The sequence below is a fragment of the Serratia sp. OS31 genome, from assembly GCF_014164835.1.
Taxonomy (GTDB): Bacteria; Pseudomonadota; Gammaproteobacteria; order Enterobacterales; family Enterobacteriaceae; genus Serratia; species Serratia liquefaciens_A.
This window is the reverse complement of sequence record NZ_JACJFQ010000016.1, coordinates 1-57,671: the sequence shown is the minus strand read 5'-3', so window position 1 is coordinate 57,671 and position 57,671 is coordinate 1. Positions and strand designations below refer to the sequence as shown.

Annotated in this window: 46 protein-coding genes (1 of these 46 running past the window's edge); 25 read left to right on the top strand and 21 right to left on the bottom strand. The window is 55.6% G+C overall.

Annotated elements, in window-relative coordinates; translation table 11 throughout:
* Nucleotides 1–43 carry the start of a 2-hydroxyacid dehydrogenase gene (locus H5P17_RS14785; RefSeq protein ID WP_182823669.1) on the bottom strand. 908 nt of this gene lie to the left of the window's left edge, so 43 of the gene's 951 nt are visible here — the first part of the coding sequence; its start codon is at nucleotides 41–43; its stop codon lies off the left edge, out of view.
* Between the two features lie 348 nt (nucleotides 44–391).
* On the opposite strand from H5P17_RS14785, the gene H5P17_RS14780 reads away from it, so the two are divergent.
* The 4 genes from H5P17_RS14780 to H5P17_RS14765 all read left to right on the top strand — a co-directional run bounded on the left by H5P17_RS14780 (nucleotide 392) and on the right by H5P17_RS14765 (nucleotide 4,715).
* Entirely contained in the window at nucleotides 392–829 is a 438-nt protein-coding gene (locus H5P17_RS14780; protein WP_182823667.1) for a rhodanese-like domain-containing protein, read from the top strand.
* A gap of 53 nt (nucleotides 830–882) precedes the next feature.
* Nucleotides 883–1,836, top strand: coding sequence for a serine O-acetyltransferase EpsC (gene epsC / locus H5P17_RS14775; RefSeq protein WP_182823665.1), 954 nt, complete (start codon nucleotides 883–885; stop codon nucleotides 1,834–1,836).
* Between the two features lie 142 nt (nucleotides 1,837–1,978).
* The gene (locus tag H5P17_RS14770; protein ID WP_044551286.1) at nucleotides 1,979–2,911 is read left to right on the top strand and encodes a family 2A encapsulin nanocompartment shell protein; all 933 of its coding nucleotides are present in this window, start codon (nucleotides 1,979–1,981) and stop codon (nucleotides 2,909–2,911) included.
* Nucleotides 2,886–4,715, top strand: coding sequence for a family 2A encapsulin nanocompartment cargo protein cysteine desulfurase (locus tag H5P17_RS14765; RefSeq protein WP_182823663.1), 1,830 nt, complete (start codon nucleotides 2,886–2,888; stop codon nucleotides 4,713–4,715). Before H5P17_RS14770 ends, H5P17_RS14765 begins: the two co-directional genes overlap by 26 nt.
* Before the next feature lie 264 nt (nucleotides 4,716–4,979).
* On the opposite strand, the gene H5P17_RS14760 is transcribed toward H5P17_RS14765, so the two are convergent.
* Genes H5P17_RS14760 through H5P17_RS14730 form a run of 7 tightly spaced genes read right to left on the bottom strand, consistent with a single transcriptional unit; the run spans nucleotide 4,980 to nucleotide 12,358 of the window.
* Nucleotides 4,980–5,930 carry a sulfonate ABC transporter substrate-binding protein gene (locus H5P17_RS14760; protein ID WP_182823744.1) on the bottom strand — a complete coding sequence of 317 codons (951 nt, stop codon included), beginning with the start codon at nucleotides 5,928–5,930 and terminating at the stop codon, nucleotides 4,980–4,982.
* 25 nt (nucleotides 5,931–5,955) lie between these two features.
* On the bottom strand, nucleotides 5,956–6,609 hold the full coding sequence (locus tag H5P17_RS14755; protein WP_182823662.1) for a methionine ABC transporter permease: 654 nt from the start codon (nucleotides 6,607–6,609) through the stop codon (nucleotides 5,956–5,958).
* Nucleotides 6,593–7,684: a methionine ABC transporter ATP-binding protein gene (locus tag H5P17_RS14750; protein ID WP_182823660.1), complete on the bottom strand. Its 1,092-nt coding sequence runs from the start codon at nucleotides 7,682–7,684 to the stop codon at nucleotides 6,593–6,595. The genes H5P17_RS14755 and H5P17_RS14750 overlap by 17 nt, the downstream gene beginning before the upstream one ends.
* Nucleotides 7,685–7,687: 3 nt before the next feature.
* Nucleotides 7,688–8,500, bottom strand: coding sequence for a MetQ/NlpA family ABC transporter substrate-binding protein (locus H5P17_RS14745; protein ID WP_044551276.1), 813 nt, complete (start codon nucleotides 8,498–8,500; stop codon nucleotides 7,688–7,690).
* A 32-nt stretch (nucleotides 8,501–8,532) separates the two neighbouring features.
* Entirely contained in the window at nucleotides 8,533–9,903 is a 1,371-nt protein-coding gene (locus tag H5P17_RS14740; RefSeq protein WP_182823658.1) for an LLM class flavin-dependent oxidoreductase, read from the bottom strand.
* On the bottom strand, nucleotides 9,903–11,108 hold the full coding sequence (locus H5P17_RS14735) for an SfnB family sulfur acquisition oxidoreductase (RefSeq protein ID WP_182823656.1): 1,206 nt from the start codon (nucleotides 11,106–11,108) through the stop codon (nucleotides 9,903–9,905). Before H5P17_RS14735 ends, H5P17_RS14740 begins: the two co-directional genes overlap by 1 nt.
* 11 nt (nucleotides 11,109–11,119) lie before the next feature.
* Entirely contained in the window at nucleotides 11,120–12,358 is a 1,239-nt protein-coding gene (locus H5P17_RS14730; RefSeq protein ID WP_182823654.1) for an SfnB family sulfur acquisition oxidoreductase, read from the bottom strand.
* Nucleotides 12,359–12,986: 628 nt separating this feature from the next.
* Here H5P17_RS14730 and H5P17_RS14725 point away from each other — a divergent pair.
* The 4 genes from H5P17_RS14725 to H5P17_RS14710 all read left to right on the top strand — a co-directional run bounded on the left by H5P17_RS14725 (nucleotide 12,987) and on the right by H5P17_RS14710 (nucleotide 18,279).
* Nucleotides 12,987–13,460, top strand: coding sequence for a (2Fe-2S)-binding protein (locus H5P17_RS14725; protein ID WP_182823652.1), 474 nt, complete (start codon nucleotides 12,987–12,989; stop codon nucleotides 13,458–13,460).
* The gene (locus H5P17_RS14720) at nucleotides 13,457–15,739 is read left to right on the top strand and encodes a molybdopterin cofactor-binding domain-containing protein (protein WP_182823650.1); all 2,283 of its coding nucleotides are present in this window, start codon (nucleotides 13,457–13,459) and stop codon (nucleotides 15,737–15,739) included. Before H5P17_RS14725 ends, H5P17_RS14720 begins: the two co-directional genes overlap by 4 nt.
* The gene (locus H5P17_RS14715) at nucleotides 15,736–17,034 is read left to right on the top strand and encodes a cytochrome c (protein ID WP_182823648.1); all 1,299 of its coding nucleotides are present in this window, start codon (nucleotides 15,736–15,738) and stop codon (nucleotides 17,032–17,034) included. Before H5P17_RS14720 ends, H5P17_RS14715 begins: the two co-directional genes overlap by 4 nt.
* A gap of 369 nt (nucleotides 17,035–17,403) precedes the next feature.
* Complete coding sequence (locus H5P17_RS14710; RefSeq protein ID WP_182823646.1) at nucleotides 17,404–18,279, top strand: LysR family transcriptional regulator; 876 nt, start codon at nucleotides 17,404–17,406, stop codon at nucleotides 18,277–18,279.
* Between the two features lie 30 nt (nucleotides 18,280–18,309).
* Here H5P17_RS14710 and H5P17_RS14705 read toward each other — a convergent pair whose 3' ends face one another.
* Complete coding sequence (locus tag H5P17_RS14705) at nucleotides 18,310–19,122, bottom strand: energy transducer TonB (protein WP_255477925.1); 813 nt, start codon at nucleotides 19,120–19,122, stop codon at nucleotides 18,310–18,312.
* A 346-nt stretch (nucleotides 19,123–19,468) separates the two neighbouring features.
* Between H5P17_RS14705 and H5P17_RS14700 the strand changes: the two genes are divergently transcribed.
* From H5P17_RS14700 to H5P17_RS14680, 5 genes are all read left to right on the top strand, one after another.
* Nucleotides 19,469–20,011, top strand: a complete 543-nt coding sequence (locus H5P17_RS14700; RefSeq protein ID WP_044551258.1) for an RNA polymerase sigma factor — start codon at nucleotides 19,469–19,471, stop codon at nucleotides 20,009–20,011.
* Complete coding sequence (locus H5P17_RS14695) at nucleotides 20,001–20,957, top strand: FecR domain-containing protein (protein WP_182823645.1); 957 nt, start codon at nucleotides 20,001–20,003, stop codon at nucleotides 20,955–20,957. The genes H5P17_RS14700 and H5P17_RS14695 overlap by 11 nt, the downstream gene beginning before the upstream one ends.
* Before the next feature lie 113 nt (nucleotides 20,958–21,070).
* Complete coding sequence (locus tag H5P17_RS14690; RefSeq protein ID WP_182823643.1) at nucleotides 21,071–23,833, top strand: TonB-dependent receptor; 2,763 nt, start codon at nucleotides 21,071–21,073, stop codon at nucleotides 23,831–23,833.
* A gap of 83 nt (nucleotides 23,834–23,916) precedes the next feature.
* The gene (locus H5P17_RS14685) at nucleotides 23,917–25,614 is read left to right on the top strand and encodes an ABC transporter ATP-binding protein/permease (protein WP_182823641.1); all 1,698 of its coding nucleotides are present in this window, start codon (nucleotides 23,917–23,919) and stop codon (nucleotides 25,612–25,614) included.
* A complete protein-coding gene (locus H5P17_RS14680) occupies nucleotides 25,608–28,403 on the top strand; it encodes a pitrilysin family protein (RefSeq protein WP_255477924.1) in 2,796 nt (931 codons plus the stop codon). Before H5P17_RS14685 ends, H5P17_RS14680 begins: the two co-directional genes overlap by 7 nt.
* 52 nt (nucleotides 28,404–28,455) lie before the next feature.
* Here H5P17_RS14680 and H5P17_RS14675 read toward each other — a convergent pair whose 3' ends face one another.
* Complete coding sequence (locus H5P17_RS14675) at nucleotides 28,456–29,367, bottom strand: DMT family transporter (RefSeq protein WP_182823639.1); 912 nt, start codon at nucleotides 29,365–29,367, stop codon at nucleotides 28,456–28,458.
* Between the two features lie 129 nt (nucleotides 29,368–29,496).
* On the opposite strand from H5P17_RS14675, the gene H5P17_RS14670 reads away from it, so the two are divergent.
* Complete coding sequence (locus H5P17_RS14670; RefSeq protein WP_044551247.1) at nucleotides 29,497–30,066, top strand: helix-turn-helix domain-containing protein; 570 nt, start codon at nucleotides 29,497–29,499, stop codon at nucleotides 30,064–30,066.
* A gap of 132 nt (nucleotides 30,067–30,198) precedes the next feature.
* Nucleotides 30,199–32,142 carry a DUF3857 domain-containing protein gene (locus tag H5P17_RS14665; RefSeq protein ID WP_182823637.1) on the top strand — a complete coding sequence of 648 codons (1,944 nt, stop codon included), beginning with the start codon at nucleotides 30,199–30,201 and terminating at the stop codon, nucleotides 32,140–32,142.
* 51 nt (nucleotides 32,143–32,193) lie between these two features.
* On the opposite strand, the gene ggt is transcribed toward H5P17_RS14665, so the two are convergent.
* Nucleotides 32,194–33,867 carry a gamma-glutamyltransferase gene (ggt, locus tag H5P17_RS14660; RefSeq protein ID WP_182823635.1) on the bottom strand — a complete coding sequence of 558 codons (1,674 nt, stop codon included), beginning with the start codon at nucleotides 33,865–33,867 and terminating at the stop codon, nucleotides 32,194–32,196.
* A gap of 151 nt (nucleotides 33,868–34,018) precedes the next feature.
* A complete protein-coding gene (locus H5P17_RS14655) occupies nucleotides 34,019–34,882 on the bottom strand; it encodes a LysR family transcriptional regulator (RefSeq protein WP_182823633.1) in 864 nt (287 codons plus the stop codon).
* 148 nt (nucleotides 34,883–35,030) lie between these two features.
* On the opposite strand from H5P17_RS14655, the gene H5P17_RS14650 reads away from it, so the two are divergent.
* A complete protein-coding gene (locus H5P17_RS14650) occupies nucleotides 35,031–36,161 on the top strand; it encodes an agmatine/peptidylarginine deiminase (RefSeq protein WP_182823632.1) in 1,131 nt (376 codons plus the stop codon).
* Nucleotides 36,162–36,229: 68 nt separating this feature from the next.
* Here H5P17_RS14650 and H5P17_RS14645 read toward each other — a convergent pair whose 3' ends face one another.
* Entirely contained in the window at nucleotides 36,230–36,439 is a 210-nt protein-coding gene (locus tag H5P17_RS14645; protein ID WP_044551238.1) for a 4-oxalocrotonate tautomerase family protein, read from the bottom strand.
* A 13-nt stretch (nucleotides 36,440–36,452) separates the two neighbouring features.
* The gene (locus H5P17_RS14640) at nucleotides 36,453–37,193 is read right to left on the bottom strand and encodes an SDR family NAD(P)-dependent oxidoreductase (protein ID WP_044551236.1); all 741 of its coding nucleotides are present in this window, start codon (nucleotides 37,191–37,193) and stop codon (nucleotides 36,453–36,455) included.
* Nucleotides 37,194–37,316: 123 nt separating this feature from the next.
* On the opposite strand from H5P17_RS14640, the gene H5P17_RS14635 reads away from it, so the two are divergent.
* On the top strand, nucleotides 37,317–38,219 hold the full coding sequence (locus tag H5P17_RS14635) for a LysR family transcriptional regulator (protein WP_182823630.1): 903 nt from the start codon (nucleotides 37,317–37,319) through the stop codon (nucleotides 38,217–38,219).
* A gap of 132 nt (nucleotides 38,220–38,351) precedes the next feature.
* On the opposite strand, the gene H5P17_RS14630 is transcribed toward H5P17_RS14635, so the two are convergent.
* The gene (locus H5P17_RS14630; protein WP_255477923.1) at nucleotides 38,352–39,014 is read right to left on the bottom strand and encodes a TetR/AcrR family transcriptional regulator; all 663 of its coding nucleotides are present in this window, start codon (nucleotides 39,012–39,014) and stop codon (nucleotides 38,352–38,354) included.
* Between the two features lie 82 nt (nucleotides 39,015–39,096).
* On the opposite strand from H5P17_RS14630, the gene H5P17_RS14625 reads away from it, so the two are divergent.
* From H5P17_RS14625 to H5P17_RS14605, 5 genes are all read left to right on the top strand, one after another.
* Entirely contained in the window at nucleotides 39,097–40,611 is a 1,515-nt protein-coding gene (locus H5P17_RS14625) for an MDR family MFS transporter (RefSeq protein ID WP_182823626.1), read from the top strand.
* 149 nt (nucleotides 40,612–40,760) lie between these two features.
* A complete protein-coding gene (locus tag H5P17_RS14620) occupies nucleotides 40,761–41,903 on the top strand; it encodes an efflux RND transporter periplasmic adaptor subunit (RefSeq protein WP_182823624.1) in 1,143 nt (380 codons plus the stop codon).
* A 2-nt stretch (nucleotides 41,904–41,905) separates the two neighbouring features.
* Entirely contained in the window at nucleotides 41,906–45,061 is a 3,156-nt protein-coding gene (locus H5P17_RS14615) for an efflux RND transporter permease subunit (RefSeq protein WP_182823621.1), read from the top strand.
* A 1-nt stretch (nucleotide 45,062) separates the two neighbouring features.
* Nucleotides 45,063–46,520, top strand: coding sequence for an efflux transporter outer membrane subunit (locus H5P17_RS14610; protein WP_182823619.1), 1,458 nt, complete (start codon nucleotides 45,063–45,065; stop codon nucleotides 46,518–46,520).
* A gap of 183 nt (nucleotides 46,521–46,703) precedes the next feature.
* Entirely contained in the window at nucleotides 46,704–47,081 is a 378-nt protein-coding gene (locus H5P17_RS14605; protein ID WP_020826946.1) for a DUF1493 family protein, read from the top strand.
* Nucleotides 47,082–47,159: 78 nt separating this feature from the next.
* Here H5P17_RS14605 and H5P17_RS14600 read toward each other — a convergent pair whose 3' ends face one another.
* Nucleotides 47,160–47,729, bottom strand: coding sequence for a DJ-1/PfpI family protein (locus tag H5P17_RS14600; RefSeq protein WP_182823617.1), 570 nt, complete (start codon nucleotides 47,727–47,729; stop codon nucleotides 47,160–47,162).
* Between the two features lie 196 nt (nucleotides 47,730–47,925).
* Here H5P17_RS14600 and H5P17_RS14595 point away from each other — a divergent pair, with 196 nt between their 5' ends.
* Entirely contained in the window at nucleotides 47,926–49,464 is a 1,539-nt protein-coding gene (locus H5P17_RS14595; protein WP_182823615.1) for a long-chain fatty acid--CoA ligase, read from the top strand.
* 56 nt (nucleotides 49,465–49,520) lie between these two features.
* On the opposite strand, the gene H5P17_RS14590 is transcribed toward H5P17_RS14595, so the two are convergent.
* Complete coding sequence (locus H5P17_RS14590) at nucleotides 49,521–50,795, bottom strand: Glu/Leu/Phe/Val dehydrogenase (RefSeq protein ID WP_020826943.1); 1,275 nt, start codon at nucleotides 50,793–50,795, stop codon at nucleotides 49,521–49,523.
* A 670-nt stretch (nucleotides 50,796–51,465) separates the two neighbouring features.
* On the opposite strand from H5P17_RS14590, the gene H5P17_RS14585 reads away from it, so the two are divergent.
* Nucleotides 51,466–52,365, top strand: coding sequence for a LysR family transcriptional regulator (locus H5P17_RS14585; RefSeq protein WP_182823613.1), 900 nt, complete (start codon nucleotides 51,466–51,468; stop codon nucleotides 52,363–52,365).
* Between the two features lie 187 nt (nucleotides 52,366–52,552).
* Here H5P17_RS14585 and H5P17_RS14580 read toward each other — a convergent pair whose 3' ends face one another.
* Nucleotides 52,553–53,548 carry a zinc-dependent alcohol dehydrogenase family protein gene (locus H5P17_RS14580; RefSeq protein ID WP_182823611.1) on the bottom strand — a complete coding sequence of 332 codons (996 nt, stop codon included), beginning with the start codon at nucleotides 53,546–53,548 and terminating at the stop codon, nucleotides 52,553–52,555.
* Nucleotides 53,549–53,830: 282 nt separating this feature from the next.
* On the opposite strand from H5P17_RS14580, the gene H5P17_RS14575 reads away from it, so the two are divergent.
* Nucleotides 53,831–54,463: a transcriptional regulator gene (locus H5P17_RS14575; RefSeq protein WP_044551215.1), complete on the top strand. Its 633-nt coding sequence runs from the start codon at nucleotides 53,831–53,833 to the stop codon at nucleotides 54,461–54,463.
* Between the two features lie 52 nt (nucleotides 54,464–54,515).
* On the opposite strand, the gene H5P17_RS14570 is transcribed toward H5P17_RS14575, so the two are convergent.
* The 3 genes from H5P17_RS14570 to H5P17_RS14560 all read right to left on the bottom strand — a co-directional run bounded on the left by H5P17_RS14570 (nucleotide 54,516) and on the right by H5P17_RS14560 (nucleotide 57,471).
* Entirely contained in the window at nucleotides 54,516–56,012 is a 1,497-nt protein-coding gene (locus H5P17_RS14570; protein WP_182823609.1) for a serralysin family metalloprotease, read from the bottom strand.
* A gap of 221 nt (nucleotides 56,013–56,233) precedes the next feature.
* Complete coding sequence (locus H5P17_RS14565) at nucleotides 56,234–56,473, bottom strand: hypothetical protein (protein ID WP_182823607.1); 240 nt, start codon at nucleotides 56,471–56,473, stop codon at nucleotides 56,234–56,236.
* Nucleotides 56,474–56,517: 44 nt separating this feature from the next.
* On the bottom strand, nucleotides 56,518–57,471 hold the full coding sequence (locus H5P17_RS14560) for a LysR substrate-binding domain-containing protein (protein ID WP_044551213.1): 954 nt from the start codon (nucleotides 57,469–57,471) through the stop codon (nucleotides 56,518–56,520).
* Nucleotides 57,472–57,671: the final 200 nt, after the last annotated feature.

Sequence of the window (57,671 nt, the reverse complement as noted above, 5' to 3'; positions counted from 1 at the left end):
CTGGGGCAATTAACAGCACTTTATCGGGAGCAGAGTTGGTCATGGTTTCACCTGTCAAAATTAGCGTTGCTGGGTTAATGCTATAAAAGCGGTTTTCGGCAGGCGGTTTTGCGACAGATATCACGCTGAAGAGTGTTAACAAACTGTGTTACCCGTAATGTGATCAACGGGTGAAAATGGGTAACAGCGCGCTGTAACATGACCAGATTAAAGGCAAAGGGATAAGTGAAAAAACAGTTTTTATTAGCGTTAATTTAGCTAAGGCGAACTAGACGCTTTTACTATAAGCCCTAATGAAAAGTTATTTATTGTCACTGAGAAAGGGTAATAGATTGAGGTTAATGAAGGAAAACAACCTTACTGAAAAATAGAGAATATACCGGAGGTGAATATGTCCATATCGCCACATTACACATCGACGCAGACGTTTATAAACAATCCCAACGCGAATGCGAATAACCCCGGCACGCAAAATGCTGACGTATTTGAGCGTGACTTGACACCGGAGGCCAGTTGGCAACTGTTCAACAGCGGGTCAGCCGTCTTGGTGGATATCCGCAGTCCGGAAGAGCGAAAGACATTTGGCTATGTTGAACAATCCTCTTTGGTTCCCTGGCTGACCGGTTCGAACAAAATCCGCAATCCGCGTTTTTTCCTTGAATTAAGCAAGGTTGTCGACAAGCAGCGCCCGCTGCTCCTGCTGTGCCAAACCGGTAAACGTTCTGCGGACGCGGTGTTAGCCGCCCAGAAAGCCGGTTATACACAGGTTTACGGTGTGCAGGGTGGCTTTGAAGCTGTGCGGCATCTGCCCTGGTTTAAAACGTATTAACGGCGCTTGTCCTTGGTGGGTCATGGGGTGTTATCAGATAAACAGAGGGAATTATGACTCGCTTTTTACCGTTAAAAGAAAATACCAACTGGCAACTGGCCGATATCGTCAACGAGTTGCGTTCAGCGAGATTGCACTGGCGTGAACATAGCGGCCAGGCCTCAGTTTCCGGGCAAAAGGAGCTGCCATCGAAGAGCGCAGTCAACGAAATTGCCGAATCGCTGCGGGCGATATTATTTCCCATGCGCCTGGGCCCGGACGATCTGCGCCATGAAAGTGAAGATTACTTCGTCGGCCATGCATTGGATGCCGTGCTGAATGCTCTATTGATTCAGGTGCGGCTGGCGCTTGGTTTTAGCCGTTCCGAGGGCGAAGACGGCGAACCGGGGGATGCACTGAATACACAGGCGGTGACATTGGTGCGTCAATTCGCCGCCGTGCTGCCCGCCATTCGCCGCCGGTTGGACAGCGATATTCTGGCCGCCTATCACGGAGACCCCTCGGCACGCAGTGTGGATGAGGTTTTACTGTGTTTCCCTGGTGTTAACGCCATTATCCATCACCGTTTGGCTCACTATTTCTATCGGGCAGGCGTTCCCCTGTTGGCACGCATCATCGCCGAAAAGGCTCACGGAGAAACCGGTATCGATATTCATCCCGGAGCGCAAATTGATGACGGCTTTTTTATCGATCACGGCACCGGCGTCGTGATTGGAGAAACTGCGATTATCGGTAAACGGGTGCGTATCTATCAGGCTGTCACGTTGGGAGCCAAGCGCTTTGTCACCGAAGAGTCCGGCATTCTGCAGAAAGGGCAGCCGCGTCATCCGATTATTGAAGATGATGTGGTGATCTACGCCGGCGCCACGTTGTTGGGCAGGATCACCATTGGGAAAGGGTCTTCCATTGGCGGTAATGTCTGGCTGACGCGCAGCGTCAAACCCGGCAGTAATATTCGCCAGGCAAATATTCAGAGCGACAGTCATGAATTCGGCTCTGGAATTTAATTTGGCGTATTTTATTAATCCTGATTATTTCGCAGTGAGGTCTGCGAAACGAAATCAATAATCCCAACATCTATTTAACGCGCTATTTAACCGGCAATTAATCATTATTTATCACCAGCCTATTTTTTCAGGAGAAACAACCATGTCTCAACAAAATGATGCCCGGCTTGCATTAGGGGATAATGCCGCGCGGCAATTGGCTAACGCCACGAAGACCGTCCCGCAATTATCTATTCTCACGCCACGCTGGCTGGTGCATTTGCTGCAGTGGACACCGGTCGAAGCGGGGATATTTCGCCTTAACAAGGTCAAAAATCCATTAAATGTGCAGGTGGCCTGCTCGCAGCGTGACGAGGGGTTATTGCCGCAAACCTATGTGGATTACGAAGAGGCGCCACGTGAATATTTCCTCAATGCCGTAACCACCATTCTGGATGTGCACACCCGGGTGTCGGATTTGTACAGCAGCCCGCACGATCAGATCCGCGAGCAGCTGCGTTTGACGATTGAAACCATTAAAGAACGCCAGGAAAACGAGCTGATCAATAACCCTGAATACGGTTTATTGGCCAGCGTTGATGACGCCCAACGTATCTCTACGCTGACCGGGGCGCCGACGCCGGACGATCTGGATGAATTGATCACCAAAGTATGGAAAGAGCCCGGCTTCTTCCTGGCTCATCCATTAGCCATCGCGGCCTTTGGGCGTGAGTGCACGCGCCGTGGCGTACCGCCGCCAACCGTCAGCCTGTTTGGCTCGCAGTTCCTGACCTGGCGCGGCTTGCCGCTGATCCCTTCGGATAAGCTGCCGATCGACGAAGAGGGTAAAACCAAAATTATTCTGCTGCGTACCGGGGAAAAGCGTCAGGGCGTCATTGGTCTGTATCAGCCGGGCGTCGCCGGTGAGCAGAGCCCGGGGTTGTCGGTGCGGTTTATGGGCATTAACCGCAATGCGATCGCTTCCTACCTGATCTCGCTTTACTGCTCATTGGCGGTTCTGACTGAAGATGCCGTTGCCGTTTTAGACGATGTTGATGTGAGCAAATATCATGACTATCCAGACAGCTACAAATAACGCACTGCCTCACCAAGCCGCGCCGCCGGCCGGTTTGCCTGACGTTAACGCGTTGGCCACGCTGGCTAATCAGATCTTCAGCACGCTGCCTGGAAAGGAACTGGGCGCAGGGCTGCAACAAGCCGCAGGCAGCGAAAGCGCAACAAGGGTATTACCGCAGACCGCTGCGCCAGTTCTGGAGGCTGCGCTTGCTACTGACGCTCTGGAGGCACAGGCGCCGTCCGGCCGTCAGCTGGGGCAACAGCGTCAGGCTTTTTTGGCACCGCCAACGCTGCCTCAGCCGCGGGTTCCTGAAGCAACGCCCGGGTTCTATTTTCTCAGCGATAACCCGACTCAACAGCGGCAGGACTCTGCGGATAGCGGGCTGGCGGGGCTGGCAAGTCAGGCGCTGACCGGCCAGCAACACCTGAGCGATCAACCCTTTGCCGGGGCGATAAAGGGCGAACTGGAAGCGGTTATTGGCGCATTGTTTCCCCCAGACTCAGCGCCGGTCAGCGGCGTCGCGCAAGATGCGGCCAGCGGGCAATATTATTTCCTCGAGCAGGGACACCAATGGCGTGAAGGGGCACCGCAGCTCGGGGCTGGCAGCCGCTTTGATGTGCATGCCGTACGCCGGGACTTTCCCATCCTGGCAGAACGGGTCAAGGGTAAACCCCTGGTGTGGCTGGACAATGCGGCGACCACCCATAAGCCGCAGGTGGTTATCGATCGGCTGGCGTATTTCTACGCCCATGAAAACTCAAACATTCACCGCGCGGCGCATGAGCTTGCCGCCAGAGCAACGGATGCCTATGAGGGGGCCAGAAACAGCGTGGCCCGTTTTCTGGGGGCCAAATCACCGGCGGAAATCGTCTTCACCCGTGGCGCAACCGAGGCCATTAACCTGATTGCCAATACCTTTGGTCGTAAATACATCGGCGAGGGAGATGAAATCGTGGTTTCTCAGTTGGAGCACCACGCCAACATTGTGCCCTGGCAGCAGCTTGCGGCCAGCGTGGGAGCCAAGATTCGGGTGATCCCGGTTGATGACAGCGGGCAAATCCTGCTGGACGAGTACCGCAAGCTATTGTCACCGCGCACCCGTTTGGTTTCGATCACTCAGGTCTCCAATGCCTTGGGCACGGTTACGCCAGTGGAGCAGGTGATTGCACTGGCTCATCAGGCAGGTGCCCGGGTTTTGATCGATGGTGCGCAGGCGGTCTCTCACCTGAAGGTCAACGTGCAGGCGCTGGACGCGGATTTTTACGTGTTCTCCGGCCATAAGGTGTTTGCTCCTACCGGCATTGGTGCGGTGTACGGCAAGGCTGAGCTGCTGGAAACCTTGCCACCGTGGCAAGGGGGCGGCAACATGATTGCCGACGTCACTTTTGAAAAAACGCTGTACCAACCGGCACCGGCCAGATTCGAAGCCGGCACCGGTAACATTGCCGATGCGGTAGGATTGGGGGCGGCGGTGGACTATGTCGAACGCCTGGGGCTGGATAACATCAACCGCTACGAGCATGAGCTGCTGGAGTATGCCACCGAGCAGTTGATCCGCATTCCCGGCCTGCGACTGATTGGCACTGCGGCCAATAAGGCCAGCGTGCTGTCATTCGTTTTGAGTGGTTATCGCACCGAAGAGGTGGGGAATGCGCTTAACCGTGAGGGCATCGCGGTGCGATCCGGTCATCATTGCGCTCAACCGATCTTGCGACGCTTCGGCGTAGAAACTACGGTGCGGCCGTCATTGGCATTTTACAACACCCACGAGGAAGTGGATTTGTTGGCCGCCACCTTGCATAAGCTGGCAAAAGGGCGTTAGCCCCGGCGCGATGAGGCACAACCGGCACGGAGCAATCGGTGCCGGTTTTTTTATGCCGTCAGCAGGCCAGTACCCAAAAAAATAAAAAGCCGCACAGAGGTGCGGCCAAGCGTTCACGACGAACAAAACAAGGACAAAAAATTCCGGTAGACAGGCCCTGAAACAAACCTCAGAGACAGGCAAGAATCATAATCTAAATCTCCCCGGCGGTTAAATGCCGAATATGACTTTGCTAGTCGAATTAATAGATAAATAATCAGTCACTTACTTATCTTCTGACCAGCGTGCGCTGCCGACATCCACCTTGACCGGGAGGAGACCGATGGCGGTAAACTTATCCGCCAGTTGCTGCTGTTGCGCGAACACCTCCGGGGTCATGCGCTGGCTGCCAAACGGCATGCGGGCGAGTGCTTTGGCCCAGATAGCCTGATCCAATCCGGTACTCTGCGACAAGATTTTCGCCGCTTCATCCTGATGCTCGTTGGCCCAGGTGCTAAGTTCTCCCAACTGGCCGAGCACCAGCTTGGCGCTGTCAGGGTAGGTTTCGGCAAAGTGACGGCTGGCAAGGTAGAAGGTGTAATGCGGCACCAGGCCTTCGGCGTCTTTAAGCAGGCGAGCGTTGGCATGGCTTTGCACTTCGGCGTAATAAGGATCCCAAATCACCCAGGCGTCGACGCTGCCACGCTGGAAGGCGGCGCGAGCGTCGCTGGGCGGCAGATACACCGGGGTAACGTCCTTATAGCTTAATCCGGCCTGTTCCAGCGCGCTGACCAGCAGGTAGTTGACGTCGGAACCTTTGTTCAGCGCCACCCGTTTGCCTTTGAGGTCGGCGACGGTTTTGATCGGCGAATCCTGAGGCACCACAATGGCTTCGGTTTTCGGGCTGGCCGGCGAATGCCCCAGATAGATCAGATCCGCCTTGGCCGCCTGAGCGAAGGCCGGCGGTGCATCGCCAGTCGCCGCCAGGTCAATGCTGCCCACGTTCAGTCCCTCCAGCATCTGCGGCCCGGCGGGGAATTCAATCCAACGCAGCTTGATGCCTTGAGGTGCCAGGGCCTTCTCCAGCGAGCCACGGTATTTTAACAGGGCAAAGATATTGGCTTTCTGATAGCCAATGGTGATTTGCTGTGGTGTTTCCTGTGCCGCCGCGCTCGACAGAGCACAAGTGCCCAACAGCAGCGACGCGGCGATCAAAGAGGCTTTCAATTTATTCATCATCAATATCCATTTAACAAAAGGGTTATTGCCGGTGGTTTAATCGGCGCGAAAGCCGATCGCCAAAAAATTGCAACAGGGTGACCAGAGCCACCAGCACCCCGATGACGGTGAGCATGACCTGGGTGTCGAAACGCTGGTAACCATAACGGTAAGCCAAATCACCCAGACCGCCGGCTCCGATAGCCCCGGCCATCGCCGAAGCGTTGATCATGGTGACCAGAGTAATGGTGAAACCGCTGACGATGCCGGGCATCGCTTCCGGCAGCAGTACGTGGCGGATGATGTGCCCACGACGACATCCCATGGCCTGTGCCGCCTCAATCAGGCCGTGATCCACCTCCCTTAGACTGACTTCGGCGATGCGCGCAAAGAACGGCATGGCGGCGACCGTCAGCGGTACTACCGCTGCCCAGACGCCGTAAGAGGTGCCGACCAGCATGCGGGTGAACGGGATCAAGGCGACCATCAGGATCAAGAAGGGGATCGAGCGAAACAGATTCACCAGCCAGCCGAGTACCCGTTGAACCCCGACTTGTTCATAGAGCCCACCGCGTTCGCTGACCACCAGCACAACCGCCAGCGGCAGCCCCAGCGCCAGTGCCAGCAGGGAAGAAACGCCCACCATCAGCAGCGTATCGAGAAATCCGGCCCACAGCCGGTCAAGCAGCAGTGACATAGCCCAGTACCTCCACGCTGTCGGCCAGCGTTTGTGGAATAGCGGATGCGAACGGTGACGGTGTCACGCTTAACAGCAAGTACCCTATGGCCCTTCCCTGAATATGCTCAATGGCGCTTTCGACCAGTGTCACATTGCCCTGAAAAGCCGCCAGCACCCGATTCAGTTCCAGCGAAGCCCCCAGACCGCGATAACGCAATCGGATTAACAACGGCGAATCAGGCGCCGATGGCGTAGCGGTAATTCGTCCGGCCAGTATCTCGGGCAGGCTGTCGTGCGCCGGGGTCAACAAGATACGTGTAGTTTCCTGCTGCGGATTGCCGTACACCTGCCAGACGGGGCCGTACTCGATAATTTCGCCGCGCTCCAGCACGGCGACCCGGTGGCAAATATCGTGGATCACCTCCATTTCGTGGGTGATCAGCACGATGGTGATGTTGAACTCTCGGTTGATGCGTTGCAGCAAGGCCAAAATGGCGCGGGTGGTTTCCGGATCGAGTGCCGAGGTGGCCTCGTCGCACAGCAACAGTTCAGGGTTGTGCACCAGTGCCCTGGCGATACCGACCCGCTGTTTCTGCCCGCCGGAAAGCTGTGCCGGATAGGCGTCCGGGTAGTCACCTAGCCCGACCAGCTCCAGCAGCGCGTCCACTCGGCTGCGCCGTTCTGCGGGGGGCACGCCCGCCACACGCAGGGGCAGCTCGATATTCTGCCGAACGGTTTTGGCCGACAACAGGTTGAAATGCTGAAAAATCATGCCGGTACGCCGTCGGAAGGCCACCAATTGATCTTCATTCAGACGATCAATATCGACGCCATCGACCTCGACGCTGCCGCCGCTGGGGCGTTCCAATCGGTTAATGGTGCGGATCAACGAGGATTTCCCCGCGCCGCTACGGCCGATGATGCCGAAGATTTCCCCTCGGCGAATGCTGAGGTTAATTTCCTTTAGCGCATCGGTCAGTTGGCCGGGATAACGCTTGCTGAGCCGGGTAAAGCGCAGATGAGTATCATCCAGGTGGCGAACCGGCTCATCGGCAACCAGGGCCTCCGGCGGAGTCAGGACCAGGCTGGACATAACTTATTGACTCCAGCCTGGCTGATACAGTTTGCCGTAGAAACTGTCCAGCTTCGCGCGTACCACCGGGGAATGCTGATACACGTCGACAAACTTGCGCAGTCGCGGATCGTCCTGATGACCGTCGCGGATCACGAATTGGATCACATACTCTGGGTTCTCCAGGCCGTCAAACAGCAGGGCGCTGTTGGGATCGACGGTGCCGGAAAGCCGCAGGTAGTGGGGATAGCCCTGCGCCAGATCCACTTCTTCCAGGGTGCGCGCCAGTTGCACCGCTTCTACCTCGATAATCTTGATGTGTTTGGGGTTACTGACAATATCGGCCTGGGTCGCCTGGATACCGGTACCGGGTTTGAGCTTAATCAGCCCGGCCTTTTGTAACAGCAACAGACCGCGCCCGCCGTTAATCACGTCATTGGCAATCGCCACGCTGGCGCCGTCCGGCAGTTCGGCAATGCTTTTATGTTTCTTGGAATACAGCCCTACGTTATTGATGATCGCAGGGGCATAGGCCACCAGATGGAAATTGCCTTCTTTGTTGGCGTTATGCAGGAAAGGCAGGTGCTGGAACAGGTTGACGTCGATATCGCCGTTTTCCAGGCTGACGTTAGGAGCGGTCCAGTCGCTGAATTCGATAATGTCCACCTTCAGCCCTTGTTTGCGAGCCTCTTCCGCCGCCACTTCCAACGGCGGCGCGAAGGCAGCGGTGGTGCCGACCTTCAGGGCGCCACTGTAGTCATTGGCCGCCGCCACCGAGCCTGAGAAGGCCAGCAGCGCCGGGAACAGTATTTTTAGTGTCAGATTGGCTATGGTCATGATGTTGTCCCTTTAAAAGAAAAGTAAGTGGTTCAAACCGTTAATGGAGCATCCAGACGCCAGCGGGCTGCCGGGTGACTTGGGGGTAATCGGTCTTGTTGTTGGAACAGTTTTTGCCGCAGGCTGCCGGCACGGTAGGCGGTCTTGTATCGCCCGCGCGCTTGCAATTCCGGCACCACCAAATCAATAAAATCGCGGTAGCTGCCTGGGTTAACGATTCGCGTCAGGTTAAAACCGTCGATATCGGCCAGGTCAATCCACTGCAGCAAGGCATCGGCCACCTGCTGGGGATCGCCCACCACCAGTGGGTAGCGGCCGCCCATAGCGTGCTGTTCCAGCAGTTGGCGCCGGGTCCAGCCGCGGTAGGTTTGGGTCACGGATTGAATGGCCTGGGTCGGCCCGGTCTGGATCGGATCGTCGAGCCCGAAACGCGAGAGGTCGATGCCGGTAGAACTGGAGAAATGCGCCAGGCCGGCTTCCGGACTGGCATAGCGCAGATATTCGCGATATTTGTCCTGAGCTTCCGCGGCCGTGGGGGCGACGATAACGCCGACCCCCATAAAGACTTTCAAATCCTGACGCTGGCGTCCGGCGGCTACGGCGGCGTAGCGCAACTTGTCCACCTGGGCTTTCATCACCGCCGGCGTAGCGTGATTCACGAAGGTGCATTCCGCATGGCGAGCGGCGAATTGGATGCCACGTGACGAACTGCCCGCCTGGAACAGCAGTGGGGTACGCTGTGGTGAAGGCGACGACAGGTGATAACCTTCCACCTGATAGAATTCTCCCCGATGGATCACCTTATGGATCTTCTGCGCATCGGCGTAGATTCGCCGTTGTCGGTCAGCCAATACGGCCCCGTCTTCCCAACTGCCTTCCCACAGCTGATAGGCCACGTCGAGAAACTCATCGGCCTGGTCGTAGCGGCGATCGTGATGTACCTGTTCGTTCAGCCCCATGGCGCGGGCGGCGCTGTCGAGATAACCGGTCACGATATTCCAACCGATACGTCCCTGGGTCAGATGATCCAGCGTCGACAGCCGTCGGGCAAAGGGATAGGGGGCTTCATAGCTGAGGTTGGCGGTGATGCCGAACCCCAGATGGTGAGTGACCGCCGCCATGGCCGACACCAGCAGCAGCGGGTCGTTGACCGGCAGCTGTATCGACTCGCGGGCGGTCAGGGCAATATTCTGCTGGTAAACATCATAAACGCCGAGAATATCGGCGATAAACAGTCCGTCGAACAGGCCTCGCTCCAGCAGCTGCGCCAATTCGGTCCAGTAGCCCAGTTGGTTGAATTCGGTGGAACGATCCTGTGGATGAGTCCACATGCCGTGATGAATATGGCCGACGCAGTTCATGTTGAAGGCGTTCAGCAGAACTTCTTTGGCAATAGCGCTCATTACAAGGTCCCCCGACGCGGTGGCAACACCCCGTTTAAAACGTAATTGCCGATTGCCGGGTATTTCCAGCGCACCGGATCGTGCAGGGTATGAGTGCGGGCATTGCGCCAGTGGCGGTCAAGGTTGTATTCCTGCACAGTGGCGCGGCTACCGGCCAACTCAAACAGCAGATTGCCGGCGGCCAGCGAGACTTCGGTGGTCCAGGCGCGCGCTCTGGCAACTTCAATCGAGGCTTCCGCCACCGACTGTGCATCGCTGTGGCGCTGTGCGGCGTCGACCGCTTCGCCCGCCACTTCCAGCAAGGCGTCGCCGGCCTGAATTCGAGCGGAGATTTTGCCTATGCGATCCAGCGTTAGCGGGTCATCGCTGGCCTGTTCGACCCCAGAATCAATCCACGGACGGGAACGAGTACGGACAAACTGCAACATGTCTTGCCAGGCCGCTTTGGCAATGCCCTGATCGATGGCGGCGTGCATAATCTGCGCCAGCGGGCCCACCGGCGTGGGCCGTTCAAACGCAGTCTGGAAAGGCACGATATCCTCTTCATCGACCGGGCAATGGTTTAACGCCACGCTGCCGCTGCCGGTGGTGCGTTGGCCAAAGCCCGACCAGTCGTCAGTAATGGTCAAACCCGGCGTATTGCGCGGTAAAAACACCAATTGCTCTTTACCGTCCTCACCCAGCGCGGCGGTTGGGATGCGGCCGGCATAGAGTGCGCCGGTGGCGTAAAATTTTTGGCCGTTCAGGTGCCATTGCCCCTGATGCCGGGATAGCGCGGTACTCCGCTGGTGAGCGGCTTTGCTGGTGAATTCCGCCAGCGCATTGCCAAAATGCACCCCGGCCAGCGCTTCCTGATACAAACGTTGCTGCTGACGCTTTGAACCGTTGACCCGCAGCACTTCCAGTGCGTAATAGTGATTTTGCGGCACCTGACCGATCGAGGCATCGGCCTGGCTGAGAATGACGATGACCTGCGCCAGAACGCGATTTGACAGCGCCGGGCCGCCAAATTCACGCGGGACGGTGATCCCGCCAAGCCCGGAGGCGAACAATTCGGCCAGTTCGGTAACCGGCAGCCGTCGTTGGCTGTCACGTTCGGCGGCACCGGGACTGAATTCTGTCGCCAGCCGATGGGCGGTCTCCAGCGCCTGTCCGGCATCGGTAATACTCTGCGCGGTACGTTGAGGGACTGTCTGGCTTGTCATGTTCGGTTCCTTTAAATCCACGAATGGCGCGCGGGAAAACGGCCGTTGAGGTAGTAATCGCCGATGGCGTGGTATTTCCAGCGTACCGGGTCGTGCAGGGTGTGAGTGCGGGCGTTGCGCCAGTGACGGTCGAGGCCATGTTCTGCCAATGTGGCGCGGCTGCCGCTCCACTCGAGCAGTTTTTCGCTGGCCAACAGCGCGACCTCGGTGGTCAGTACCTTGGCCTCGGCCACCGCAATCGACGCGGCCGCGGCGCTTTCGGCCGTGATCGGGTGGCGATCGACTTCATCCAGCGTGAGTGCCGCCTTTCTCAACAGGGCATTTGCCGCGCACAGCTCGACGCTAACTCGACCGACGTCGGCCAGAATGTAGGGATCGTCGGCGTTACGTTCGACGCCTGCATCGACCCAAGGGCGAGAGCGCTCGCGAATAAACTGCGTGGCCTCATCCAGAGCGCCTTGGGCAATACCGGCATCGATAGCCGCCTGGATCAGTTGAGAAACCGCGCCTTGAATGGTGGGTTTTTCTGCCAGCGGCAGCAGCGGGATGACGTTGATCGGGTCAACCGCCACGTTACGCAACCGCAGGGTGCCGCTGGCCGTGGTGCGTTGGCCCATACCTGACCAATCGTCGACAATCTCCAGGCCGACCGTGGGCCCTGGCAGCAGGGCCAGTACCGGCTGCTGCCGATCGTCGAGGGCTTTGACGGCGACGATTTGTGCGAACAGCGCGCCGGTAGAGTAAAACTTGTCCCCATTGAGACGCAGGCCATCAGGCGTTTGCTGCAGGCGGGTATGCATGTCCAGCGTGTGTTTGCTGTTTTTTTCCGGGCCACCGTTACCGATGCGTCGGCCGGCCAGCACTTCGCTGAAAATACGCCGTTGCTGAGCTTCGCTGGCCGCATCGCGCAGCAGTTGGATCAGACCAAAGTGGTTTTGCGGGATCTGGCCCAGTGCCGGATCGACGGCGGAAATCAGGCGAAAGACCTCTGCCACCGTGGCGAAGGATAGCCCTGGCCCGCCGTATTGACGCGGAATCGAAATGCCGCCCAGGCCGGACTGGCTAAACAGCGCCAGCTCTTCCAGAGGATACTGCCGATGGCGGTCACGCAGCATGGCACGGGGAGCTGCGGCGTTGGCCACCTGACGCGCCGCATCCAGCGCCTGACGATCGTCAGTGAGGTAACGAGCCGGCCCATCGGCTGGGGGGGCGGTGGGTGCATCCGGTGCAGGCGAAACAGAAACAACCATAACGATGTCCTCAATACGGTAGGCAGCAGTAAAGAGCGCGCCGCTCTGTGCGTAGCGCAATAAAATATAATTAAAATTCAAGTCGGTTCTGCGGCGGGAACGTAATGATAATAATAATTTGCGCGCGAGGGTGTAAAGCGGCGGCTTATTATAAATAGTCCCTTGCTTAGCGATTAATTAGCTAAAGGGAATGCCGCAGCCCAAGCGGCGTGGCAGAGGGGGAGTGCCGCGCGCCACGGCGCTGTCGGCCTGGAGGGAATATAATAAACTCGGACCTCATATTAGCCTGTGGAAATAAAAAAGATTACCGAATAAAATAAAGCTTCAAGATATATCTCCTGCTTAATAACGCTTAATTCACCGAAATAAAATATATCAATGCTTCTGACGGCGGTTTCACGCAGGAAGAAAGTGTGCTCGTTTTTTGTTCACCACCAGCGACCTGAGCTGCCGTTATTTTCACCAGTCATCGGCAATCGATAATAAATACCCACTTTTCGTTAAAGCAATTGCCGCTACATACCCTTAACATTAGCAAGTATTTCAATGATTATAATTAGCATGCTGTGAGTTATTCATCACAGTGATATTACGGAGAGATCCGTTTGGTTAAGGATATGCATTCACCATGGAAATAAAAATAAACGGCCGGATGGTCGCACTGGGCGCGATTTCACCCGAAACGCCGCTACTCTACGTGTTACGCAACGATCTGGGCCTTAACGGCCCTAAATACGGCTGTGGCCTCGGGGAGTGCGGTGCTTGCACGGTACTGATCGACGGCGTAGCCGCCCGCTCCTGTTCCCTCCCGCTGAGCGGTGCCCTCAACAAATCCATTACCACGCTGGAAGGCCTTGGCGAGGCGGGGCAACTGCATCCGGTTCAACAAGGTTTTATTGATGAGCAGGCCGCGCAGTGTGGTTATTGCACCAACGGCATGATCATGACGCTGGTGGCTCTGTTTGAACGCAACCCTCAGGCAGATGAACAAGAAATCAAAAATGAGCTGGCTTATAACCTGTGCCGCTGCGGCACCCATATTGAAATCTTGCGTGCAGCCGCCAAAGCCCGCCAGCTGTTGGCGGAAAGGAGGCCGGCATGAGCCGCCTGGAAATCACGCGCCGTCGCCTGTTGCAGGCCGGTGGCCTGGTGATGGTCAGCAGCCTGCTGCCCGTTTCACTTAATGCTTTCGCCGCTGAGCCAGCGGCGGTCGGCGATCTGCCGCTCGATCGCGTGGACAGCTTTATCGGCCTGACCGCCGATGGCCGCGTCACCGCATTTAACGGCCATGTGGATCTCGGCACCGGCATTCGCACCGCATTGGCACAGATTGTTGCCGATGAAATCGGCGTACCTTTTGAGCACGTTACGGTGATTTTGGGTGACACTCAGCGCACCCCGGATCAGGGGCCTACCATCGCCAGCGCCACTATCCAGGTGACTTCGATACCGCTGCGCCAGGCTGCCGCGCAGGTGCGCCAATTGCTGCTGGCGCTGGCCGCTAAGGCCTTTGCGTTACCGGTGGAACGCCTGCAGGCTGAAAATGGCCGGGTATTTGCGATAGATAAACCCAACGTCAGCCTGAGCTATGGTGACCTGGCCCACGGGCAGAATTTACAGGTGGCACTGGATAAAACCATCAGGCTGAAGAGCGTGGCGGAAAGTCGTTATGTGGGCAAGGCGGTGCCGCGCGTGGATATCCCGGCCAAGGTGACCGGCCAACTGACCTATGTGCATGACTTCCGCCTGCCGGGCATGCTGCATGGCAGAGTGGTGCGTCCGCCGTATATCGGCGCCGACAGCAGCGCCCCCTTGGGCAGCGGCCTGCTGTCGGTAGACTCTGACTCCATCGCCCATCTGCCCGGCATCGTAAAACTGGTGGTGATTAACGACTTCATCGGCATCGTCGCCGAACGTGAAGAGCAGGCGATTGCCGCGATGCGACAACTGAAGACTGTCTGGCGCCCCTGGTCCGGTTTACACGATCTTTCGCTCACAGGATTGCATCAGGCCCTGGTGGAAAACCCCAAGACCGATCGCGTGCTGCGTGATGATACCGGGGTAGATGCCGCTTTGGCGTCGTTGCATACCGAGGTCAATGCTGATTACGTCTGGCCTTATCATCAACACGCGTCAATTGGTCCGTCCTGTGCGGTGGCCGACGTCGGTCGCGATCACGCCGAAGTCTGGTCAGGCACGCAGAATCCTCACGATTTGCGTAAGGACATCGCTCATTTGCTCGACTGGCGGCCAGAGCAGGTTCATATCAATCGTATGGAAGCCTCCGGCTGCTATGGTCGCAACTGCGCCGATGACGTCTCTGCTGACGCTGTGCTGTTATCGCAGGCCACCGGCAAGCCGGTCAGGGTACAGTTGATGCGTGAACAAGAGGCTGGCTGGGAGCCCAAGGGCACCGGGCAACTGATGCGAGTCCGTGGCGGGTTGGACCAACACAATCAGGTGGCGGCTTACGAACTGAAAACCAGCTATCCTTCCAACAACGCAGTGACACTGTCACTGGTGCTGACCGGTAAAGTGCCCAATCGGGCAGACGTCCAGCAGATGGGCGACAGAACCGCCATTCCACAATATGAATATCCCAACATGCGGGTGGTGTGCCAGGACGCGGCGCCGATAGTACGGGCTTCGTGGATGCGTGGGGTCTCGGCGTTACCCAATGTGTTCGCCCACGAATCATGGATTGATGAACTGGCGTGGCGAGCCGGGCAGGATCCGATCGCATTCCGCCTGCAATATCTGAAAGACCCGCGTGCCGTGGCGCTGATTCAAGCGTTGAAAAAGCAGGCCAATTGGCAGGATGGCCCGGCTCACCGCAGCCCGGTATCCGGCGATCCTGAATGGGTGACAGGGCGCGGCTTTGCCTATGCGCGTTATTTCCACAGTAAATTCCCCGGATTTGGTGCCGCCTGGGCGGCCTGGGTGTGCGATCTCAGCGTTAATCGCCACAGCGGTCAGATCAAGCTGGATAAAATTTTCGTTGCCCACGACTGCGGCCGCATCATCAACCCGGCCGGGGTTCGTCACCAGGTGCACGGCAATATCGTTCAGTCCGCCAGCCGGGTGCTGAAAGAGTTCGTCATCTTTGACGCCGCGGCCGTGACGTCACTGGATTGGGGCGGTTATCCGATCCTGCGGTTTGACGAGTTGCCGCAGGTTGATATTCAACTGCTGGACTATCCGGATGAACCCTCGATGGGGGCGGGAGAATCTGCCTCTGTGCCGAGCGCGGCGGCGATCGCCAATGCGTTGTTCGATGCGCTGGGCGTGCGTATGCGGGAAGTGCCTTTCACCCCGGAGCGGGTGGTGAAGGCGTTAAAACAGCAGGCTTCCGGCAACGCAAAAGGGGATAAATCACTATGATCAGCATAAAAAAAGTTGCCGGATGGGGCAGTCTGACGGTGGTTGCCGCCGTGGTCATTGGGGCGATAGCCAGTTGGCAACCGGAAATCGCGCCGCTGGAGGAAAATGATCATCACGTTTTCAGTCAGCAACAGATAGCCAAAGGGAAAGTGCTGGCCGATCTCGGCGACTGCGCGGTGTGCCATACCCGGCCCGGCGGCGAGCGCAATACCGGCGGCTTGGCGATGGAAATTCCGTTCGGCACCATTTACAGCACCAACATTACGCCGGATAACGAAACCGGCATTGGCCAATGGTCGTATGCCGCTTTTGAGCGAGCGATGCGCCATGGGGTTGACCGTGAAGGGCACTATCTCTACCCGGCCTTTCCCTACACGGCGTTTACCCGCACCAGCGATGAAGATCTGCAGGCATTGTACGCCTACCTGATGTCGCAACCGGCCGTGAAATATCAGCCGCCGGCCACCGAGTTGAGTTTTCCGTTTAACATTCGCCAGGGCATCGTCACCTGGAACTGGCTGTTCCTGACGCCTGGTGCGATGAAAGCCGACCCGACACAAAGCGCCGAATGGAATCGCGGGGCCTATCTGACCGAAGGCCTTGGCCACTGCAGCGCCTGTCACTCGCCGCGCAACCTGATGTTTGGCGAGAAAGGCGGCTCCGAGCACCTGACCGGCGGCGTGGCGGAAGACTGGACGGCCCCGTCGCTAACCGGCAGCTCCTTGGCTCCGCTGGAGTGGAAACGCGAGGATTTGCTCAGCTTTATGCGCACGGGCTATTCGGCGGATCACGGCGTGGCAGCCGGGCCGATGGCGCCGGTGATTGAAGAGGGGCTTTCGCGCTTGCCAGAGCAAGACTTGCAGGCCATAGCCACCTATCTGCGCACTTTTCATCCGACCGAGCCCAAGGTGACGGAGGCCAAACGCTTGAATCAATGGGCCGAGTCACGCACCGAGCCGTTAACCACGGAGGGCGCACGTATTTTCTCCGGTGCCTGCATGGCATGCCATGCTCAGGAAAAGGGCGCTCAGATGATCGGCGTTCGACCTTCGCTGGCGTTGAACACCAACCTGTATGCCGATAAGCCGGACAATGCCATTCGGGTGGTGCTGGACGGTATTCAGCGGCCGGCCAATAGCAGCCTGGGCTATATGCCGGCATTTCGCCATAATCTGAACGACCGCCAGATTGCCGAATTGCTTAACTATCTGCGACAAAGTTATGCGGGGAAAGCGCCGTGGCCCGAGCTGCAAGCGCAGGTCAGCCGCTTGCGCGCTCAAACGGCGGAGAAATAGCCTACTTAGCATCGAGCCAGGGGCCGCAAAGGTCTCCTGGTTTGTTAAAGGGCAGGTGAGCTGGATGCTGCGTCCGATAGGGCATATAAGTTCGAAGCCTGTCGGGCATGTTTATCAGCAGGTTGAGGGGCCAAGGCCCCTTTATCGTCGGTAACGCACAGCTCATTCCAGTAACTGAAACGGATGCTCTGCTTCAGTCGGTCATTCCACACGTAGCGTGCCATCGTTAACTCCTCCCGTGTCTGGTTAAATAAATAGCAGCTCTTGCCGTCCAGGGCGAATACGTTAATTCGCTGAGCTTTTGATATTTTTGGGATAGGCGTTTCGCTTATTATTCGGCAACATTCGGGGTTTAGAAGGCGTCTCACGGTGGAAAAAGTCAATTTAGACCAGCTCAACACTTTTGCTCTGGTGGTCAGGCAAGGGAGTTTTTCTGCGGCGGGAGATTTGCTGGGGCTGACCCAGCCTGCCGTTAGCCTGCAGATACGCCAGTTGGAACAGCGTCTGCAGGTGCGGCTGTTAGAGCGGGTTGCCAAACGCGTGCGGCCCACGTCCGCCGGTGAAGTGTTACTTGAACACATCGCTCGTATCAATACGGCAGTGGACAATGCACTGGGTGCGATGGCCGATCATGCACAAGAGATTGCCGGCGTCATCACCGTCGGAACCGGGGCTACCGCCTGCATTCATCTGCTGCCGTCGCTGCTGCGTGAACTGAAACAGAATTACCCACGATTAAACATCGGCGTACGTACCGGCAACACCGATAACATGGTGAAAGCGGTGGAGGAAAACCGGCTCGATATTGCTTTGGTGACCTTGCCGGCCAGCGGACGCAATGTGCAGTTAACCCCATTGTTGCAAGATGAATTCGTGGCTATTTTCCCTGCGGATGGCACGAACGTGCCCGTCGAATTCACGCCGCAGGGGCTGGGCGCGCTGCCTTGGGTCGCCTTCGAGGCCGGTAGCAGCACCCGTAGGCTGATTGACAGCTGGTTCCTGAGTGCCGGGGTGAAACCGATGCCGGTGATGGAGCTGGGCAGCATTGAGGCGATCAAAGAGATGGTTGCCGCCGGGCTGGGGTACAGCATTATTCCCCGCATGGCGCTAACCGACTTACGCGGGAGATCCCTGACGCCGGTGCTTGAGCGTACGTTGGCTATCGCGTTACGTCAGGACAAACCACTCAACCGGGCTCTGCAAAAGGTGATTGCCGGATTGAACGGGTTGAAACAACTGCCTTGAGTCACACAGGGTGCAGTAAGGTTTGCCGGGTCAGTTTTTGACGTCGTAGGCAATAGGCGCAATCAGCTCGACGACGCCGTTACGCAGCAATTCTGCTGGCGGCGGTGGCAGAGGTTGTGCCCGGGCGATCAGCCGCATAGCTTCCCGATCCAGTATTCGCTCACCGGAGCTGGACAGCAGTTCCGCCGCAATGACATTTCCCGCGGACGTGACCTTAAAGCGAACGTGGCTCACGCCTTGCAAACGATAGCGCAAAGCTTCCCGGGGGTAGCGTTTATAGCGCGCAAGGTGTGCCAGAACGTCGCTGTTCCAGTTGACCTGCCCGCTGACAGCGGCGGCCGAAGGGCTGGTGAAAGACGCGGAATTTTTCTGTGACTGTCCCGGTAAAGGGGCGCTGGTCGTGGGGGCGCTGTTGCGGGCCACCACCGGCAAGGGAAGGTCGTTCAGCTCAGGCGTCGGCTTGGCTTTCTTGACCTGCAATTCGGTACGAATAGCCTGCGTTCCCTGTGGCGAGCGCGTCAACTTGGGCAAGTCTTCGGATTTTTTTTCGGGTTGTTTAACCCTTTCCGGAGCCGCCATGTTTTGCTCCGGCCCGGGGGGAACATCGGCGGCAGGGGTCGCCATCTGCTGATACATCGCCAGATCCATAATCACGGCCGGCGGCAACATGCCTTGTGGCGTGACGTGATGCACCCAGCCGATCAACATCAGGGCCGCCAACAGGTGTACGGCGATGCCAAGCAGCAAGCTGAACGTCCAACGAGGGGCAGGAATTAGCGGCGATTTGAATTTCACCAAAGAGACGGCCGAGCCGCCGGTGGCCACCTGTCGAAATGATTTCATTACCCACTCCATGCCTTTCCATGTCTCATTCAACATATCGATTAGCGTAGCGAAAGGGGGATAACACCCCCCTGGATCCGCGAATATATCGAATTTAATGCTGCGGATTATACTCAATGATAATCACTTTGATAGTGGTAGTGATTATTATTTGCATTTGATCTGCGCTTTGCTTATAACCCTCAGCCTTATAAGAGTGAACGCCATTGTATTCACCTTCAGAGTCGCCCCTGTTTTGCAAAATATTGCTGCCTGCAGCGTGAGTAACCGACTCAATGTTTCCGAATTCTGCGGCAGCCTGGCCTGCCAATTCGTTCGGGACAGTGCGATCTTTACGGATATCGTCATGAATAAACCGTCATCAAAAAAGGTAAGTCTGGCCTACCAGAATACCTACGGTCAGTTGGTGAGCTTCTTTCGCAAACGGCTGGATAATGCCCACGACGCGACAGACCTTTCGCAAGATGTCTTTGCCTTATGGCTAAAACGTGCGAAACAGACGCCGGTTGAGCATACCCGCGCCTTTCTGTTCAAAATCGCTCATCGGGTTTTGATTGATTATTGGCGCAGCGCCGGCAAGCGGCGTCTTTTGTTGGCGGAAGATCAGGAAGAAGAGATTTATCGACAGGATGTCGCGCCCTTTGAAACCGATCCTCACCAAAGGCTCGAACATCAGCAGCGCTTGAACCATTTGGAGGCCGCAATCAACAGTCTGCCGCCGCGGCGACGTCAGGCTTTTGTACTGCACCGTTTCGATGGCCTGTCGCAAGTAGAGGTCGCGGAAAGAATGGGCATTTCCGTCAGCATGGTGGAAAAGCATATTGCCGGCGCCTTAGTGCACTGCAAGCGTTATCTTGCCGGGCAGGAGAGTGTGCAACATGATGAATGACAAGCATTTGCTGAAAAGCGAGATTGATGAACAGGCCGCGTGGTGGTTTAGTCGCAGCCAGGCGCGCCGTTTAACCCGTGACGAGCAGCGCCAACTGGCCGACTGGCGAGCTGCTTCTTCGTTGCATGAGGCGGCCTTTCAGGAAATCCAGCAGATTTGGGGCGATTGCCTGCAAATAGCGCGACCTGCCGATACGGTTCGTCACCAGACTGCCGGCTGGCTACGGCCGCTGCGCCGTTGCGGCACTGGATTGTTCTTTGCCCTGGCGCTGCTGCTGCCGACCAGCCAGCTACCGCTGTTGCTGACCAACAACCTTAGCGTGCAGACCGCCGACAGCCCCCGGGATGTGGTGCTGACGGACGGCAGCCGGGTTTACCTGAACCGCCAAACAAAAATACGCGTGCAGTATGGTCAACAGCAGCGACAGCTTTGGCTGGAACAAGGTGAAGTCTATCTCAGCGTCGCAGCTAACAAGGAAAAACCCTTTACGCTGTATGCGGGGGAAAGCCAGGTGCGAGTGGTGGGCACCGAATTTGACGTGCGCTTTGATGGCGCCAGCGTAGCCGTCGCGGTGCGCAAAGGGATTGTTGCCATGATGGGGCGGCCTCACACAACCCCGGTATTGTTGCACGCCGGCGATCTGGCTCGTCAGGAGCCGACCGCTGGGGAGCTGCAACGTGGGCGCAGATCGTTGGAAGAAATAGGCGACTGGCGTCAGGGCCAATTGCTGTTCCGCAACCGTCCATTGGGCGACCTGGCAGCAGAGCTTAACCGCTATCGGGCCGGCCACATCAGTTTGGCCAGCCCGGATCTTGCCGAAATGCCGGTGTCAGGCACCTTGGATTTGGCCGATCCTGATGCTTTCCTGACGGCGCTGCCGCTGTTGTTGAACGTGAGCGTGGTGCGTGATGCAAATGGCAATGCATTGATAATAAAGGCTAAATAAAAAAGTTAAAAAATATTTCATTTTTTAGGTGAGGATAATTCTCATTATCACGTCTTCCCAGGTGCTGTGCCGATGGGTACGGCACTTTCATTTTCTAGGGAAGAACACTCAACATGACGCAAAAAAACAATAAACGCTCTGGGATGCCGGCACTGACCGCGATAGCGCTGGCGACGCTGCTGTCCAGCCCACTGGCTGGTGCCGCAGCACTGCAACTTAATATGGCTGAACAACCTCTGGCTAATGCCATTGCGCAGATCGCGCGACAGGGGCAACTGCAGGTGTTGTTCACTGAGACAGACTTGCAGCACTTGCGTGCTCCGGCGCTCAACGGCAGCTACAGTCCGCAGACCGCCTTGCAGCAGCTCCTGGTCGGCAGCGGCCTGACGTTGGTCGACAGCGGCAATGGCTATGTGATCCGTCCGCCGGCCGCACTGGGCAATACCAAGGGCATGGTGTTGCCAACTACGTCGGTGATGGGAGAGGCCGGCGGGCGCAGCGCGGACAATCTGATGTCGGCGCCGCAGGTCATCACTTCCGAAGAGATCCGTCAACGCTCAACCGGTAACGGCAACGTCACCGAACTGTTGAAATCCAACCCTGCGGTACAGTTTTCCAATGCCGGGAATACCGGCCTGACGCAGGGTGAAATCAAACCTGAGGCGATATCCATTCATGGTTCGTCGAGCTATCAGAATGCTTATAAGTTAGACGGCGTCAGTTTCAACAACGACGTTGACCCTGCCAGTGACGGTAACGGCGAAACCATCACCCGTATCGACAGCAGCGAGCAGGGCATGTATATCGATAGCCGCCTGATCGACAGCGTAACGGTGTTCGATAATAACATCCCGGTTGAATACGGCGGCTTCACCGGCGGCACGTTGGACGTCACCAGCCGCCGCTGGCGCGGTGAAAACAGTGCGCATGCGTATTTTCGTGAAACGCGTTCCTCGTGGAATAAAGTGTTCACCGATCCTGATATGGATTTTGACAGCGCCAAAAACGACACCAGTCGCCCTGGGCGCTATCAACCCAAATACACCAAACAGAACTTTGGCGGCTGGTTTGAGGCAGGGATTGCCGATAACCTCGGCATCGTGGTTTCCGCCTCGCACCGTATCTCCGATTTGCCTACCTACACCACCGGTGGCAGCGGCCTGCAGTTAGGGCCGGACAATGCCCTGGAAATTGTGTCTACCGAGCCGGGTTACCGTAATCAAAAGCGTGTTTCCGACAACTATTTCGCCAAACTGTCATGGGATGCCAATGAGCGTACCACCGCGCACCTTTCCGCTAATTACTCGGCTTACACCAGCAAGCTGTTTTCCAGTAGCGTACTCAATTCAGGCTATGACAATGACCACAATGGCCTGAGCACCACGTTGCAACTGGAGCATCGTTTTGACGTTGCGAGTCTGGATCTCACCGCCAATTACCAACAGTTAAAAGATCAGCGAACCAACGATCTGAAGGATTATTACACGCTGGAGGATTACTCTGACTGGCGCAACCCGCAGTACTACAACAATGGCGGTCAGGGGGATTTGACGACGCGGCAAAACAGCGGTGCGGTGAAAGGCGTGCTGAGGTTTACCCCTTTCCAGGCCCTGGGGCTGCGTCATTCGCCGAACATGGGGTTTGAAGTCAACAAAACCAGCGCCCGTTACCTGCGCGATCGGGATTACTACCGTTACAAGTTCAGCGGTACCCCGGAAGATCTGGAGTACATGAACAATGCCAGTTACGTCACTCGCTTCCGGGCAGGCAATTATCAGGCAGGTTATACCAACTATGCGTTGTTCCTTGACGACAGCATGCAATACGGGCGTCTTACCGTACGGCCGGGCATTCGCCTGGACCGAGACGATTTCGTCGAAAAAACCAACCTAGCCCCGCGACTGACCAGCAGTTTCGATGTATTCGGTACCGGATCAACCGTTCTGATTGCCGGCGCCAACCGCTACTACGGTCGTTCAATGCTGACCTACGCGTTGTATGAGGCGCAGAATGCCGGCATGGAACACTGTTACTATTTCTGCTCTTTGGATCCGGCGGAAAACGACTGGGATGGCGTGAAAGATTTTGAAGGCGTCGACAGCCTGTCCACTCCCTATAACGATGAGCTCAGCTTTGCCGTTGAACAACAGGTGATGCAAAGCCTGTGGCGCTTGCAATACGTGCACCGCGAAGGGCATGACGAAGTTCGCAGCCGCACCAAATATGCCGACAGCGCCAACGCCATGAAATCGCGGATCCGTACTTTCGATAACGGTGGCCGCAGTAGCCACGACACCTTGTCGTTGGCGGTCAGCAACAGCAAACCCTGGGAGCTGGGTGCGGTAACGCATGCGTTGTCGGGGTCCATAAGCTGGCAGCAGAGCAAAAGCAACACGCCAAAAGACCAGGGATATGCGTTTTTCGATCCCAACACCAAGCTGGATTCCGACAAGGTGTGGTATGACGGCCGGGTGATAAACGCCGCTGACCTGCCTGCCACCGACTTCAATTCGCCGTGGCGCTTTAACCTGGAGCTGACCAGCGACTGGCAGGAATACAACCTGACGTTTTATAACCGTTTGCAGTGGCGGAGCGCACGTAATCAGGCGGTTCGCTACGGGAATGAATATTACCTCGATCCCGACAGCGGCAAGCAAATGCTCAAATACGACAAAACCCACTTCGCCAGCAATTTCCGCTGGGATACCAAAGTGACGTGGCAGCCGGCCTTTGCCTATGGCGTCGGCATCTCGGTTGAGGTCAATAACCTGCTCAACAAACGCAACGTGGCCGACACCTTTGTTTATGGCGATCGGGTCTTGCACTCCTACGAGCCGGGGCGTCAGTTCTGGCTTCAGCTGAATTACGATCTCTGATCCCTTTTGATGAACTTGACCCCGGGCATTAAGGCCCGGCGGTCAGGCATGGGAATTTCTCAACCTGGGTTAGCGGTTCACTAATGAAAACTTTGAAGCAATTTTGTTATCTTGCCGCCCCTTTCTGGGGGCGGCGTGCGGCGCTGTGGTCATGGCTGCTGCTTTTGGTGGTGTTGGCAATGAGCCTGTCATCAGTCTGGTTCAACGTGCGTCTCAACCAGTGGAACGGCGAGTTCTATAATGCGCTGCAGCAGCTCAACAGCCAGTCGCTGTATCGTTTGCTACAGGACTTCTTGCTGATTATCACCGCGTTGATCCTGGTGGTGGTCTTTGCCGACTACCTCAAACAACGCTTGATCATGCGATGGCGTATCGGTATGACCCAGCATGTTCTGGCGCGCTGGCTGTCGGCGGACGGTCGCCACTACGATCTGAAAATCAATGCGCTGGTGCCAGATAACCCGGACCAACGTATCGCGGAAGACGTGCGGTTGCTGATTGAGTCCAGCCTGCGGTTGCTGATCACCTTTCTGCATTCGATGCTGACCCTTATTTCATTCGCCACCATTCTCTGGCAACTGTCCGGCAGCCTTAATTTTGAGCTGATGCAACGCAGTTGGCGTCTGCCTGGCTACATGTTCTGGGTCTGTATTGTCTACACCTTGGTGGCTATTGGATTGACGCATTGGATTGGCTATCCACTGCGCCGGCTCAATATGGAAAAACAGCGGCGCGAGGCGGATTATCGCAGTGGGCTGATTGCCCGCCGCGAGGCCAGCGACGCGATAGCCGGCCAAAGAGGCGAGCGGCATGAACAAGCGGCGCTGCTTTCCCGTTTCGCCGCCGTGGCGGAAAACTGGTACCAACTGATCCGTTACGAAAAAAACCTTTCATTCTTCACCGTCGGTTATCAGCAATTGAGTGCGCTGGCACCGATCTTCTTTGCATTGCCCAAGTTTCTCGCCGGCGAATTGCTGCTGGGCGGGCTGATGCAGATCCGTCAATCCTTTGCGCAAGTGGCTGGAGCCTTGGGGTGGTTTATTTTCTCTTATCGGGAAATTGCCGCCTGGCAGGCTACCGTGACTCGTCTTTACAACTTTGTCGTACTGCTGGATGCCCCGGCCACTGACCCGACGGACAATGCGGCGGATCTGGCCACGCCGTTGCAAGCGACGCTGGACGTCAAGACGGCGGAGGGGCGCACGCTGTTGGAGAACGTCGTCATTACCGCCACTGCCGGTAGTTTGTCGTTGATTCAGGGCCGTTCCGGCATAGGAAAGTCTACGTTGTTGCGAACGCTGAGCGGACATTGGCCGCACTTTCAAGGACAGATCCACCGTAGCGACAGGGTGTGCTGGATCCCTCAGCGTCTCTATCTGCCGGTTGAACGGCTGGATGACCTGCTGGCGTACCCGCTGTCCCGCGGCAATTTCAGCGAGGCACGCTATCGCCAGGTATTGACGCAGGTTGGCCTGCCTCAACTGGTTGCGCAACTGGCGCTATCGACCGACTGGCAGCAGCGCTTATCCGGAGGGGAACAGCAACGCGTGATGTTCGCCAGGCTGCTGCTTAACCGTCCTGCATTGGTCTTATTGGACGAAACCACCTCCGCGTTGGACAAATCCAGCGCCCGTCATCTTCTGCTGTTGCTGAAACAACAACTTCCGCAAAGCGCGGTGTTATTGGTCAGCCACCAGGCTTTCCTGGCCGATATCGCCGAGCGCTGCTATGCGCTTGATGAGGCCTCGGTGAATAATCACGGAGTTACACCACCATGTTGAACCGGCTCGTCATGATCCCTCTGTTGGTCCTGCTGCTGGGCTGTGCGCCATCCCAAAAAGGCGCCGGCCCTCAACCCCTGCCGTTGCGGGCTGATTTACACCACTTCAAGCTGGATAACGGCCTTCAGGTCTATCTGTTGCCGCGATCGCAACCCGGTGCCGAATTACGGCTGATCGTGAACAGCGGATCGCTGCAGGAAACCGAACGGCAGCGCGGACTGGCTCATTTTGTCGAGCATATGGCCTTTAAGGGGACTCGCCATTTCCCCGGTGCCAGCAGTTTTAAATCGCTGGAAAAGCAGGGTATTACGCTGGGCAGTCACGTGAACGCGGCCACCAGTCTCAACGCCACCACCTACAAGCTTTCGTTGCCGAAGGCCGACGAACAGCAAGTGCAGCTGGGTCTGCGCATTTTGGCGGACTGGGCGGGGGGGATCAGTTTCGAGCCGGATGCTTTCCAAAAGGAACGCCAGGTGATTGTTGAAGAGTGGCGTTTGCGCCAAGGGGTGGGGTCTCGTATCAACCAGTCGCTGCAAGATTTGCGCTATCAGGGCAGCCGCTATGCGGAGCGTGATCCTATTGGCCTGCTGGACGTCGTGGAGCAAGCGCCCGTTGCCGATGCGATGGGCTATTATCAGCAATGGTACCAGCCACAGCGTATGGCGTTGGTGGTGGTCGGCGCATTCGACCCCGACAGGGTGCGTCAACAGGTGAGCAGCCTGTTTACGATGCCGAAACCGGCCCATCCCGCGCAAGACAATCCCGATTGGAAAAGATTTGCGCCACAGTCTGGATTATTGACCACCACAATACTGGACCCTGAGCAGGGAACACGGATTATCCAGTTGAGCATTCAGCGCGATCTGCCGCAGGCATTGAATACCGACAATGGTCAATGGCGCGATTTGCTGGATACCTTATGGCTCAACATACTTAACCGGCGACTCTCGCTGCTGGTCGATAACGAAATGCTCCCGATGGCCAGCATCAATCAACAGGGCGCGCTATTGGATAACCAACGCATTCAGCATTTGCTGATCGCCCGTCCTAAAGACGACGACTATGCTGGAGCGCTACGCTTGCTGTTCGTCGAGTTGCAACGCCTGGCCAGCGCAGAGGTCAGCAAGCAAGAACTGGACGCTGCGCGCCAACAGGTCTTAACCAAATTACGCCAACAGGCTGCGGCAGAAGGGCGCTATCAGCATGATTATCTGGCGGATAACCTGACGACCGCCATCGAGTTTGATCTGCCGATGCTTAACAAACAGCAGCAGTTGGCGATGACGCAGGCCTGGCTCGATGCCATCACGGTGAAACATATTCAGGCGCAGGTGGCTGAATTGCTGACGGTGGGATCACCGCGCCTGGCGCTTATCGGCCCCGACAGCGATAAAAACAAGCTGGACACGCGGCAATTGGCGGCGCTCTGGGAAAGCATTCGCCATTCTCAGCCCGGCCCCTTCACGTTAACGGCAAAGCCGGTGACATTGTCACTGAATTCGCCAACGGCGGGCAAAATCATCGCCCGACAGAAGCTGCCGGTGGCCGGAAGTGAGCAATGGACCCTGAGTAACGGATTGCGGGTGATCGTTAAAGCGGACAATAGCCTGAAAGACGACATTCAACTGTCATTGCGTATTCCAGGAGGACGCTCGTTAGAAGCGGCCAACGGTGTCGGTGAAGTCAACTGGGCCATGCGTTTGCCAGAAGCCAGTGGCTACGGCCAGTACAGTGCCCGTCAGTTGGCCAGATTGAACAAGCAGAACGACATTAGCCTCACGCCCTATGATGAAATGCTTTACCACGGGCTGCGGGGTTCGGCACCGCCGGAACAGTTGGAAACGTTGTTACAGCTGTTATATCTGAAAATCACCGCGCCGCAGTTCGATGCCAACAAACTGGAACAGCAAAAACAGGCCTTTGCCCTCAGTCTGGCAAAACAACCGGTTGAACGGCAGTTTCTGGACCATCTGACCCGGGCAGCCTACCAAAATGGCGATCGGTTATTGATGACGCCAGAGGGCGCGTGGCGTGATTTCAGCGTCGAAAGTTTGTCCCTGCGACATCAGCAACTGTTTGCTGCGACTCAGGACATGACGTTAACCCTCAGCGGGGCGATAGACCTGCGGCGCTTGCAAGCATGGGTGGAACGTTGGCCGGGCGCGTTGCCGGCGTCAACGCAGCGTTCCCAGTGGCGGGATCTTGGCATTGTGCCAACACACCGTAGCCTCAAGGCCGATTATCCGCTGGCCAGCAGCCCTAAAACCATGGTCAGCATGCAATTCTCGGCCGACGCGGCATGGTCGCAATCGAACCAGCTCGGTTTACAACTGCTGGATAAAATTGTCAGCCTGCGCCTGCGTTATGCCCTGCGAGAACAGGCCAGTGGGGTTTATACGTTGGGGTTCTCACAGTTGCTGGCCAAGTTACCGCAACCTTATTATCTGGCACGTCTCAATTTTACCGTTGCGCCACAACGCGCCAAAGAGCTGAGCGACATAGCCCTGAAAGTTTTGCATCAGACCGCGCGCGAAGGCGTCAGCCAGCAAGAGTTGATTAAGGCGAAGAAGGCCTGGCGGATCGAACAACAGGCCAGCCAAAACAGCGCCAGCTATTGGACAGACACCTTGGCGCAGGTGGCGGCTGATGACGGAAACTTTGCGTCGTTGGCTCAGGAAGACACTTTGCTGGAGGCCGTAACCGTTGAACAACTCAACGAACTTGCGGCGCAGTGGATAGGCAAAAATCCAAAAGTCTTTACACTAAGTCCGGCAAAAAATGCGCAGTAACGTCAGGCAACGCTAAAATTCGGCGGGAACCCCAGTCGGCATCCCGCCGGTTTTATGCCGCGTTATCGGATGAAGGGCGGTTAGCCCGATTTTCCCGCACCAGTCGCCAGCCAAAATTCATGCCCGCCGCCGCAAGCAAGATGGCGGCGGCGCCCGACAGTTGCATCAGGCTAAGGCGGTGTCCGAATACCGCCCAGTCGACGATAATCGCCACCAACGGATAGATGAAAGACAACGCGCCTACCAGGGCGGTGGGGATTTTCTGGATTGCGCTGTACAGCAGCGAAGACATCAGCCCGGTGTGCACCAGGCCCAGGGTCGCCAGCAGCAACCAGCCGTTGGCCGTTGACGGCAGTTGGGCCCAGCCGGCGAACGGCGCCAGCAGCACGACGCCCAGGGTGAGCTGGATCAGCACGATCAGGTGCGGTGGTACCTCTTTCAAACGCTTGACGATCGCCGCCGCTACCGCATACATAAAGGCTGCGCCCAGCGCCAATAACACGCCAGTGAAGTAATCGGCACTGGCATCGCCGCCATCTTGTTTACCGCTAATGATCAGCAGCATGCCGACGAAGGCCAGTACCAGCCAGCCAAACTTGGTCGCCGTCATTTTTTCGCCGAAAAACAGCACCCCGAGCCCAACCAGCATAAAGGGCTGGACGTGGTAGGTGACGGTCGCCACCGCAATAGAGGCATGGGTGTAAGCACCGAACAACATTACCCAGTTCAGCACCAGGGCGATGCCGCCCAGCACCGCAATGGCGGCCTGACGTCGGGTCAGCATGCCTTTTTTAAGCAGGCCAAGCAGGGCGCAGGCGATCAGCATCGCTAGCGCGCCAAACGCGCAGCGCCAGAAAACCACCGTGGCGGGCGGCTGCCCCAGCAGCACCACCGGCCAGCCCACGGTACCGGAAATGACCATGGCAAGGGTCATCTGCAACACGCCACCGGTTTTTATCTTCATTTGCTTTCTCCCTGCTAGCGCGCTGCGCTTGCCGCCGTTGGCGGTTATCATTAAAATGAACAACTGAACATTATGATGAACACCTGATGGGCGTTCGTCAAGTCGAACGAATGAACGATATGGTGAACAATGAGCGACTTTGTCAGCAATAACGCTACGCCCATCGGCCTGCTTTCGGCCGCCATTCGCCGTGAACGCGAGCGATTGGGCCTCTCGGTTACCGAATTGGCTCGCCGAGCCGGCATTGCAAAATCGACGCTTTCGCAGTTGGAAACCGGCAGCGGCAACCCCAGCCTGGAAACTTTATGGGCGTTGGCGATGGCGCTGGATGTGCCGGTTAGCCGGTTGATTTCTCAGCCACGCCAACACGTTCAGGTGATCCGCGCCCATGAAGGGGTGACCACGGTTTCCGAACAGGCCAACTACGCCGCCACCTTGTTGGCGACCTGTCCGCCAGGGGCACAGCGCGATATTTACCGTCTACAGGTTCAACCGGGCGAAGCCCGCATTTCGCGGCCGCATATGCCGGGCACCATTGAGCATGTGATTATCAGCAGCGGCAGGGCGTTAGTCGGGCCTAAGGACCAGCCGGTAGAATTGAGTGCAGGGGATTACATCAGTTACTCCGCCGACCGCGAGCATATTTTTGATGCTTTGGAGAGTGATACCACGGCTGTCATGTTGATAGAGCAGGGTTAGGTCAGGCACGCCGGGCTGAACCGGTATTTTATTGAAAACGATTCTCAATTGTATTAGTGTGCCGCTCTTGCGCCAGTGGTCAGTACTTTATCAATGTCACTGTTATCGTTTAAAAAACTTCAAGGAACGAAGATGAAAATTATCATCCCTTCTCTCGTGTTGGCCGCTGGACTGGCGGCGACGCACCCGGCAACGCTGTTGGCCGTGGAGGCCCCCGCGGTTGCCGCCAAGGATGCCGCCGTTAGCAATGATTTCAGCTTTGTACGTTACCGCGCGGATTATCAAGTCAATGCCAATGCCAGCAACACCAAGACCGAGAGTTATGAGGTGCTGCTCAAAACCAAGGCGGCGGTGGAGAAGTTCAGTCAGATCCGCCTGAGCTACAGCGAAAAAATGGAAACGCTGAAGGTGGTTTCGGCCTATACGCTGACGGCCGATGGACAGCGCCATGATGTCGCGCCCGATCGCATTTATACCCAGGAAAGCTACTCCAGCGCCTCTGCACCGCTGTATGCCGATCGCAAGGTAAGGGTGATCGTCTTCTCCAACCTGGCGCCGGGTTCTCGCGTGGTGTATCAGGTGTTGCGCACGCAAAATACACCGTATTTCCCGGACTACTTCGGCCTGTGGGAGACCTTCAGCGTCTTCGACCAGTTTGATGACGCCGAGGTCAATTTGCAGGCGCCGGCCAATGTGCCGATGCATGTCTTTACCCGAGGCGTAGAGGGCGCAGATAAGCCGCAGATCCGTGACGGTCAGGCCCACTGGCGCTGGCACTACCGGCGCAGTGAACCGCTGGAAGCGCAAAACTGGTCGGCGAACAGCTGGACATTCAGCCCAACCATCATGGCCAGTACCTACCGCGAATGGCCACAGCTGGCCAAAGCCTATCAACAGAAAGCCAGTCAGGCGGCCAAAGTGACCCCGGCGATCCAGGCGTTGGCGGATAAAATTACCGACGGCATCAGCGACCGTCGTGAGCAGACGGCGGCGATTTATCGCTGGGTGGCACAGAATATTCGTTACGTTGCGGTCTATTTGGGCAACGGCGGGCTGGAGCCGAATTCGGCGCAGAGCATTCTGGATAACCACTATGGCGACTGCAAGGATCATGTGGTGATGCTCGAGGCGTTGCTGGCCGCCAAGGGCATCGTTAGTTCACCGGTGCTGATCGGCATGGATCAAGGGCCGATCTTGCCGACGGTGCCGCTGCTGGGCCGGTTTAACCACGCGATTACCTACGTGCCGGAGTTCAATCTGTATCTGGATTCTACCAGCCCGTGGGCGCGCTTCGGCCAACTGCCGGGGGCCGATCTTGGGGCCCCGGTGCTGCTGACGCGCGAAGCCAAACTGGCGCGTACCCCGGATAACGACGAACAGCGCAACAATACGTCGCTCAGCGTGGACTTCTACTTCGATAAAGCGGGCAATATGCGCGGCCAAACCGAACGCAAGCTGGGTGAGGTGGATGAGATCAACCTGAGAGGCTATTTCTCGCAAATCAATCAGCAGAACCGGGCGAGAGTCGAAGAGAACATCATGGCGTCCTCAGGCATTGATGGCCGTGGGGTTATCGTGAAGCAAGGCGATGCGTTCGATCTCAAAAAGCCGTTTGCCTACAGTTACAAATTCAAAGCCGAGGATTATGTCGATTTCAGCGTAGTGGGCGGAATGGCCGTACCGACGCCGCCCGGCGGCAAGTCTTTCCGTACGCTTTACTCGACGACGTCCGCCCCGGCTAACGAAACGCCGTTCTTCTGTACCGCGCAGCAGTACGACGAGACCTATCGCCTGCACCTGCCCGCCGGCGTGCCGATTATCGCCATTCCCAAAAACCAGCAGTTCAGCAACGCGGCCGGTCAATACCAGGTTGAATGGCAGCTCGAAGGACAGCAGGTGGTGGGCAACCATCGGCTACAGCTGAATGCCGTGCGTGGCAAGGACGCACTCTGCCAGGCGCAGGATTATCCGGCCTTCCGCGCCTTGTTCCAACAGGTGCGGCGTGGCTTCCGTGGTCAGGTCGTGTACGGCGAGTTGGCGAATGCCGGTGCTACGCCTGCCGTCGCCAAGCAGTAGAAACCCAAAAAAACGGGCGTACCTTTCACTGGTGCGCCCGTTTTTTTATCGTTATTTCATCACTACCAACCCCACACCACGGCCACGCGGATCGGAGGCGGTTTCCGGCGTGTCACCATTGACGCGGATCGCCTGTATATCCCCCATGTACCAGCCCTGATCTTCCAGTGTGTATCCCATGGCTTTCAACTGGTCGGCCACGTTGCCGGTCAGTGGGGCAAAAGCGTCGTAGAAAATAGTGTCTTTCGGCAACAGTTGGTGATGGACGCGCTGAGCGGCCACCGCTTGTTCCAGCGGTAACCGGTAGTCATAGAGATTGTTTATCACCTGGAAAATCGAGGTGAAAATGCGAGAACCGCCAGGGGTGCCGATCACCAGGCTAACGTTGCCGTCGCGGGTGATAATGGTCGGGCTCATGGACGAAAGCATGCGTTTGCCCGGCTCAATGGCGTTGGCGTCGCTACCGACTACGCCAAAGGCATTGGCCACGCCCGGTTTGGCGCTGAAGTCGTCCATTTCGTCATTCAACAGGAAGCCTGCGCCTTTCACCACGACACCGCTGCCGAAGTCCCAGTTCAGCGTATAGGTATTGCTGACCGCGTTACCCTGAGCGTCAACAATCGAGAAATGCGTGGTTTGATGGGGCTCCAACCCTGGGCGCACCTTTTCGGTCGGTGAAATGGCGGTCGGGTTGATCTCCGCAGCTCGCTTTTGTAAATAATCCGGGGTGACCAACTGGGCAACCGGCACCTTGGCAAAGTCAGGATCGCCGAGGTAATCTGCGCGATCGGCAAAGACGCGCTTTTCGATTTCCGACAGTAAGTGAATATAGCGGGCGGAGTTCAGCTCTACGCCTTTGAAATCGGCAGCTCGGTCTTCTTTTATGCCCAGTAACTGCGCCAGCGCGATACCACCGGAGCTGGGCAGCGGGGCGGTATAAAGGGTATTGCCGCGCCAGGCGATTTTCATCGGTTCGCGCCACTTTACCCGATAGTCAGTCAGATCCTGCTGGGTGATCAGGCCACCATCGTGCTGCATCTGGGCGATCAACAGTTTGGCGGTTTCCCCCTGATAGAAGTCCTCTGCACCCCGGTTGGCGATGCGTTCCAGAGTTTTGGCCAGCTCCGGCTGTTTAAACACCGCGCCGGGTTTCATGCTGCCAAAGTAATCGCCGAAGTTGGTTTTGTCGGCGAACAGCTTGTTGGCATCCTCGCGGTATTGGTATTGCTGATCGGCCACCTTAAAGCCTTGCTGCGCATAGCCGATAGCCGGGGTCAGCAGCTCTGCCCAGGGCAACTTGCCGAAGCGTTTATGAGCCTCCCACAGCCCGAGTACCGTGCCGGGTACGCCGGCGGCCTTGGTGCCCACCAGGCTGAGGTTTTCGATCACTTCGCCTTTTTCGTTAAGGTACATGGTTTTGGTGGCCGCTTTGGGCGCGACTTCCCGGTAGTCGAGGAAGTAGGGCTTGCCGTCGACGTACAGGGTCATAAAACCGCCGCCGCCGATGTTGCCGGCCTCCGGGTAGGTCACCGCCAGCGTAAAGGCGGTCGCGACCGCGGCATCGACAGCATTACCGCCGGCCTGCAAAATTTGTGCGGCCACTTTGGCACCGTATTGATCCGGCGCCGCCACGGCACCGGCGTTCAGATTAGCGGCGAATACCGAAGGGCTGAGAGTGGCTAACGCCACGCCAAGTGCTAATGTTTTTAATAAACCAGAATGCATAGCCTTTCCTTTCGAATTGAACGATGACAGGTGAATTCAATCTCAACAACCACTTAGCGCCATTGTTTAAGCTTGTTCGGGCGCTTGATTGAAAGTAGCACCGCTCAATCCGTCGCGCTTTATCCTGCGTTTGGAAGCGTGAGGTAGAACGTTAAATCGCCGCCGGTAATTGGGTTAGTAACCACTCACAGAAATGCTGAGTGAGGGGATTATTCTCGCTGTCGCGATGAATCAGCCATGCCCAATGGGGGCCGCGCACGCTTTGTTCCGTCAGTGGCTGCAGCAGGCCTCTAGCCTGTGCCTGCTGTGCCAGCAGTTGGCTGACCAGAGCGATGCCCAGACCGTCGCAGGCCGCATCCAACAGCAGGCCGGGATCGGAGAAGTTCAGGCCGTGGCTGCTTTGCCCAACGTTGGCGCCGCCCTGAACCGCCCAATGACTCCAGTCCATCTCACGTTCGCCGTGCAAGGTGGTGCGTTGTGCCATATCCCGCTTCAGCAGCTCAGGATGGCAAGCCGGATAGAGCCGATCCTGATGCAGCATTTTGAGACTACATTCAATTTGCGCGCTGAGATCGTCGCGTATCGCCAGATCGACGGTTTCGGTCGCCATATCCGGTGGATCGAAGGTGGTGAACAGCCACAGGTCGATATCCGGGTGCTGCCGGTGGAAGCTTTTAAGGCGTGGAACCAGCCAGTGGCGGGCAAACGCCGGCGTAGTGTTGACGATCAGTTGGTTGGGTTTGCGGTACTGCTCCAGACGGCGGATGCCAACGGCCAACTGTTGCAGCATCACCTGGGCGGTGCTGTAGAGATCCTGACCGGCATCGGTCAGGCTGACGCTGCGGCCGCTGCGGAAAAACAGCGGTTGCTCCAGGAAGGCTTCAAGGCTGCGAATTTGTTGGCTGATCGCTGACTGAGTGAGGTGCAACTCATCGGCGGCCTGGTGGAAACTGCCCAGCCGGGCGGCGGCTTCAAAACCGCGCAGGGCGTTCATCGGGGGCCAGTGCTTTAGCATTATTGATAAGCCTATCTAATCAGGTGTCCGCTAAATGTATCCTTTGTTTTACCTGGATTAAAGGGCTTAACATAGCCGTTATCGACATCACGCCGTCTTTTGCTGAATAGATTAGCTAATTGTTTTGGCGGCAATACAGGAGCAAACCATGTCAACACGTCGTGAATTTATCAAACGGGCTTCCCTGATCGCCGGCATTAGCCTGACGGCCTCGATGGGGCTGGCATCATTGTCCAGCCACGCGGCTCAGAAAACGGCTGGCGGAAGCTGGCGCATGCCCGATGAGGGCGAGCCTCAGCAATGTGCATTTATCGCTTTTGGCGCACAGCGGGCGATTTGGGGTGAGTTCACGGCGGACGTGCAAGATGCCCTGGGCCGCATTGCCCGTGCTATCGCGGTTTACCAGCCGCTGACGGTATTTTGCCGTGAACGCGAACGAGAGTTGGCAGAGAAAAAATGCGGCAGCCACAATGTGAACTTTGTCATTACCGAGCTCGATGATATTTGGATGCGCGATATCGGTGCCAACTTCGTTACCAACCACGCGGGGGAGTTGGCGGCGGTGGACTTCAATTTTAACGGTTGGGGCAATAAGCAACGGCACGGTAAGGATGCTCAGTTGGCCGCTTTCCAGGCCAGGCATTTCGGCGTTAACCCACTGCGCCGCAGTGCGCTGGTAGGGGAAGGCGGTGGCATCGAAGTGGATGGCCATGGCACCGGCATCATGACCGAGAGCAGCTGGGTCAATCGCAACCGCAACCCTGGCTGGAGCCGCGATCGGGTAGAGCAAGAGCTCAAAGCGATGCTGGGCCTGCGAAAAATCATCTGGCTGCCGGGGATTAAGGGCAAAGACATTACCGACGCTCACGTCGATTTTTATGCCCGTTTCGTCAGCCCAGGCGTGGTGATCGCCAACCTGGACAGCGATCCGGAGTCCTACGACCATCAGGTCACGCTGGATCACCTGGCGATCCTCAAACAGGCCACGGATGCCGATGGGCGCAAGATACAGGTGCATACGGTGTCGCCACCGCTGGATCCACGACGTAGCCGCTTCAGCAAGGGCAATGCCGATTTTGCCGCCGGTTACATCAATTACTTTGTCATCAACGGCGCGATTATCGCTCCGGAGTTTGGCGATGCTGAAGCGGATGCCGCAGCCTTGGAATTATTGACGGCGCTTTATCCGCAGCGTGAAGTGGTGCAGTTGAATATCGACGCTATCGCCGCCGGCGGTGGGGGGATCCATTGCGTGACCAGCCAACTGCCGGCCGTTTAAGGCAGATCAATCGCTTCTAGGGGGCACCTGCCGTGCCCCCTAAAACAGGAAATAACGATTTTACCGCTTCACTGTTGAAGCTGACTCTTGCGCAGTTCGGTCACGCTCTGTCCTCCCACGCCCCAGTTGTCGGTAGCTACCTCATCAATGACTACAAAAGTAGTATGACGCGGCTTATTCAGTACCTGTTCCAACAATTTACTCACCCCTTCAATCAACAGGCGTTTGTGCTCGGCGCTTACCGCTTCATCGGTGACTTTAATATTGACATATGGCATAGCAAGTTAACCTTTACCAGACACCGGCAGTGGAGCCGCCGTCTACAGTAGCGACTGTCCCCGTAACAAAATTGGCGTCGGTGAGGTACAGCACCGCATCTACGATATCCTGTGGTTGACCAATACGCCCCGTGGGTGCCAGCTGTTTCATAAATTCAATGCCTTGCTCATCGGAACCATGCATTGGCGTGGCGATAATGCCGGGTGCGACGGCATTGACCATCACGTTATACTGCGCCAGTTCAAGCGCAAGTCCGCGTACAGCATGATTTAAGCCGCCTTTAATCAGCACCGGTAACAGTGCAGGGACTTTATTATTGGGCTGCATGGCTATAGAAGCGGTAATAGCGATGATATGGCCTGAGCCATACTGCGACATATGTTTGGCTGCCGCCTGCGCTGGGTAGAAGAAGCCTTTAAGATTGGTATCAACCATGGCTTCTACATCTTGTGCGGTATATTCAGCTATTGGTTTAGCAATAAATATCCCGGCATTATTGACCAGGATATCCACCTGACCAAATCGTTGTACTGCCAGTTCGAACAGCCGGTCGGCGGTTGCCGGCAGTGCAATATCTCCCGGTACCAACAGCAGGTTTGCAGGCTGACCAAGCTTGTCAGCCGCCGACTGCAAGTTCTCCAGTGAACGGGCATTGGCGACCACATTATAACCCCGAGCCAGGTAAGCCTCCGCAATGGCGAAGCCCAAACCACTCGATGCACCAGTAACAATAACCGTTTTAATTCTGCTCATTATGCGTCCTCATCAGGGCAACCATTTGCCATGCATGCACGGTAATACATAACAATAAATTGAAAAACAGACGAAAAAGAACTTTAATTTATACATGATGTAATTAATTAACCTGGAGCCGTGGTGCAGCGTTATTTCGATGATATACAAATGGGCAGCATAGAATTGTTCTGCCTCACTGTAGAAACCGGCAACTTTACGGCGGCCGCCAACGCGGCAGGAGTCACCCCTGCCGCGGTCAGCCGCTCGATAGCCCGGCTGGAAGAACGGTTGCAGGCCAAGCTGTTTATCAGAACTACGCGGAGTATGCGCACAACGGATGCTGGTCAGAGTTATTATCTGGACTGCCGTAAGGCGCTGAGCCTATTGGTTGAGGCTGAGATTAAGATTTCTGGCGAGCGGCAAATGCCGGTAGGCGTCCTTGGTATCAGCGCACCGACACTTTATGCACACTACCGCCTGTTGCCCCGATTGAGTGAGTTCTGCTCCCGCTACCCAGATCTGAAGATAAATCTGCACGTGAGCAATCAAAATATCGATTTCTCAGAGGATAAGTTTGACGTTGCCATCAGGGGAAGTGAACTGAACGACTCAGGTATGGTTGCTCGTCGGTTAGAGGATGCGGAGCTCATTGTGGTAGGCACGCCATCTTACCTGCAACATCATCCGGCGCCTGTTGTACCTGCAGATTTGATAAATCACGAATGCATTCAGTACGCATTGCCCAGCACTGGCAGAAAAACACCCTGGACGTTTATTGAACACGGAAAGGTCATTAACGTGGAGACTACGGGCCGCTTTTTATGTCAGGAGGATTTTCTTGCGACCCTGACGCTGGTTAAAAACGGCGCAGGACTTATGCAGGTTTACCGCTTTACCGTCGAGCAGGAGCTACAACGCGGTGAGCTCATCGAGATTTTACCCGCCTATGCAGGTATCTCAAGACCCTTTATCCTAATTTATCCCTACGCTCGCTACGTCCCTCTAAAAATAAGAAAATTCATAGATTTTTTGACTGAGGTATAGAAATTCCCCGAGCGAATTCTAGCCTTATCAAGAGAGGGGCTCGCGCTGTTCCTGTTAAGGAAAAATGGCAATCTCTCATTTCACCGGCCTGGCGTAAAAGAGTGAATTGCCGTCACTCATGAAACGTCACTTTTAGCGCTGCGGCCCCAGGCCGTGACTTAACAGCGCAATGGCGTGCCGCGCGATAACTTCGGCGCTCTGCGGACCGTGGCTGTTGTTGTCACTGTGCCATTTCGGCGCGGTAGCCAGCGGCAGCAGCGTCATGCCAAACAGGGTAATAAACAGCAAAGAGGGTTCCAGATCGGCATTCAACTTGCCTTCTGCCTGCCAGCGAGTTATCGACTTCAGGGCCGCTTTGCGTTGCGCATCGCCAAAACGCTCGTCCATCCGTTGCTTCAGCACGCCGTTATCACTCATCACTTCTCGCAACCACAGCGGGGCGAACCAGGGGTGCGCGGTGGAGATATCGATAAACCTTTGGGCCAGTTGGGTGAAGGCGGCGATAGGATCGTCCGCATTGGCGTCAAAAACGCTGCCGGCGGCCAGCCGTACCGGCAGGAAACGCTCTTCGATCAGCACGTCTAAAAGTTGTTCACGGTTGTGAAAATAGTAGTGGAGCATGGCGGGGGTGACGCCGGCTTCACGGGCAATGGCATTGAGCGAAGTATCGGCAATGCCCTGACGGGCAAACAAATTAAGCGCCGTATCCAGCAGGTGCTCGCGTTTTTCTGTACCCTTGGTGCCACCACTCGGCCGACCAGGGCGGCGCGGGGCTTGAACGTTTTGTGCTGTCATCGCGGTGAGATCCATTGACCGGAGAAAAGAATCACTCATATATTAATTACTCAATTAATTAATTACAAGTGAGCTCACCTTAATGGGTATCAGTCATCTGGCAGGCAGCGAAGACAGCAGCGGGGCGTCTGGGCAGGCGCCCTCGATCCGGTTGTTGTTCTCTGCGTTGCTGCTGGTCATGTTGCTGGCGGCGCTCGATCAAACCATTGTGTCCACTGCATTACCGACCATTGTCGGCGAATTCGGCGGGCTGGAAAATCTGTCGTGGGTAGTCACCGCCTATTTGCTGGCATCGACGATAGTGGTGCCGCTGTATGGCAAGTTCGGCGATCTGTTCGGCCGTAAAATCGTGCTGCAGATTGCTATTGTGGTGTTCCTGCTCGGTTCGGTGCTGTGCGGGTTGGCACAAAACATGACCCAGCTTGTCCTGATGCGTGCCTTGCAGGGGCTGGGTGGTGGCGGGTTGCTGGTCGTCACCATGGCGGTGGTCGGCGATGTGATCCCGCCGGCCGAACGCGGACGTTATCAGGGGCTGTTTGGCGGCGTATTTGGTCTGGCGACGGTGGTGGGCCCGTTGATTGGCGGGGTGCTGGTGCAGCATTTCTCATGGCGATGGATTTTCTATATCAACCTGCCGCTGGGGATTTTCGCACTGTTGGTGATTGGCGCGGTGTTCCAATCCAGGGTCAACCGCGTGAAGCATGAAATCGATTTTCTGGGGGCCGGCTACCTTGCCGCAGCCCTGACCTGCATTATCCTGTTTACCAGCCAGGGCGGCACGGTAATGGCCTGGTCGGACGGCCAATTGTGGTGCATTCTGGCCTTTGGCCTGGTGTCGTTGGGCGGTTTTATCTACGAAGAACGGCTGGCGAGCGAGCCTATCATTCCGCTCGACTTGTTCCGCAACCGGACCTTTTTGCTGTGCGCATTGGTCGGCTTTATCGTCGGGATGTCGCTGTTTGGTTCGGTGACTTTCCTGCCGCTGTATTTGCAGGTGGTGAAGAATTCCACGCCGACCCAGGCCGGGATGCAACTGTTACCGCTGATGGGGGGGATTATGTTCAGCTCCATCGTCAGCGGGCGATTAATCAGCAAGCGCGGCAAATACCGCATTTTTCCGATTATAGGCACCTGCTGCGCCCTGGCCGGGATGATACTGCTGGGGACGCTGAAAAACTCGACGCCGGTGCATCTGCTGTATCTCTACATCAGCCTGCTGGGGTTGGGATTGGGTATGGTGATGCAGGTGATGATCCTGGCGGCGCAAAACAGCGTCGAGCCAAAACACATGGGCGTTGCCACTTCGAGCGCCACGCTGTTTCGCTCTATCGGCGGTTCCATCGGGGTCGCCGTGTTTGGCGCGATTTTTACCAATGTGCTGCACAGCCGGTTGGCCAGCCTGCTGCCTGAAGGGACGGCGTTACCCCGTTCTTTGGGCGCGGCGGCGGTGCATCATCTGCCGTTGACGTTGCAGAACGACTATTTGCAAGCCTTTGGCGGAGCCATTCACTCGGTGTATCAGATTGCCGCCGGGGTTATGGCGCTGGCCTTCGCATTGACCTGGTTCTTGAAAGACGTCCCCCTTCGTCAAAAGTAAAGCCCTTAACCGGTGCGTAAAGTGGGCGCGCACCGGTTCTCCTCACGCTCTGCGATGCAATTTTACGCAATCCTTACGGAACCCTGTCAGACTAAAAACAGCGCTTTCTATATATTGAGAATAAACGTTCTCAATAGGATAGATAGTCGATGCAGAGGAAAAAGGTTTTACTTGTCAGCCTGTCGTTATTGCTGGCCGCTTGTGATGGCCAGAGCGGTGGATCACCCGCCGGCGCCGGTGGCGTGCAGGAGGTGGGTGTCGCGACGCTGCAGGCTCAACCGGTAACGCTAAGCAGCGATTTGACCGGCCGCGTGAATGCCACCATGACCTCGGATGTTCGCCCCCAGGTGGACGGCATTATCAAAAAGCGTCTGTTTACCGAAGGGGCCGAGGTCAAGGCTGGGCAGGTGCTGTATCAGATCGATCCCGCAACCTACCAGGCCAGCTACGATCAGGCTGCCGCTCAGTTGAAAAGCGCTGAAGCCACGGTGAAGTCCAGCCGCCTGAAAGCCCAGCGCTATGCGGCGCTGGTAAAAGAGAATGGCGTATCCAAACAGGATGCGGATGATGCCATGGCGACCTATCTGGAAGCGGTTGCCGCCGTTGCGCAATACCAGGCAGCGCTGGAAACCGCAAAAATCAATCTTGCCTATACCCAGGTTCGTGCACCGATTTCCGGTCGTATCGGCATTTCCTCCGTTACGCCGGGCGCTTTGGTGACCGCCAGTCAGACTGATGCCCTGGCGACCATTCGCGCGCTCGATCCGATTTATGTCGATCTCACTCAGTCCAGCAGTCAATTGCTCAAACTGCGTAAACAGCAGGCATCGCTGCAACGTGACGATGTCACGCCGGTAGCGATCAAACTTGAGGACGGTACGCCCTATACCCACCCCGGCAAACTGGAGCTGACGGAAGTGGCGGTAGACGAGTCAACAGGCTCCGTTACCCTGCGTGCGGTGTTCCCTAATCCCGAGCACGAATTGCTGCCCGGCATGTATGTGCACGCCACGGTCGACAACGGCGTCGACCCCAAAGGGATTTTGGCGCCTCAACAGGGGATCACCCGTAACGCCAAGGGGGAAGCCACGGCGCTGGTCGTCAACGCGGAAAACAAAGTGGAGCAACGCACGGTTATTACCGAGCAGGTTATCGGCAGCAATTGGCTGGTCAGCAAGGGCCTGAATGCCGGCGATCGTCTGATCGTTGAAGGCACCAATAAGGTGGCTGCGGGCGTTGAGGTCAAAGCGGTTGATGTGAAACAACCGACGGCTAACGGCGGGGAGCAGTAACCATGGCGCAGTTCTTTATTCGGCGACCGGTTTTCGCCTGGGTGATTGCGATCATCATCATGCTGTGCGGGCTGATGTCGATCAACTCGCTGCCCATTTCGCAATATCCTGACGTCTCCCCGCCACAGATATCCATCTCCGCCACCTATCCGGGCGCCGATGCCGAGACTCTGGAAAACAGCGTGACACAGGTCATCGAACAGCAACTTACCGGGCTGGACGGGCTGCTTTACTTTTCAGCCACCAGCAGCTCCGACGGCTCTGTGAGCATTAACGTGACCTTCGACCAGGGTACCGATCCGGATATCGCGCAGGTGCAGGTGCAAAACAAGGTGCAGCAGGCGGAAAGCCGTTTGCCTACCGAGGTCACCGCGCAAGGGGTTACGGTCAAAAAATCTCAGAGCAGCTTCTTGCTGATCGTCGGTCTGTATGACGAAACCGACAAGGCCAGCATGGCGGACATTTCCGACTATCTGGTGAGTAACATTCAGGATCCGCTGTCGCGCATTGAAGGGGTTGGCGATGTGCAGGTATTCGGATCGGAATACGCCATGCGCATCTGGCTTGACCCGACCAAGCTGACGTCCTTTTCACTGATGCCTTCCGACGTGTCGACGGCGATAGAAGCGCAAAACACCCAGGTTTCCGCCGGTAAGGTCGGCGACTTGCCGTCCGGTGCCGATCAGCAGTTGACCGCAACGGTAAAGGCGCAGTCTCGCCTGCAAACGCCGGAGCAGTTCCGCAACATCATTCTCAAGAGTGACAGCAGCGGCGCACTGGTGCGCCTGGGCGACGTCGCACGGGTGGAATTGGGTAACGAGGACTACTCCTCCAGCGCCCGTTTGAATGGGCATCCAGCCTCAGGCATCGCGGTGAAACTGGCCGCCGGTGCCAATGCGCTCAATACCGCCAAGCTGGTAAAAGCCAAGGTGGCGGAATACCAGACTTCGATGCCCGACGGTTACAAGGTGGCCTACCCGAAAGACAGCACCGATTTTATTAATATCTCGATCGAAGAAGTGGTGAAAACGCTGATCGAGGCGGTGGTGTTGGTGGTGATCGTGATGTTTGTGTTCCTGCAAAACCTCCGTACTACGCTGATCCCGACCATCACCGTGCCGGTGGTGCTGTTGGGCACCTTTGGCGTACTCGCCGCCTTCGGCTATTCGATCAACACCCTGACGCTGTTTGGCATGGTGCTGGCGATTGGACTGTTGGTGGATGACGCCATTGTGGTGGTAGAGAACGTCGAGCGCGTGATGCGGGAAGAGAAGCTGTCGCCGCGCCAGGCGACGGAAAAATCGATGAAGGAGATCACCGGGGCACTGGTCGGCATCGCCATGGTGCTGTCGGCTGTGTTCCTGCCGATGGCCTTCTTTGGTGGTTCCACCGGGGTTATCTACCGTCAGTTCTCCGTTACCATCGTGGCGTCGATGGTGCTGTCAGTGATCCTGGCGCTGACGTTGGCGCCGGCGTTGTGTGCCACCTTGCTGAAATCGGCTCATGACGATCTGACCGACAAAGGCCTGCTGGGCAAATTTAACCGCGGCTATAACCGCCTGCAGGAGAAATACGCCGATAAGGTGGCTCGGGTGATCCACAGTCCGATGCGCTATCTGCTGCTGTACGGACTGCTGCTGATCGCCGTCTTCGTGATGTATATGCGGCTGCCGACCGGCTTTTTGCCCAATGAAGATCAGGGCGTGGTGATGGTGCAATATACGCTGCCTGCCGGCGCGACCAATGCCCGTACTTCGGCGGTCAGCGATGCGGTGAAAGACTATTTCCTCATCGATGAGAAGGCTAACGTCAGCACCATTTTCACCATCAACGGTTTTGGTTTCAGCGGCAGCGGGCAAAATGCCGGTATGGCCTTTGTCAGTCTGAAAGACTGGAGCCAGCGCCCCGGCAGTGCCAATACCGCCGATGCGATTGCCAAACGCGCAATGGCGCACTTTGCCACGATCCGCGATGCCCAGGTGTTCTCGATGAGCCCGCCGGCGATTGACGGCTTCGGCCAGTCCGACGGTTTCACCTTCGAACTGCAGGCTAAAGGGGCGACCACCCGTGCGGAGTTGCAGGTGATGCGTGACCAGATCATCGCCGCCGCCGGGAAAAACCCAAATCTGAGTGCGGTTCGCGCCAACACCTTGCCGGATACGCCACAGCTGCAGGTAGACATCGACAACGACAAACTGCAGGCGCTGGGCCTGAGCGCCGGCGACGTCAGCAGTACGCTCACCAGCGCGTTCGGCAGCACCTACATCAACGACTTTATCGACCGCAACCGGGTGAAAAAGGTCTATATGCAAGGTGACGTCGAGTATCGGTCAAAGCCGGAGGATCTCGACAAGTGGTTTGTTCGCGGCACCTCCAGCAGCAGTACCACCAGCATGACGCCGTTCTCTGCCTTTGCCTCTTCACATTGGATTTACGGGCCGGAAAATCTGTCGCGTTACAACGGACTGTCGTCGTTTGAGATCACCGGTGAGGGCGCTGCCGGTGCCAGTTCCGGCACGGCAATGGACGAGATGGAAAAACTGGCGGCGCAGTTCTCCTCGGCCAGCAGCTTCTCGTGGAGCGGGCTGTCTTATCAGGAACGACTGACCAGCGGGCAGGCAGCATCTTTGTATGCCATTTCGTTGGTGGTGGTGTTCCTGTGCCTGGCCGCGCTGTACGAGAGCTGGTCGATCCCGTTTGCCGTGATGATGGTTGTTCCTATGGGCCTGGTGGGGTCGCTGCTGGCGATCACGCTGCGTGGGCTGGAAAACGACATTTACTTCCAGGTGGCGCTATTAACCATTATCGGCCTGTCGGCCAAGAACGCCATTCTGATCGTCGAATTCGCCGAAGAGAATTACCAGCGCGGCGAAGCCTTGATCGCCGCCGCCGTGGAGGCTTCCCGTATGCGCTTGCGTCCCATTTTGATGACCTCCCTGGCGTTTAGCGCCGGCGTATTGCCCTTGGCGGTTTCCAGCGGCGCCGGGGCCAACAGCCGGATCGCCATTGGTACCGGGATCATCGGCGGCACCATTACGGCGACATTACTGGCCATCTTCTTCGTTCCCTTGTTCTACGTATTGGTTAGACGGATGTTTTCACGCAAAACAACCCCCGCCAAACCAACAGAAAACACTGCGCCGCAGGCAGGAGAATAACGTGCTGCAACGTTTAATCACTTTGACCTTTCCGCTGGTGCTGGCGGGGTGTATCTCACTGGATCCGGACTATCAGCGCCCGCAGGCGCCGGTGCCCTCAACGCTGCCGCAAGGGGCGGCTTATACCGCGCCCTCCGGTAAATTGTCATTGAGCTACCCGGACATCCCATGGCGCGACTATGTGGTTGATAGCCGATTACGGCAGGTGGTGGAGATGGGGCTGAGCAGCAGTCGCGATTTGCGCGAGGCCATTGCCAACATCGAATCTGCCAGGGCGCTCTACGGTGAGCAGCGTGCCGATCTGTTTCCTACCATCAATGCCGGTCTGGAAGGAACGCGTTCACGCGCTCTGACCGGTGGGGCAAACAACGCCACTGCGATTAGCCAAAGCTACGAGGCTAACGCCAGCACCAGCGCCTTCGAGTTGGATCTGTTTGGCAAAAATCGCAGCCTGACTCGCTCTAAATTCGAGAGCTATTTGGCGGAGTCCGAAGCGGCTAAAAGTACCCGTTTGGCACTGATTGCCGATATCGTGACCGACTGGGTGAACGTGGCGGCAGAACGCAGCAATCTGGCCGCGGCCAAAGGCACCATGGAAAGTGCCAAACAGTCGCTGGCGGTAACGCGCAAGAACCAGCAAAACGGCATTTTGTCGATGGTTGACGTGGCGTCGGCGGAGACGGTGTATCAGCAGGCGCGTTCGGACGTAGCCAGCTACACCACCAGCGCGGCGCAGGCGAAAAATGCGCTGGATCTGGTGGTCGGGCAAAGCGTGCCGGAAAGCCTGTTACCTGATGGGATCGACGCGTTGTCTGGCATCATGAAAGACCTGCCGGCCAATGTCTCGTCGCAGGTGCTGCTGAACCGTCCGGACGTGCTGGAAGCCGAGCATAATCTGAAGGCCGCCAATGCCAATATCGGTTCTGCCCGCGCGGCGTTCTTCCCGTCTATCAGCCTGACTGCCAGCGGCGGGGTGGGCAGTGGAGAACTGTCATCCCTGTTCAGTCAGGGGGCGGGCGTTTGGTCGTTTGCACCGAGCATCAGCTTGCCAATCTTTACCGGCGGCTATAATACGGCGCAGTTGAATTACACCAAGGCGCAGAAAGATCTCTACGTCGCCACCTATGAGAAAGCGGTGCAGACGGCATTCCAGGAAACGGCCGATGCGTTGGCACGCAAGGGCACAATCCAGGAACAGTTAACGGCACAAACCGGCTATGTGGCGGCCTCGCAGGAATATTATCGCCTGGCGGAGCTGCGTTACCGCCACGGAGTAGATACCTATCTGGTTATGCTGGACGCACAGCGCACGCTGTATACCGCCCAGCAGTCGCTGATTGCGGCTCGCCAAACCGAATATCAGAACCTGATTACTCTGTATAAAGTCCTGGGCGGGGGCATCGCGGCAGAAAAGCAGGGCGATGGCGTGGTTGCCAATAATAGATCTTTAACCCAATAAGATTTAAGCCTGGGCAATAATTAAATTACGCAGTGTGGTGATAGCACGCTGCGTTTTTTTATATTCATTCTGTGGTGGAAGTGTAAAGAAAGGGAAAATGACCAGACGATGGAGAACTCGTCACCATCAGCAGGGTCTGAATGATATCGCATCATTCTCGCGGCCAAATATATTGAGGTTGAAATGGAAAGTGATATTCAGCAACAGGTCATTTCAGTGATTGATCGCTATAATTCGCCCAGCCTGCTTAAAAAGGGGGTAGCCGTTACTCTCAACACGGAAATAAACAAAGAGCTACACCTGTCCTTGCCAATGTCGGAAACGCTAATGCGTGGCTATTTTGACGCCTTTCTCATCGACAGCAGCAATTACAATCATGAGCTGTATTTTCGTCAGGAGTCAAAATCGGCGTTATTGTTCTCCTCATCAAATCGTCGAGCGAATCACTGGGATCTTGAAATGGAAAGGATCCGGCCATTGTATGTTTATATGCTGGTGCGATCCGCCCGGGCCAAACGCTGGCTTTATGACATTCACTTTCTGATTGAGCAATTAAAATGATCCAATATTGGATGAGTTAACTCATCGCGCCGAATGCAGTTTCAGGCCCGCAAAGAAATTGCGGGCCTTTTAACGGGATTATTGTGCCAGCAGCTCGGCAAATTTTGCCAACCATTGCGGGTGCGCCGGCCAGGCAGGGGCGGTCACCAGATTGCCGTCAACATGGGCCTGATCGATACCGATATCCGCATAGTGACCACCGGCCAGCTGCACTTCCGGGGCGCAGGCCGGATAGGCGCTGCAGGTTCTGCCTTTAAGCACCCCGGCGGCGGCCAACAGCTGCGGGCCGTGACACACGGCGGCGATGGGTTTGCGCGCGGCATCAAAAGCCTGCACCAGCTTGATAACCTGCGGGTTCAGGCGCAGATACTCGGGCGCTCTGCCGCCGGGGATCAACAGAGCGTCGTAGTCTTCTTCTTTTGCCGCGGCAAAGTCGGCATTGAGGGTAAAACGGTGGCCAGGTTTTTCACTGTAGGTCTGCGCGCCGTCGAAATCATGGATTGCCGTCATGATGTAATCGCCTTTGGCCTTGTCCGGGCAGACGGCATCCACCTGATGGCCAATCATCTGCAATGCCTGAAAGGGCACCATGGTTTCATAATCTTCAGCGTAATCACCAACCAGCATCAGGATCTTTTTCTTGCTCATACGGGGATCTCCGGGAGGAATAATCCCTAACATATAGCCTACCGCTGGGTGGAACGCGAACCTGCTCCTGGCGTGGATGCATCTATACTGATTTTACCGCCGGAGGCGGTTCAGGGAGATCAACCTCAATGAGGTGGCGCAGTATCTCAATCATTGACTCACCGGGCTTCCCGGTTTCTGCTCATGAGACCCTCACATGCTTAATTTGGCCACATTGCTTGAAGAGAGTGCGCGTACTTTCCCAGATCGTCTGGCACTGGTTCAGGACGAAGTCCAGCTTAGCTATGTCGAACTCGATCGATTCGCCAACCAGGTCGCCCATCTGCTGAGGGGGCGGGGCGTGAAACCGGGGGAGCGGGTGGCGCTGGCCTGCCCCAACCGTTGGGAGTTTCCGGCTATTTATTTCGGCATTCTCAAAGCAGGTGCGGTGGTGGTGCCTTTAAATACCTTGCTGAAAGCGGGGGAGTTTGAATACTATCTGCAGGATTCGCAGGCGGTGGCCTTCTTTTGCTTTGAAGGGGGCCAGGGATTGACGTTGGGGGAAGAGGCAAAAATCGCGTTCGATTCCGCTCAACAGTGCCGCGATTTCATTATTATCGGTGACAGCGTGCCGCTGAGCGGCGACCGTTTCAGCCAGGCCATCCGCCAGCAACCTGCTGATTTTGACAGTGCCAGCACCCTGGAGTCCGATACCGCAGTGATCCTCTACACCAGCGGAACCACCGGTCGTGCCAAAGGCGCGGAGTTGACCCATTCCAACCTGGTATTGAATGCGCTGGGTTCGGTGCAGTTATTCAACAGCTCGGTAGAACGCCCCGATCGCCATTTGGTGACGCTGCCGCTGTTCCATACTTTCGGCTCGACCGTCCAGATGAATGCCGGCTTTGCCTTGGGGGCGACGCTGGTGCTGGTTCCGCGTTTTGATGCAAAGTTGGCTATCTCGCTGATGCAAAAGCACGCCATCACTTTTTTCGCCGGCGTACCTACCATGTATTGGGCATTGCTGAACGCGCTGGACGACAGCGTAGATCTGGCGCTGTTGCGCAAAAATCTGCGCATGGCGGTCTCCGGCGGAGCCAGTTTGCCGGTGCAGATCATTGAAGATTTTGCCCGTCGTTTCGGCGTTAACATTCTGGAGGGGTATGGGCTATCGGAAACCAGCCCGGTTGCTACCTTCAATCACCCAGGACGCGTTAACAAAGTGGGATCTATCGGCCAACCGATCTGGGGCGTTGAAGTCCGGCTCGTTGATATCACCGGCAAAACAATAACGGGCAGCGATCAGGTCGGTGAGTTAGCGGTACGCGGTCACAACGTGATGAAAGGTTACCTTAACCGACCGGAGGCCACGGCCGAAGTTCTGGAAAACGGCTGGTTTAGAACCGGCGATCTGGCGCGGCGAGACGCCGATGGCTTTTATTTTATTGTCGACAGGTCGAAAGACGTGATTATCCGCGGGGGATTCAACGTTTATCCGCGCGAAGTGGAGGAACTGATGATTCGCCATCCGGCCGTTTCCTTCGTGGCGGTGATCGGGGTGCCGCATCCATCGCTGGGAGAGGAAATTAAAGCGGTAGTGGTGTTGAAAGATCTGGACGAGGTGGTAACGGAAGAAGCCTTGATTACCTGGACCAAAGAGCGACTGGCGGCGTTTAAATATCCGCGTATCGTGGAGTTTGTAGAACAGCTACCGATGACCAGCACCGGAAAGGTGTTGAAAAGGTTACTGCGCTGAAGGGCTCTGTTTGGAAATAATCCCGGCCTGCAAAGCAAGCCGGGAGGGATAACGCATTAACCTGGGTAAATGCCACGCTCTTTACGTGCGGTCAGGATACGCTCACAGGCGACGATATAAGCCGCGGTGCGCAGGCTGCACTTCTTCTCTTCGGACTTGTTCCAAACGTGAACCATAGCGTCGGTCATGATCTTGTCCATACGCTCGTTGATTTCGCTTTCGCTCCAGAAGTAGCTGGCCATGTCCTGCACCCACTCAAAGTAACTGACGGTCACGCCGCCGGCGTTACAGATAACGTCAGGCACTACGGTGATGTTGCGTGAACGCAGAACGTCGTCCGCATCTGGATAGGTTGGGCCGTTCGCCCCTTCCAGTACCAGCTTGGCGCTGAGAATTTCTGCACGTTGACGGGTGATCTGACCTTCCAGGGCGGCTGGGATCAGGATGTCCATGTCAACAGACCAGAAAGCTTCGCTTTCGATTTCTTTTGCGCCAGGGAAGCCGGCGATCTGCTTGTTCTTGGCTTGCCATTCGGTCAGCGCGTTCAGGTCGATACCGTCCGGGTTGGACAGGGTAGCTGAGTGGTCCTGGATCACCACTACGCGTGCGCCGATGCCGACGAACAGGCGGGCCGCTTCGCTGCCCACGTTACCAAAGCCCTGTACTGCCACTTTGGCACCTTCGAGCTGTACACCCAAACGTTTGGCCACTTCACAACCGGTAACGAACACGCCACGGCCGGTCGCTTTTTCACGGCCCAGAGAGCCGCCGAGGTGAATAGGCTTGCCGGTGACGACGCCGGTGATGGTAGTGCCGTGGTTCATGGAGTAGGTATCCATCATCCAGGCCATCACTTTGGAGTTGGTGCCGACGTCCGGTGCGGGAATATCTTTCTGTGGGCCGATGATAAAGCCGATTTCGCTGGTGTAGCGGCGGGTCAATCTTTCCAGCTCGCCTTCAGACAGTTTGAAAGGATCGACGCGGATCCCCCCCTTGGCGCCACCGTAAGGCAGGTTGACTGCCGCACATTTGATGGTCATCCAGGCTGACAGCGCCATAACCTCATCGAGATCAACATCTGGGTGGTAACGGATGCCGCCTTTACCCGGGCCGCGCGACAGGTTGTGCTGAACGCGGAAACCTTCGAAGTGGCGGATTGAACCGTCGTCCATTTGCAGAGGAATATCAACGATCAGCGCACGCTTAGGGTGACGCAGGGTATCAACCCAACGCGACAGCTCACCGAGATAAGGTGCAACGCGGTCGATTTGTTGCAGATAGGTGGCCCAGGCCGTTGTGCTGCTTTCTGAAGCGTAGGATAGCTTTTCCATAACCAACCTTTTTATATATAGGTATTTATTTTGTTTAACCGTGGATTACTAAGTGCATAACACTTTTGCGACGCTAAATTTACCATTAAAAACGCGGCTTGTTAGCCCCCACTCATCGGGCCACAGGCCGGTTTCAAGCCGGTTTGGCGACGCAAAAATGAATAGTTAATTACTTTTGTACGGTGGTACCGGGAGCTACTCATGCTTTATGCATAAAAAATGCATAAAACCCGTTTTTATCTATTTTTCAGAAGCTTGAATGTGATCAAAAAGTTTCATTTTATTTAAGTGTCGTGTTGACAATGCCGTTTCCTGACGCCAGAGTTAAATTCATGTTAAATCGGCGTTGTCAGCGTTTTATTCTTGAACAGAAATAATCACAACTGACTGATAATAAATGAATCATCCTCCACGCTCATGCTTCGCATGCTAAATGTGGGCTACCGCGCAGCTCGAACAGCCGTTTTCTGATGCGTACAGTTTTTAACTTCCCTTTAACAAAGAGCCGGTATCGTTTTGCCGGTATCTCCCAGCAGGGTGGCCTGAAAGTATCAATCACACAAATTTGGGTATTCCAGTATTTCTTCACCTCACGTTACAATATGTGGAAAAGATTCCATTACAGAATTCCTGATTATGGAATTAATCCAATCAACGGTTCAGGTCTGCCATGCAAAATAAACTGGAAATGTTGCGCATCTTTTGTATCGTCGCAGAGTCAAGAAACTTCAAAGATGCTGCGATACTTCTGGGCATCTCACCTCAGGCGGTGACCCGTGCGGTGAAAGAACTCGAACAGCAGCGTGGTGAAATTTTGTTTTACCGAAGCACCCGGCAGATGAAAATAACGGCCGATGGTGAGCGCCTCGCGCAATATGCCCGGCAGGCTGTTAACGCTGTCGATACCTTGTTGACGGTAAAACCGCAGCCAAAGTCAGATGAGATGCGGGGAACCATTCGGCTGACGGTATCTTCCGTGTTTGGCCGCAAGTTTATTATTCCGGCATTAACGCAATTTTCCCTGCGTTACCCGGATATTGTTGTGGACTGTATTTTGACAGATACACACAGTGATGTGATTGATGAGCGGATAGACATTGGTATTCGCTTCGGTTTTTTACCCGATAACCGTTATGTGGCACGTGAGCTGGCTAAAATTCATTTCTTTGCCGTCGGTACACCAGAATTGATTAGTCAGACAGGAATGCCCAAACGTGTTGATGAGCTGGACTTGTTCCCGCTGACAGCATTGATTGATCATAAAACCGGGCGTTGCTGGCCTTGGAGTTTCAAGAACACGCGAAGTTTTACGCCGTCGAATCCACGTTTTATTACCGATGATCTGGAAGCTGAGTTTCAGGCCGTGCTCGATGGCGTCGGTTTTGGACATATGCCCGGGTTTCTGGCACTGCCTTATTTAAAAAGTGGGCACCTGATTCAGATCCTGGAAAACAATGCATTCGCAAGCTGGGGGCTCTATCTTTATCGGCCACAGCGTGGGCCAACATCGTTGCGGATTAGGACGCTATTTGATTATCTGGCTGATATTTTAGCGGATATTGAAACCTGACCTTATACAGAAAAGCTATTTATCTGGCGATCAGGATGTGTCAAACAAATGGAGTATGCCAATCCAGAACTGACGGCGGAGGATGAGCCGTTTTATTATCAAGTTTGGCGATCGCCAGAGCGATCACCTTTAACCAGTGGGCAGTTACACAGAATTATTTACAGGTTCATTCGACCCCAATAGCAGCTTATTCAATATCAATAACTACCTTGATAGATGCCGAACCGTCCTGCACTGCGTGGTGCGCGTCGAGAGCCTGATCGAGATTGAAATGACGGATGTCGACAACCGGATGAATTTTACCCTCTTCAATCAGGCGGGTAGCGGCTTCCAGTATTTCACCATGATGAGCACGAGCTTCTCCAGACAGCATGGGCATCAGGACAAACACGCCAGACAGCGTGGCACAACGTAACGAAGATACCGCCAGATTATGCTCACCGAACGCGGCACAACTGGTGATATGTCCGTAATGTCGGGTCATGCCCAGCGAATCTTGCAGAACCTGGCCTCCCACAGTGTCATAAACAATGTCAAAGCCCTGGCCTGAGGTGCAGTTGTTCACGATCTCTTGCGCAGACAGCGCGGTGTAATCCAGTGGTGTTGCACCTAACTGAGCGATCAGTGATTGCTTAGCCGTTGAGCCTGTGGCCCAGACATTGGCACCCATGGCCTTTGCCAGTTGCACAACCATGTGACCAACGCCACCGGCGCCGCCCTGGACCAGCACATTCTGCCCCGGCTTTACCTTCGCATTATCGACCAGGCCTTCCCAGGCCGTTAATAAGGTTAACGGAATGGCAGCGGCTTCACGCATGGATAAATTACGGGGTTTCAGTGCCAGTAAATCGACATCAACCGCAGCATATTGTGCAAGAGAACCCTGAAGTCCACGAACGCCACCGGTCAGGCCATAAACTTCATCACCGACATTGAATCGTTCGACGCCATCACCAACGGCAACGGTAACCCCCGCCATATCAGTCCCCAGCACCGCCGGTAGCTCTGGCATTGCGTAGGGCGCTTCGCCAAGGCGAATTTTATAATCAATAGGGTTAACGCCACTTGCGTGTATCCGTACCAGCACTTGGCCCGCTCCAGCTGTTGGTACAGGGTATTGAACTTGGCTAAATTGCTCGTCGGCAAAATTTTCCAGCACCAGCGCAGTCATCATCGTATTCATAAATTTAATCTCCGAAATAGAAGTATGGGAGTAAATATACCAGTACAGGTGATGACAGATAATGAAACCATCTGGATTTTATAATTCCATAAAGTGGCATTAATGGGTTGATGTAGTGACCCATGAACAACTAACACCGCCCTGGCCGTTGATTGCTAAAACAGTAGGTCCGGTGCGGGAGGGCCTCGGCATTCCGGGGCAACTGAGGTATGCTAAGCGGCTGACCCAATGATGAAAACTGGCCAATATCATCATGCCTTATCGCTATGGAGTAACAGCAAAGTGCTGAAAACCACGTCCCAATTAGAATTACTGCAGTCGGTTGCCGACGGCATTGCAGCGCTGTTTTTTCCCAATGTGGAAGTGGTGATACACGATCTCTCTACCAATAAGGTGGCGTACCTCGCCAATAATCTGTCGAAACGCAAACCGGGTGACGATGCCGGTTTGGAGGATTTTGACATCGACAGCGAAGGCCAGGTGACCGGCCCTTATGAAAAGCTCAACTGGGATGGCAAGAAAATGCGATCGGTGAGCATTGCCGCAAAAGACGAACAGGGCGTTCCCCGCTACCTGCTGTGCATTAATTTGAGCACCGCGACTTTTGAAGACGCCAGAAATGCGTTGGATATGTTCCTGTCGGTCACCCGCTTGCAGCCTCAACCACAGCAGTTATTCAAAGATGACTGGCAGGAGAAGATCAATACTTTCCTGCACGAGTGGATCCGCCGGCAAAATGCCTCATTGGGTTCATTGAGCCGTGAACAGAAAAAGCAGTTGGTGATTGACCTGTATAACGAAGGGGCGTTCAAAGCCAAAAGCGCCGCTGATTATATCGCCAACGTGTTATCCCTCGGCCGGGCCACGGTTTACAAATACCTGAAAGAGTTAAAAAAGGGCGAGAGCCCCCCCTAAGAAGCCCTCGCCAAAAGCGGGTATGACCCCGCCGATGCCTGGAAAAAAGGGTTTAAACGATAAAATCCGTACTGGCGTTGGCATGGCCGACGATATTGACCAGGAAATCAGGCTGCCAGCCACTGTTGCCGGCGTCATGGCCGTGCAGATCCAGCGCCAGAATACTGTTGTTGCCGCTGTGGGTTATCGTCGCCTCGTTGCTGCCGCCGCTGAAGGCAGCGACAAACTGAATATTGCCGGCGAAAGCGCTCAGATCGATTTTGTCGATCCCGGTGGTGAAGTCTTTAATCGTATCTGCCGCTTTGGCTGTGGAATCCGCTGCGGCGGAGAAAGCGAAAATGTCTTTACCTGCACCACCCCATAGCGTGTCCGCACCGGCGCCACCAAAGATAAAGTCGTTGCCGGCACCGCCTTTCAGTACGTTGTTCAGCGCATTACCGACCAGAATATCGTTGCCGCTGCCCCCTATGGCGTTTTCGATACTGGTTCCCTGCGTGATCGACACGTTGCCTTTCAAACCACCGACATCAGAGAAAGATCCCTGGTTAAGGTTTATGCGTTGGGCGCTGGTATAACCCGAAAAATCAAAGGTGTCGTTGCCTCCGGTATCCCAGGCGCTGAAGATCACTTTATTGTCGTTACTATCGGTGGAAAGATAACCGCGCTGCGTATTTGAGTTAAAACCGTAGACGGTATTCCCGGAGAACGCATGGGTATTGGCGCCGTAGAGGTACTGCATGGCTGCAATGTCATCAATCAAAGGAGCCGAAGCGTAATGACCGTGGAAATCCCCAATCGCCGGTTTATTGGCGGGACTGAGCTCTGAAAAATAGCTCATGATGGAAAATTGGTTGGTGTCTTCCACATATCTGGCATCGTTTTGATAGGTCGCACCGTCGCCATTATAGGTTCCAGGGTGATCAAGCCCCAGGGCATGGCCCAGTTCATGAGTAAAAACCTGGGCACCATAGCCGCCAAGAGAGGCCGGATCGCGGTTTTCGGGGAGGTCGATAAACCATACCTGGCCAGAGATATCATGCCCCCAGCCGTCAACAATGGGGTGCCCATCTTCCAGAGTATGGGGCAAAAACCCGTAGTTGCTGTCATCCTCTTTGGCTTTGGCAAAATTGCCGAACTTTATCTGCGCCGTCTGGCTTTGGTTGGCGGGCAGATCTTTAAACGTCAGGTTGGCTACGTCTGCCCAAGCCTGTAATGAGGCTTTGGCATAGGCTTTCTGCGTAGCATCGAGCCCGCTTAACCCCCCGTCGCCTATGCCATTCTTACGGTGTTCCTGCCAGGTCGGGAAGGCGTAGGTTAGCGTTGCCCCTTTCCCGTTCGCGTGTTCACCGACGCCATTCCAGCTTTGCTGATTGCGAGCGAGGTTGATACCGGCTGTCCACGCCGTGTCTGACTCGCGCCCATTCAGCGTATAATTTCCTCGTTCTTGATAATGCCAGAACAGGTCAATGCTTTTATAAATGCCGGGATCGTCGCTGTCCGCCAGTACAGATTTATCATACTGAGTGTAAATATAGTTTTCATTGCTCATCGTTTAATGCCTCGAGATAGGTTAGTCCATTGCCGTTGTGTGGGGGTCAGCCCGTTTAGTCCCGTGGCGTTGATAAGAATGAAAAGGTAGATGTAATTTTTTATTTTAACGACTAAAAATCTAGCTATAGACTCATCATTATGTAAATGAAACAATGAACTTCCTGATTGGAAGGAATGGTGCTGCATAAAGAATCACTGGGTTGATTTATCATGCTTAATTTATTCCTCTTTTTTTATGCCAACTATTTCAATGGCTACTCGATAAAGTTTCCTGGTGTAATCGCAGGATTGGGCTTCGATTTCTTTAACCAAATAGGTCAGGACAGAGGCTTTGCTGGCGGTTTTTTGTGCTAGTGCGATATGGGCAAGGCACTTTCCCAATATCGCGTAAACCTCCAGATGGATATCCTCATTATTACCAATAAGACCATAGAGTTTTAAATCTATCTCTTTATTCATTGAGTAAACCTTGCTGTTCATGTGCATTGGCAAAGATTGTGTTGCTATCTCTGTTCATCGAGCATATTCATCGGTGGCAGGCTGGCCTGCAAATGCATTTTTATAAAATCCACACTGGTACGGATTAGATGAGTCTTTTTCTCCTGGTTTTTTATCACTGCGATAATATCAGCTGATTGCTGATACTGCGGTAACACTCGGACCAAAACCCCAGACGCCAATTCTGGCGCAATGCCCCATATGGGCAGCAGGGCAATGCCATGATTTTTGACAGCCCAGTTTTTGACCACGTCACTGTGGCTGGCGGACAGCGTCCCTTTGACCTTGACCTTGCTTTCAATTGCGCTGCGGGTGTCGGTAAGCCGCCATAACCCCATACTTTCTTCGCGAGGGCGATACAGTATGCAGTTATGGTCGCCGAGTTGGTCGACTTCCTCCGGGGTACCATGGCGTTTGAGATAAAGCGGCGAAGCGCACAGAACCCGAAAGCTGGTGGCTATTTTATAAGCCACCAGGTGTGGTTCTTTTACGCTGCCAATCCGGATATCGATATCAATATCGTCAGCAATCAAATCGTTTTGTTGGTTAGTCAGATCCAGCCAGATGTTGAGCCCGGGGTTCTGACGTTCCATTAACGACAGTACCGGTGCAAGATGATTCTGCCCTAAATAGGTATTGCAGCTTATTCGGACATTGCCACTGGTGATATCTTGCAAGGCATTGACACCCAAAATGGCATCTTCAACATCCCCCAGAATATCTTTAACTTTAATAAAAAAGAACTCGCCGCTTTTGCTCAACATAACCTGACGGGTGGTGCGCACGAACAGTTTGGTATCCAGGGCTTTTTCAAGGGAATGGATACATTTTGTTACGTAACCCGGCGTGATCCCTAATTCCAGAGCAGCCCGGTTGAAGCTAAGGAGTTTTGCCACCAAAAAAAACACATTCAAATCCCATAAAGATATCTGTTTGGGTAAGGTTTTTAGCACCGACATACAGCAGTTCTCATATAAAACATACGGGCATTAAGAGACGAAAAATTCTTTGCAATGATGAATTGCAACGGTTTTATTAAAAAACAATATTAAGTTGATAACATTCTGCATATTTTACCCGAAACACTCTAAGTGTAAATTGGGACTTTTACTGATGAATTATTCTCAGGTTCAGTGGGTGCCTTGTTTTATATTTATAT

What these genes read in the sequence shown, in the direction of transcription:
- H5P17_RS14780 (WP_182823667.1), top strand. Translation starts at nt 392, where the DNA reads ATGTCCATATCGCCACATTACACATCGACGCAGACGTTTATAAACAAT.
- epsC (WP_182823665.1), top strand. Translation starts at nt 883, where the DNA reads ATGACTCGCTTTTTACCGTTAAAAGAAAATACCAACTGGCAACTGGCC.
- H5P17_RS14770 (WP_044551286.1), top strand. Translation starts at nt 1,979, where the DNA reads ATGTCTCAACAAAATGATGCCCGGCTTGCATTAGGGGATAATGCCGCG.
- H5P17_RS14765 (WP_182823663.1), top strand. Translation starts at nt 2,886, where the DNA reads ATGACTATCCAGACAGCTACAAATAACGCACTGCCTCACCAAGCCGCG.
- H5P17_RS14760 (WP_182823744.1), bottom strand. Translation starts at nt 5,930, where the DNA reads ATGAATAAATTGAAAGCCTCTTTGATCGCCGCGTCGCTGCTGTTGGGC.
- H5P17_RS14755 (WP_182823662.1), bottom strand. Translation starts at nt 6,609, where the DNA reads ATGTCACTGCTGCTTGACCGGCTGTGGGCCGGATTTCTCGATACGCTG.
- H5P17_RS14750 (WP_182823660.1), bottom strand. Translation starts at nt 7,684, where the DNA reads ATGTCCAGCCTGGTCCTGACTCCGCCGGAGGCCCTGGTTGCCGATGAG.
- H5P17_RS14745 (WP_044551276.1), bottom strand. Translation starts at nt 8,500, where the DNA reads ATGACCATAGCCAATCTGACACTAAAAATACTGTTCCCGGCGCTGCTG.
- H5P17_RS14740 (WP_182823658.1), bottom strand. Translation starts at nt 9,903, where the DNA reads ATGAGCGCTATTGCCAAAGAAGTTCTGCTGAACGCCTTCAACATGAAC.
- H5P17_RS14735 (WP_182823656.1), bottom strand. Translation starts at nt 11,108, where the DNA reads ATGACAAGCCAGACAGTCCCTCAACGTACCGCGCAGAGTATTACCGAT.
- H5P17_RS14730 (WP_182823654.1), bottom strand. Translation starts at nt 12,358, where the DNA reads ATGGTTGTTTCTGTTTCGCCTGCACCGGATGCACCCACCGCCCCCCCA.
- H5P17_RS14725 (WP_182823652.1), top strand. Translation starts at nt 12,987, where the DNA reads ATGGAAATAAAAATAAACGGCCGGATGGTCGCACTGGGCGCGATTTCA.
- H5P17_RS14720 (WP_182823650.1), top strand. Translation starts at nt 13,457, where the DNA reads ATGAGCCGCCTGGAAATCACGCGCCGTCGCCTGTTGCAGGCCGGTGGC.
- H5P17_RS14715 (WP_182823648.1), top strand. Translation starts at nt 15,736, where the DNA reads ATGATCAGCATAAAAAAAGTTGCCGGATGGGGCAGTCTGACGGTGGTT.
- H5P17_RS14705 (WP_255477925.1), bottom strand. Translation starts at nt 19,122, where the DNA reads ATGAAATCATTTCGACAGGTGGCCACCGGCGGCTCGGCCGTCTCTTTG.
- H5P17_RS14700 (WP_044551258.1), top strand. Translation starts at nt 19,469, where the DNA reads ATGAATAAACCGTCATCAAAAAAGGTAAGTCTGGCCTACCAGAATACC.
- H5P17_RS14695 (WP_182823645.1), top strand. Translation starts at nt 20,001, where the DNA reads ATGATGAATGACAAGCATTTGCTGAAAAGCGAGATTGATGAACAGGCC.
- H5P17_RS14690 (WP_182823643.1), top strand. Translation starts at nt 21,071, where the DNA reads ATGACGCAAAAAAACAATAAACGCTCTGGGATGCCGGCACTGACCGCG.
- H5P17_RS14685 (WP_182823641.1), top strand. Translation starts at nt 23,917, where the DNA reads ATGAAAACTTTGAAGCAATTTTGTTATCTTGCCGCCCCTTTCTGGGGG.
- H5P17_RS14680 (WP_255477924.1), top strand. Translation starts at nt 25,608, where the DNA reads ATGTTGAACCGGCTCGTCATGATCCCTCTGTTGGTCCTGCTGCTGGGC.
- H5P17_RS14675 (WP_182823639.1), bottom strand. Translation starts at nt 29,367, where the DNA reads ATGAAGATAAAAACCGGTGGCGTGTTGCAGATGACCCTTGCCATGGTC.
- H5P17_RS14670 (WP_044551247.1), top strand. Translation starts at nt 29,497, where the DNA reads ATGAGCGACTTTGTCAGCAATAACGCTACGCCCATCGGCCTGCTTTCG.
- H5P17_RS14665 (WP_182823637.1), top strand. Translation starts at nt 30,199, where the DNA reads ATGAAAATTATCATCCCTTCTCTCGTGTTGGCCGCTGGACTGGCGGCG.
- ggt (WP_182823635.1), bottom strand. Translation starts at nt 33,867, where the DNA reads ATGCATTCTGGTTTATTAAAAACATTAGCACTTGGCGTGGCGTTAGCC.
- H5P17_RS14655 (WP_182823633.1), bottom strand. Translation starts at nt 34,882, where the DNA reads ATGCTAAAGCACTGGCCCCCGATGAACGCCCTGCGCGGTTTTGAAGCC.
- H5P17_RS14650 (WP_182823632.1), top strand. Translation starts at nt 35,031, where the DNA reads ATGTCAACACGTCGTGAATTTATCAAACGGGCTTCCCTGATCGCCGGC.
- H5P17_RS14645 (WP_044551238.1), bottom strand. Translation starts at nt 36,439, where the DNA reads ATGCCATATGTCAATATTAAAGTCACCGATGAAGCGGTAAGCGCCGAG.
- H5P17_RS14640 (WP_044551236.1), bottom strand. Translation starts at nt 37,193, where the DNA reads ATGAGCAGAATTAAAACGGTTATTGTTACTGGTGCATCGAGTGGTTTG.
- H5P17_RS14630 (WP_255477923.1), bottom strand. Translation starts at nt 39,014, where the DNA reads ATGACAGCACAAAACGTTCAAGCCCCGCGCCGCCCTGGTCGGCCGAGT.
- H5P17_RS14625 (WP_182823626.1), top strand. Translation starts at nt 39,097, where the DNA reads ATGGGTATCAGTCATCTGGCAGGCAGCGAAGACAGCAGCGGGGCGTCT.
- H5P17_RS14620 (WP_182823624.1), top strand. Translation starts at nt 40,761, where the DNA reads ATGCAGAGGAAAAAGGTTTTACTTGTCAGCCTGTCGTTATTGCTGGCC.
- H5P17_RS14615 (WP_182823621.1), top strand. Translation starts at nt 41,906, where the DNA reads ATGGCGCAGTTCTTTATTCGGCGACCGGTTTTCGCCTGGGTGATTGCG.
- H5P17_RS14605 (WP_020826946.1), top strand. Translation starts at nt 46,704, where the DNA reads ATGGAAAGTGATATTCAGCAACAGGTCATTTCAGTGATTGATCGCTAT.
- H5P17_RS14600 (WP_182823617.1), bottom strand. Translation starts at nt 47,729, where the DNA reads ATGAGCAAGAAAAAGATCCTGATGCTGGTTGGTGATTACGCTGAAGAT.
- H5P17_RS14595 (WP_182823615.1), top strand. Translation starts at nt 47,926, where the DNA reads ATGCTTAATTTGGCCACATTGCTTGAAGAGAGTGCGCGTACTTTCCCA.
- H5P17_RS14590 (WP_020826943.1), bottom strand. Translation starts at nt 50,795, where the DNA reads ATGGAAAAGCTATCCTACGCTTCAGAAAGCAGCACAACGGCCTGGGCC.
- H5P17_RS14585 (WP_182823613.1), top strand. Translation starts at nt 51,466, where the DNA reads ATGCAAAATAAACTGGAAATGTTGCGCATCTTTTGTATCGTCGCAGAG.
- H5P17_RS14580 (WP_182823611.1), bottom strand. Translation starts at nt 53,548, where the DNA reads ATGAATACGATGATGACTGCGCTGGTGCTGGAAAATTTTGCCGACGAG.
- H5P17_RS14570 (WP_182823609.1), bottom strand. Translation starts at nt 56,012, where the DNA reads ATGAGCAATGAAAACTATATTTACACTCAGTATGATAAATCTGTACTG.
- H5P17_RS14565 (WP_182823607.1), bottom strand. Translation starts at nt 56,473, where the DNA reads ATGAATAAAGAGATAGATTTAAAACTCTATGGTCTTATTGGTAATAAT.
- H5P17_RS14560 (WP_044551213.1), bottom strand. Translation starts at nt 57,471, where the DNA reads ATGTCGGTGCTAAAAACCTTACCCAAACAGATATCTTTATGGGATTTG.